The organism is Gallibacterium trehalosifermentans (assembly GCF_042433055.1).
Taxonomy (GTDB): Bacteria; Pseudomonadota; Gammaproteobacteria; order Enterobacterales; family Pasteurellaceae; genus Gallibacterium; species Gallibacterium trehalosifermentans.
In genome coordinates, this window is record NZ_JBHLWB010000005.1 from 57,672 (window position 1) to 105,377 (window position 47,706).

General features: G+C 35.5%; 51 protein-coding genes. 37 read left to right on the forward strand and 14 right to left on the reverse strand.

The genetic code is table 11. The annotated features are described in order from the left end of the window. The first annotated feature begins 11 nt into the window (after nucleotides 1-11). Entirely contained in the window at nucleotides 12-1,274 is a 1,263-nt protein-coding gene (gene tolB / locus ACFFHK_RS05900) for a Tol-Pal system beta propeller repeat protein TolB (protein WP_382370609.1), read from the forward strand. Between the two features lie 9 nt (nucleotides 1,275-1,283). Further along, nucleotides 1,284-1,733: a peptidoglycan-associated lipoprotein Pal gene (pal, locus tag ACFFHK_RS05905; RefSeq protein WP_382370512.1), complete on the forward strand. Its 450-nt coding sequence runs from the start codon at nucleotides 1,284-1,286 to the stop codon at nucleotides 1,731-1,733. A gap of 62 nt (nucleotides 1,734-1,795) precedes the next feature. On the opposite strand, the gene gloA2 is transcribed toward pal, so the two are convergent. Together gloA2 and hemA are read right to left on the reverse strand one after the other, a co-directional pair. Then, nucleotides 1,796-2,206 (reverse strand): SMU1112c/YaeR family gloxylase I-like metalloprotein, encoded by a 411-nt coding sequence (gloA2, locus tag ACFFHK_RS05910; protein WP_382370514.1) that lies wholly within the window; start codon nucleotides 2,204-2,206, stop codon nucleotides 1,796-1,798. A gap of 3 nt (nucleotides 2,207-2,209) precedes the next feature. Beyond that, a complete protein-coding gene (hemA, locus tag ACFFHK_RS05915; protein WP_382370516.1) occupies nucleotides 2,210-3,529 on the reverse strand; it encodes a glutamyl-tRNA reductase in 1,320 nt (439 codons plus the stop codon). Between the two features lie 350 nt (nucleotides 3,530-3,879). Between hemA and ACFFHK_RS05920 the strand changes: the two genes are divergently transcribed. From ACFFHK_RS05920 to ACFFHK_RS05940, 5 genes are all read left to right on the forward strand, one after another. Further along, the gene (locus tag ACFFHK_RS05920; RefSeq protein WP_382370517.1) at nucleotides 3,880-4,176 is read left to right on the forward strand and encodes an inositol monophosphatase family protein; all 297 of its coding nucleotides are present in this window, start codon (nucleotides 3,880-3,882) and stop codon (nucleotides 4,174-4,176) included. Beyond that, nucleotides 4,152-4,676 carry an inositol monophosphatase family protein gene (locus ACFFHK_RS05925; RefSeq protein ID WP_382370611.1) on the forward strand — a complete coding sequence of 175 codons (525 nt, stop codon included), beginning with the start codon at nucleotides 4,152-4,154 and terminating at the stop codon, nucleotides 4,674-4,676. Before ACFFHK_RS05920 ends, ACFFHK_RS05925 begins: the two co-directional genes overlap by 25 nt. A gap of 16 nt (nucleotides 4,677-4,692) precedes the next feature. Continuing rightward, nucleotides 4,693-6,036 (forward strand): MFS transporter, encoded by a 1,344-nt coding sequence (locus tag ACFFHK_RS05930; RefSeq protein ID WP_382370519.1) that lies wholly within the window; start codon nucleotides 4,693-4,695, stop codon nucleotides 6,034-6,036. A gap of 94 nt (nucleotides 6,037-6,130) precedes the next feature. After that, entirely contained in the window at nucleotides 6,131-7,486 is a 1,356-nt protein-coding gene (locus ACFFHK_RS05935; RefSeq protein ID WP_382370521.1) for an MFS transporter, read from the forward strand. A gap of 3 nt (nucleotides 7,487-7,489) precedes the next feature. Then, nucleotides 7,490-8,320, forward strand: a complete 831-nt coding sequence (locus tag ACFFHK_RS05940; protein ID WP_382370523.1) for a PI-PLC domain-containing protein — start codon at nucleotides 7,490-7,492, stop codon at nucleotides 8,318-8,320. A 68-nt stretch (nucleotides 8,321-8,388) separates the two neighbouring features. Here the strand turns inward: ACFFHK_RS05940 and aroA are convergent, their stop codons facing one another. The 3 genes from aroA to serC are packed head-to-tail and all read right to left on the reverse strand — an operon-like array spanning nucleotide 8,389 to nucleotide 11,936. Further along, nucleotides 8,389-9,693, reverse strand: a complete 1,305-nt coding sequence (gene aroA / locus ACFFHK_RS05945; RefSeq protein WP_382370525.1) for a 3-phosphoshikimate 1-carboxyvinyltransferase — start codon at nucleotides 9,691-9,693, stop codon at nucleotides 8,389-8,391. Nucleotides 9,694-9,721: 28 nt separating this feature from the next. Beyond that, nucleotides 9,722-10,819, reverse strand: coding sequence for a histidinol-phosphate transaminase (gene hisC / locus ACFFHK_RS05950; RefSeq protein WP_382370527.1), 1,098 nt, complete (start codon nucleotides 10,817-10,819; stop codon nucleotides 9,722-9,724). A gap of 22 nt (nucleotides 10,820-10,841) precedes the next feature. Continuing rightward, nucleotides 10,842-11,936, reverse strand: a complete 1,095-nt coding sequence (gene serC / locus ACFFHK_RS05955; protein ID WP_382370529.1) for a 3-phosphoserine/phosphohydroxythreonine transaminase — start codon at nucleotides 11,934-11,936, stop codon at nucleotides 10,842-10,844. 204 nt (nucleotides 11,937-12,140) lie between these two features. Here serC and ACFFHK_RS05960 point away from each other — a divergent pair, with 204 nt between their 5' ends. Further along, nucleotides 12,141-12,482, forward strand: coding sequence for a DUF496 family protein (locus ACFFHK_RS05960; protein ID WP_382370531.1), 342 nt, complete (start codon nucleotides 12,141-12,143; stop codon nucleotides 12,480-12,482). A 163-nt stretch (nucleotides 12,483-12,645) separates the two neighbouring features. On the opposite strand, the gene ltrA is transcribed toward ACFFHK_RS05960, so the two are convergent. The 3 genes from ltrA to rplM all read right to left on the reverse strand — a co-directional run bounded on the left by ltrA (nucleotide 12,646) and on the right by rplM (nucleotide 17,032). Next, a complete protein-coding gene (gene ltrA / locus ACFFHK_RS05965) occupies nucleotides 12,646-14,367 on the reverse strand; it encodes a group II intron reverse transcriptase/maturase (protein WP_382370533.1) in 1,722 nt (573 codons plus the stop codon). A 1,830-nt stretch (nucleotides 14,368-16,197) separates the two neighbouring features. Beyond that, nucleotides 16,198-16,587: a 30S ribosomal protein S9 gene (gene rpsI, locus ACFFHK_RS05970; protein WP_382370535.1), complete on the reverse strand. Its 390-nt coding sequence runs from the start codon at nucleotides 16,585-16,587 to the stop codon at nucleotides 16,198-16,200. A gap of 16 nt (nucleotides 16,588-16,603) precedes the next feature. Then, on the reverse strand, nucleotides 16,604-17,032 hold the full coding sequence (gene rplM, locus ACFFHK_RS05975; RefSeq protein WP_382370537.1) for a 50S ribosomal protein L13: 429 nt from the start codon (nucleotides 17,030-17,032) through the stop codon (nucleotides 16,604-16,606). 275 nt (nucleotides 17,033-17,307) lie between these two features. On the opposite strand from rplM, the gene arsC reads away from it, so the two are divergent. The 5 genes from arsC to ACFFHK_RS06000 all read left to right on the forward strand — a co-directional run bounded on the left by arsC (nucleotide 17,308) and on the right by ACFFHK_RS06000 (nucleotide 19,830). After that, nucleotides 17,308-17,670: an arsenate reductase (glutaredoxin) gene (gene arsC, locus ACFFHK_RS05980; RefSeq protein ID WP_382370539.1), complete on the forward strand. Its 363-nt coding sequence runs from the start codon at nucleotides 17,308-17,310 to the stop codon at nucleotides 17,668-17,670. 76 nt (nucleotides 17,671-17,746) lie between these two features. Beyond that, nucleotides 17,747-17,929 (forward strand): alternative ribosome-rescue factor A, encoded by a 183-nt coding sequence (locus ACFFHK_RS05985; RefSeq protein ID WP_382370541.1) that lies wholly within the window; start codon nucleotides 17,747-17,749, stop codon nucleotides 17,927-17,929. 140 nt (nucleotides 17,930-18,069) lie between these two features. Then, the gene (locus ACFFHK_RS05990; RefSeq protein WP_382370543.1) at nucleotides 18,070-19,179 is read left to right on the forward strand and encodes a transglutaminase-like domain-containing protein; all 1,110 of its coding nucleotides are present in this window, start codon (nucleotides 18,070-18,072) and stop codon (nucleotides 19,177-19,179) included. Continuing rightward, nucleotides 19,151-19,504, forward strand: a complete 354-nt coding sequence (locus ACFFHK_RS05995; protein WP_382370545.1) for a mercuric transporter MerT family protein — start codon at nucleotides 19,151-19,153, stop codon at nucleotides 19,502-19,504. The genes ACFFHK_RS05990 and ACFFHK_RS05995 overlap by 29 nt, the downstream gene beginning before the upstream one ends. A gap of 11 nt (nucleotides 19,505-19,515) precedes the next feature. Beyond that, entirely contained in the window at nucleotides 19,516-19,830 is a 315-nt protein-coding gene (locus ACFFHK_RS06000; protein ID WP_382370547.1) for a heavy-metal-associated domain-containing protein, read from the forward strand. Nucleotides 19,831-19,890: 60 nt separating this feature from the next. Here the strand turns inward: ACFFHK_RS06000 and ACFFHK_RS06005 are convergent, their stop codons facing one another. The 3 genes from ACFFHK_RS06005 to grcA form a co-directional block, all read right to left on the reverse strand. Continuing rightward, nucleotides 19,891-21,258 carry a surface lipoprotein assembly modifier gene (locus ACFFHK_RS06005; protein ID WP_446685340.1) on the reverse strand — a complete coding sequence of 456 codons (1,368 nt, stop codon included), beginning with the start codon at nucleotides 21,256-21,258 and terminating at the stop codon, nucleotides 19,891-19,893. Between the two features lie 68 nt (nucleotides 21,259-21,326). After that, a complete protein-coding gene (locus tag ACFFHK_RS06010) occupies nucleotides 21,327-22,121 on the reverse strand; it encodes a hypothetical protein (RefSeq protein ID WP_382370551.1) in 795 nt (264 codons plus the stop codon). Nucleotides 22,122-22,461: 340 nt separating this feature from the next. Beyond that, nucleotides 22,462-22,845, reverse strand: coding sequence for an autonomous glycyl radical cofactor GrcA (grcA, locus tag ACFFHK_RS06015; RefSeq protein ID WP_382370553.1), 384 nt, complete (start codon nucleotides 22,843-22,845; stop codon nucleotides 22,462-22,464). 300 nt (nucleotides 22,846-23,145) lie between these two features. Between grcA and ung the strand changes: the two genes are divergently transcribed. The 5 genes from ung (at nucleotide 23,146) to pfkA (ending at nucleotide 27,153) form a co-directional block, all read left to right on the forward strand. Then, nucleotides 23,146-23,814 (forward strand): uracil-DNA glycosylase, encoded by a 669-nt coding sequence (ung, locus tag ACFFHK_RS06020; RefSeq protein ID WP_382370555.1) that lies wholly within the window; start codon nucleotides 23,146-23,148, stop codon nucleotides 23,812-23,814. A 15-nt stretch (nucleotides 23,815-23,829) separates the two neighbouring features. Next, nucleotides 23,830-24,609 (forward strand): peroxide stress protein YaaA, encoded by a 780-nt coding sequence (gene yaaA / locus ACFFHK_RS06025; protein ID WP_382370557.1) that lies wholly within the window; start codon nucleotides 23,830-23,832, stop codon nucleotides 24,607-24,609. Continuing rightward, nucleotides 24,602-25,174 (forward strand): HI_0983 family protein, encoded by a 573-nt coding sequence (locus ACFFHK_RS06030; RefSeq protein WP_382370559.1) that lies wholly within the window; start codon nucleotides 24,602-24,604, stop codon nucleotides 25,172-25,174. Before yaaA ends, ACFFHK_RS06030 begins: the two co-directional genes overlap by 8 nt. After that, the gene (locus tag ACFFHK_RS06035) at nucleotides 25,164-26,066 is read left to right on the forward strand and encodes a cation diffusion facilitator family transporter (protein ID WP_382370561.1); all 903 of its coding nucleotides are present in this window, start codon (nucleotides 25,164-25,166) and stop codon (nucleotides 26,064-26,066) included. Before ACFFHK_RS06030 ends, ACFFHK_RS06035 begins: the two co-directional genes overlap by 11 nt. 121 nt (nucleotides 26,067-26,187) lie before the next feature. Beyond that, nucleotides 26,188-27,153: a 6-phosphofructokinase gene (gene pfkA, locus ACFFHK_RS06040; RefSeq protein WP_382370562.1), complete on the forward strand. Its 966-nt coding sequence runs from the start codon at nucleotides 26,188-26,190 to the stop codon at nucleotides 27,151-27,153. Nucleotides 27,154-27,444: 291 nt separating this feature from the next. Here pfkA and ACFFHK_RS06045 read toward each other — a convergent pair whose 3' ends face one another. The 3 genes from ACFFHK_RS06045 to lptM form a co-directional block, all read right to left on the reverse strand. Continuing rightward, on the reverse strand, nucleotides 27,445-28,473 hold the full coding sequence (locus tag ACFFHK_RS06045) for a hypothetical protein (protein WP_382370564.1): 1,029 nt from the start codon (nucleotides 28,471-28,473) through the stop codon (nucleotides 27,445-27,447). Nucleotides 28,474-28,548: 75 nt separating this feature from the next. Continuing rightward, complete coding sequence (lysA, locus tag ACFFHK_RS06050) at nucleotides 28,549-29,802, reverse strand: diaminopimelate decarboxylase (RefSeq protein WP_382370566.1); 1,254 nt, start codon at nucleotides 29,800-29,802, stop codon at nucleotides 28,549-28,551. Between the two features lie 26 nt (nucleotides 29,803-29,828). After that, nucleotides 29,829-29,951 (reverse strand): LPS translocon maturation chaperone LptM, encoded by a 123-nt coding sequence (gene lptM / locus ACFFHK_RS06055; RefSeq protein WP_382370568.1) that lies wholly within the window; start codon nucleotides 29,949-29,951, stop codon nucleotides 29,829-29,831. Between the two features lie 110 nt (nucleotides 29,952-30,061). On the opposite strand from lptM, the gene cyaY reads away from it, so the two are divergent. The 19 genes from cyaY to ACFFHK_RS06150 form a co-directional block, all read left to right on the forward strand. Further along, complete coding sequence (cyaY, locus tag ACFFHK_RS06060; RefSeq protein WP_382370570.1) at nucleotides 30,062-30,370, forward strand: iron donor protein CyaY; 309 nt, start codon at nucleotides 30,062-30,064, stop codon at nucleotides 30,368-30,370. A gap of 17 nt (nucleotides 30,371-30,387) precedes the next feature. Continuing rightward, nucleotides 30,388-31,230 (forward strand): phospholipase A, encoded by an 843-nt coding sequence (locus tag ACFFHK_RS06065; RefSeq protein ID WP_382370572.1) that lies wholly within the window; start codon nucleotides 30,388-30,390, stop codon nucleotides 31,228-31,230. After that, entirely contained in the window at nucleotides 31,220-33,070 is a 1,851-nt protein-coding gene (recQ, locus tag ACFFHK_RS06070) for a DNA helicase RecQ (protein ID WP_382370574.1), read from the forward strand. The genes ACFFHK_RS06065 and recQ overlap by 11 nt, the downstream gene beginning before the upstream one ends. Before the next feature lie 274 nt (nucleotides 33,071-33,344). Then, nucleotides 33,345-34,364: a 4-hydroxythreonine-4-phosphate dehydrogenase PdxA gene (locus tag ACFFHK_RS06075; protein WP_382370576.1), complete on the forward strand. Its 1,020-nt coding sequence runs from the start codon at nucleotides 33,345-33,347 to the stop codon at nucleotides 34,362-34,364. A gap of 20 nt (nucleotides 34,365-34,384) precedes the next feature. Then, complete coding sequence (locus tag ACFFHK_RS06080) at nucleotides 34,385-35,389, forward strand: dihydroxyacetone kinase subunit DhaK (protein ID WP_382370577.1); 1,005 nt, start codon at nucleotides 34,385-34,387, stop codon at nucleotides 35,387-35,389. 2 nt (nucleotides 35,390-35,391) lie between these two features. Further along, nucleotides 35,392-36,012, forward strand: coding sequence for a dihydroxyacetone kinase subunit DhaL (gene dhaL / locus ACFFHK_RS06085; protein WP_382370579.1), 621 nt, complete (start codon nucleotides 35,392-35,394; stop codon nucleotides 36,010-36,012). A 42-nt stretch (nucleotides 36,013-36,054) separates the two neighbouring features. Further along, on the forward strand, nucleotides 36,055-36,990 hold the full coding sequence (locus ACFFHK_RS06090) for a Bug family tripartite tricarboxylate transporter substrate binding protein (RefSeq protein WP_382370581.1): 936 nt from the start codon (nucleotides 36,055-36,057) through the stop codon (nucleotides 36,988-36,990). 37 nt (nucleotides 36,991-37,027) lie between these two features. Then, nucleotides 37,028-37,504, forward strand: a complete 477-nt coding sequence (locus ACFFHK_RS06095; protein ID WP_382370583.1) for a tripartite tricarboxylate transporter TctB family protein — start codon at nucleotides 37,028-37,030, stop codon at nucleotides 37,502-37,504. Continuing rightward, on the forward strand, nucleotides 37,495-38,982 hold the full coding sequence (locus tag ACFFHK_RS06100; RefSeq protein ID WP_382370585.1) for a tripartite tricarboxylate transporter permease: 1,488 nt from the start codon (nucleotides 37,495-37,497) through the stop codon (nucleotides 38,980-38,982). Before ACFFHK_RS06095 ends, ACFFHK_RS06100 begins: the two co-directional genes overlap by 10 nt. 71 nt (nucleotides 38,983-39,053) lie before the next feature. Further along, a complete protein-coding gene (locus ACFFHK_RS06105) occupies nucleotides 39,054-39,890 on the forward strand; it encodes a sugar phosphate isomerase/epimerase family protein (protein ID WP_382370587.1) in 837 nt (278 codons plus the stop codon). A gap of 16 nt (nucleotides 39,891-39,906) precedes the next feature. Beyond that, the gene (locus ACFFHK_RS06110) at nucleotides 39,907-40,860 is read left to right on the forward strand and encodes a sugar-binding transcriptional regulator (RefSeq protein ID WP_382370613.1); all 954 of its coding nucleotides are present in this window, start codon (nucleotides 39,907-39,909) and stop codon (nucleotides 40,858-40,860) included. A 19-nt stretch (nucleotides 40,861-40,879) separates the two neighbouring features. Continuing rightward, nucleotides 40,880-41,329 carry a ribose 5-phosphate isomerase B gene (rpiB, locus tag ACFFHK_RS06115; RefSeq protein WP_382370589.1) on the forward strand — a complete coding sequence of 150 codons (450 nt, stop codon included), beginning with the start codon at nucleotides 40,880-40,882 and terminating at the stop codon, nucleotides 41,327-41,329. Between the two features lie 51 nt (nucleotides 41,330-41,380). Beyond that, nucleotides 41,381-42,358: a TRAP transporter substrate-binding protein gene (locus tag ACFFHK_RS06120; RefSeq protein ID WP_382370591.1), complete on the forward strand. Its 978-nt coding sequence runs from the start codon at nucleotides 41,381-41,383 to the stop codon at nucleotides 42,356-42,358. Nucleotides 42,359-42,398: 40 nt separating this feature from the next. Further along, nucleotides 42,399-42,875 carry a TRAP transporter small permease gene (locus tag ACFFHK_RS06125; RefSeq protein WP_382370593.1) on the forward strand — a complete coding sequence of 159 codons (477 nt, stop codon included), beginning with the start codon at nucleotides 42,399-42,401 and terminating at the stop codon, nucleotides 42,873-42,875. Beyond that, complete coding sequence (locus tag ACFFHK_RS06130; protein ID WP_382370595.1) at nucleotides 42,875-44,167, forward strand: TRAP transporter large permease; 1,293 nt, start codon at nucleotides 42,875-42,877, stop codon at nucleotides 44,165-44,167. Before ACFFHK_RS06125 ends, ACFFHK_RS06130 begins: the two co-directional genes overlap by 1 nt. Before the next feature lie 12 nt (nucleotides 44,168-44,179). Then, nucleotides 44,180-44,860, forward strand: a complete 681-nt coding sequence (locus ACFFHK_RS06135) for a cyclase family protein (protein WP_382370597.1) — start codon at nucleotides 44,180-44,182, stop codon at nucleotides 44,858-44,860. Nucleotides 44,861-44,864: 4 nt separating this feature from the next. Further along, entirely contained in the window at nucleotides 44,865-45,923 is a 1,059-nt protein-coding gene (locus ACFFHK_RS06140; RefSeq protein ID WP_382370599.1) for a triose-phosphate isomerase, read from the forward strand. A gap of 26 nt (nucleotides 45,924-45,949) precedes the next feature. Next, a complete protein-coding gene (gene tal, locus ACFFHK_RS06145) occupies nucleotides 45,950-46,903 on the forward strand; it encodes a transaldolase (protein ID WP_382370601.1) in 954 nt (317 codons plus the stop codon). A gap of 22 nt (nucleotides 46,904-46,925) precedes the next feature. Then, nucleotides 46,926-47,706, forward strand: a 781-nt coding sequence (locus ACFFHK_RS06150; protein WP_512700286.1) for a thiamine pyrophosphate-binding protein, incomplete at its 3' end; no start/stop codon positions are given.

The following is a 47,706-nucleotide window of genomic DNA, read 5'->3' on the forward strand; positions in this document are numbered from 1 at the left end:
TATTAGGTGTAATGTGTCTAATAATGCAAACAGCGCAAGCATTAGCTGAAGTACGCATTGTTATTGATGAGGGAGTTGATAGTGCAAGACCTATCGCAGTTGTACCTTTTAAATGGAATGCTCCAGGTACACCACCTGCAGATATTGCGGACATTATTTCATCTGATTTGCGTTTTAGTGGTAAATTCAATCCAATTCCAGTTGATAGAATGCCACAGCAACCTACTGCTGTGGGAGAAGTAAATGTTCAGGCTTGGTCAGCATTAGGTATTGATGCGATTGTCGTTGGGCAAGTTACGCCAGTAAATGGTAGTTTTAATATCTCTTATCAATTAGTTGATACCGTGGGGGCTTCTGGGACACCTGGGGCGGTATTAGCACAAAATTCTTATACTGTTACGAAACAGTGGATTCGTTGGGGAGCTCATACGGTAAGTGATCAAGTTTTTGAGAAGTTGACGGGTATCCGTGGGGCATTCAGAACAAGAATTGCTTATGTTATTCAAAATAATTCTGGTTCTTATGATTTACAAGTATCAGATTATGATGGATATAATGCTTTTAATGTATTTCGTAGTTCACAGCCAATTATGTCGCCAGCTTGGTCGGCTGATGGTAAGAAACTTGCGTATAGTGTATTTGAAAATAGAAAATCTTTATTAGTCTTACAAGATCTTGCTAGTAAATCACGCAAAATTATTGCATCATTACCAGGACATAATGGGGCACCGTCTTTTTCACCAGATGGTTCTCGCATTGCTTTCGCTTCTAGTGAAGATGGTGTATTAAACATTTATGTAATGGACGCAGGAGGTGGTTCACCTACTAAATTGACCAGTGGTAGTGGTAATAATACTGAGCCAAGTTGGTCATCTGATGGTACCTCAATTATCTTTACTTCAGATAGAGGCGGTGCTCCTGCAGTTTATATGATGGGAGCAAATGGGGGTGGTGCGACATTAATCAGCCCTCCTGGCAATAGTTATAGCGGAGAAATGTCGCCAGATGGTCAAGAAATTGTAATGGTTAATGGTAATAAATTGGTGAAAAAAGATTTAGAAAGTGGAAGTATTACTGCACTAACTTCAACTTTCCTAGATGAAAGCCCAAGTTTTGCACCAAATGGAACGATGATAATTTATAGTTCTACACAAGGTGTAAGCAAGGTGTTACAATTAGTGTCCTCAGATGGACGCTTCAAAGCAAGGTTACCTGGTTCAGGGGGTGGGCAAATTAAATTCCCTGCTTGGTCGCCATATTTAACTCAAAATTAGGAGAATAAAATGAAAAAATTAACTAAAGTATTAATGGTTGCAGCACCAGTATTAGCGTTAGCAGCTTGTAGTAGCTCAGATAAATCAGCTGATCAAGGCAAACTATACGGTAATATGACTGCTCAAGAATTACAACAACGCTATAACACAGTATATTTTGGTTTCGATAAATACGATATCCAACCAGAATATGCGCAATTATTAGATGCACACGCACAATACTTAACAGATTCTTCTGCTAAAGTACAAGTTGAAGGTCATACTGACCCACGTGGTACTCCAGAATATAATATTGCATTAGGTCAACGTCGTGCTGATGCAGTTAAAAACTACTTAGCTGGTAAAGGTGTTCAAGCAGGTCAATTATCAACTATTTCTTATGGTGAAGAAAAACCAGCTGTATTAGGTCATAGTGAAGCTGACTACGCTAAAGATCGTCGTGCAGTATTAGCATACTAATTCGAACGTTTTTAGTTATTCTTTTGGAAAGCCTCTTTTTAGAGGCTTTCTTTTTTATGATTTTATGGGGTGTTTTCAGTATTCCATTGATACAATTCTAGTGGTAAACCATCAGGATCTTTGAAAAATGTGAATTGTTTACCAGTCAACTTATCTATCCTTACTGGCTCACACACTACTTGGTGCTGTTTAAGATATTCAATTGTAGCATCAATATTTTCTACTTTAAATGCCAAATGTCTTAATCCACAGGCTTCAGGATTGGTTACCCTAGTGGGTGGAGTTGGAAAAGAAAATAATTCGATCTGACTATGATCAGCAAAGCGCAAATCTAATTTATAACTATCACGATCCTCACGATAAGTTTCTGCAATAATTTTTGCGCCAAGAATATTGACATAGAAATGTTTGGAAACCTCATAATTGGATACGATTAAGGCAATATGGTGGAAACCAATAAAGGGAGATGACATTCATTACTCCTGTTTATCTTGTTCTTCTAGTCCTAACGAACGAGAAAATAGTTGTAAGCCAGTGGTTTCACCCGATTTAACCAGTTCCTGCATGACCTGTGTTGGTGTGTGCAATAAACGATTCATCAACTTATAGCTTAGTTCCTGTAATATTTTTTCGCTATCAACGCCTTGTTGTAGGGAAAGCATCGCTTTATCGAGTAATTCTAGACGAATCTGTTCTGCTTGTTGGCGATATGTTTTTATTAAATTAGATGATTGATGTAGTTTTAACCACAAAAAGAAATCAGCACATTCTTCAGTAATAATCGCTTCTGCAGCTAAAGAGGCATTTTCTCGTTGTTGTATATTGTGCTGAATAATATTTTGTAAATCATCTACGCTGTAATGATAAACTGACTCTAATTTATTGACGCTCTCTTCAACATCACGAGGAACTGCAATATCAACAATTAACATTGGATCGAATCTGCGTTGTTTTTGTGCAGATTTCACCATTTGTTCGGTGATTAAAATCTCTGAGCTACCAGTAGAAGAGATAACAATATCTGCTAGATTTAAGCCTTCTTGTAATTGATCCAATGAAAGTACATCTATTTGCCCACCAACACGTTCAGCTAAGGTTTGAGCATTTGCTACCGTACGGTTAGCAATCATAATATGTTTAGCACCGTGCTGGAGAAGATGGCGACTAACTAATTCAATAGTTTCACCTGCTCCCACTAATAAAATACGTAAGCGTTTGAATGAATCAAAAATCTGTCTTGCTAAACTACACGCTGCATATGCTACAGAAACAGCATTTCCACCGATTTCAGTTTCGGTACGAACACGTTTTGCTGTAGAGAATGTTTTTTGGAACAAACGAGATAATTCAGTAGAAATAACAGTATTCTGTTGTTGATAAAAGATTTCACTGAATTGGTATGCTTGTTTTACTTGTCCTAGAATTTGAGGCTCACCTAAGATAAGTGAATCAAGCCCACAAGCTACTCGCATTAAATGTGTTACACATTGTTGGTTTTGCTGAATATATAATGCAGATTGTAATTCATCTAAGGTTAATTGATGTAATTGTGCAAACCATAGCTTAATATTTTCGACCCATTGCAGGTTTTGTTCACTGCTTTCAAGTGGAGAAATTTGACGCTGATGTAGATAGATTTCAGTTCGATTACAAGTTGAAATGATAACTGCACTTTCTGCTAATTCGGATTGTAATTGCTGTAGTGCAATTTGACGTTTTTCATCATTAAAAGCGACCTTTTCGCGTAATGCGACTGTCGCTGTTTTATGGTTAATACCTAACACCAAAATTGCCATAAATCACTCTTATACTAGCGAAGACTTCGCTTTTCCACATAATAAAAATAAAACCATAAAAGTTTAAATAATCTGCTAACAAGTCGCAAACAAAAGACTAAATTTTTTTGATCTGAACGGAAAAGATACCTCTTTATAGTAATAAATAAAGTGGTGAGATTTTATTATATGAAAGATATTTTTCTTTTAAATAATTCTTAAAAAGAAGATTTAATTTGAAATAAATATTTGATCGGCATCTCAGTTTTGAAAAAATATTCTTTTTAAATGTAAATTAAAATCATAATATTCTTAATGTTGCTAGCTTTATTGGCAATAAATTTAAACTATTTATTCTTAGGAGGGATATTATGAATAAAAATATCCAAAATCGTTATACATTCTCTATTGAGCTTGTTAAACAAGCAGGGAATATCGCTTTATCCTATTATCTCAATAGAAATGAATTAGTTATTGAATGTAAAAAAGGCGATAAGCAAGATCAGGTCAGTGTGGCAGACAAGTCTGTAGAAACAATGCTTCGTCAAGCAATCGCTGAAAAGTTCCCAGCCGACGGCTTTCTTGGCGAAGAGTTTGGCTATGAGCGGGGGGGGGTAGTGAGTTTTGTTGGATTATCGATCCAATCGATGGAACTAGCCCTTTCTTAAATGGATTACATGCTTGGTGTATTTCGATAGCGGTATTACATAAAAATGAAATTGTTATCGGCATTGTCTTTGACCCTCTTCATAATGAATTATTTCACGCGCAATTAGGCGCAGGCGCTTATTTAAACAACACCCCTATTCAGACATTAAGTCCAGCAGAGAATGTAACCGATGGTTTAGTTGGATTAGGTGTCTCTCATCGAGTTCCGCCGAACAGTATTTTACCTTTCTTACATCAACTCTTAACAGATGGCGGTATGTATGTACGCAATGGTTCTGGCGCACTTAGTTTAGCTCAAGTTGCCGCAGGGAGATTACTTGCTTATTACGAACCTCATATGAACTGCTGGGATAGTGCAGCAGGAATGTTATTGGTTCGTGAGGCTGGCGGTGCGGCAAATAATATTTTAGCAAATGATGGATTGTTGCAAGGGAATTTTGTCTTGGCAGCAGCGAATCAACACATTTATCAACAACTCGATTTAATGAGAACTTTATGACTCAAGAGAGGGATCTATGTCTATTTTTAATTTCTTTTCGGCTGCACCAGCAATTCCATTAAAAAACTTATCTGATAATGCTTTTAAATCAGTACGTTGGAAAAGCTTCTGGGCATTTTCGATTGCCTATGCAACATTTTATGTGTGTCGTTTATCTTTTAATGTGGCGAAACCAGTATTAGTCAAAGAGGGCATTGTTACACCAACGGAACTAGGTATCATCGGCGCAGCAATTTTTGTTACTTACGCTGTAGGTAAATTTGTGAATAGTGCACTTGCAGACTATTCCAATATTATGCGCTTTCTCTCCTTTGGTTTATTTATTTCCGCTGTTTGTAATTTTGCAATGGGATTAAATACAAGTGCAATAGTATTAGCTGTCATTTGGGGCGTTAATGGCTGGTTCCAATCCATGGGCGTTGGTCCTTGTGTGGTTGCCCTTTCTCGTTGGTATGATGACAAAGAAAGAGGTTCTTATTATGGTTATTGGTCGGTTGCACATAACGTTGGTGAAGGAATTACTTTTGTTGTTACGGCAGCAGTCATTTCTTATTTTGGTTGGCGTTTAGGTTTTGCTTTTTCAGGTGTAGTAGGTTTATTAGGTATGCTCATTGCCGTGATGTGGATGAAAGATTCACCTGCAAGCCTAGGCTTTAAACCAATTATTCATATGAAAAATGAGGGAGAAAAACTTGATAACAAAGAGGTTTTAAAACACCAATGGGCTGTTATTAAGAATCCTGCGATTTGGTTATTAGCGGTTGCTTCTTGTTGTATGTACATTAGTCGTTATGGCGTGAATAGTTGGGGAGTGTTTTTCCTTGAAAATGGTAAAGGTTATACGACTGTCGAAGCGGCAAGTATTATCAGTGTAAATAGTATTGTTGGTATTTTAGGGACAATCGTTTCAGGGTGGCTGTCAGATCGTTTCTTAAAAGGAAAACGTAATATGATGACAGTTGTTGTGGCGTTGTTGAATACTCTCTCTCTTGCTGCATTCCTATTTGCTCCGCAAGGTAATGCATGGTTTTCCATCATTGCACTATCTGTATTTGGTATTACTTTAGGTATCCAGTTATGTTTCTTAGGGGGATTATTAGCAACAGATGTATCGCATAAATCGGCATCAGGTATCGCTCTTGGTATGATGGGATTATTTGGTTATGCAGGTGCTTCCTTAGGAGAATTTTTAACTGGATTTATGATTGATAAAACAACCACAATTGTGAATGGCACAAAAGTCTATGATTTTGAAAGCCTTTCTTATTTCTGGATTGGTGCTGATTTTATGTCAGTCGTCGCTGCATTTTTATTTGCCATTTTGGTTGTTTTTCAAGAAAAGAAAGAACGTACTAATTAGTTAATTATAAGGATATAGCAATATATCCTTATTATCTTATTTCAGACTTTTACTTGTTATTAGTAAAAGTCCTTATAATCCAATAGGTATATCTATGAAAAGTTTTCTAAATAAATACGGTTTAACACCATTAATCTTTTTCCAAATTATTTTAATCACTATTAATGCTCAATTAATTTATGCGTTTTGGGATATTCGAAATAGTGTACCAGGTGGCTTCCCTGCAGCATTAGGGGTAACAGATGCTCAAGCGGGGCAATTATACTCAATGCAAGGTTTAGTGATTATTGTGGGAACAATTGCATTAGGTTGGGTAGGAGATCGCTTTTCTATTCGGAATATTATGTTGATATCAACTGTTGGTGTTGGAGCAATTTCACTTTTCTTAACATTAAACTCGCCAGGATTAAGTATGCCAGTTTTATTGGCATGTTTTTTCTCAATGCTATTTTTTAGTGAGGTCTTATTTAAACCAGCAAACTTTAAAGCGTTGCGAATTTCTACGACAGCAGAGCATCAAGGTGCAGTATTTGGCTTCTTTGAATTTGGACGAGGTTTATTAGCATTTTTAGTGTCTTTATTATGGACAGTAATGCTAGCGATGAAGTTTACTGCTCATACAATGATGGCGACAAGCTGTATTTTAATCATTGTAACAGGATTAGTGGTGTATTTTGCAGTACCAAAAGATCAAAAAGTAGGTGATGATGATACTCGGGTATCTTCTACAATTGAAGCTATCAAAGGGATAGGACAAGTTGCTAAATTACCTATTGTTTGGTTAGTTGGTATTAATGTGTTTTGTATCTATGGTTCTTTTATTGCTGCAGGAACTTATTTTGCAAGATATTTGCAAGCTGGTTATGGAACAACAGCGGTGGTGGCAGCCGTTTTTGCGACAACAGTAATTGCACTAAGAATGTTACCGCTTGTTTCCACTATTTTGGTGGAAAAAGTCTTCAAATCTACCATGCATTTTATGCGTACTTTTGAAATTTTATTGGCGATTATTTTAGGATTGATTGCATTTATTTTCTTTAGTAATCATCCAGAAGTACAAGAGTACGCACCAGATGCACCACCAATAAATTTAATCTCTTCTACGATGTTCTGGCTATTAGTTGTTTTGATGTTGGTATGTTCTGCAATTATTTTTATGATTCGTGGTGTATATTATGCACCAATTGGTGAGTTTAATGTGCCGAAGAAACATTCATCATCAGCAATGTCTTTTGCGATTACAGTAGGTTATTTCCCAGCATTAATAGCACCAGCTGTTTTGGGCGGTTTAGTTACTTCACCAGAAAAAGATAGTGCAGGGAATATCACAAAACAATTTTTGACGGATACTCATATTTTGGCTTATGCCTTTATTGGGTTAGCTATTTTGGCTTTAGTTGCTGCATTAATGTCGCATTTAATGTTAAAGCTAAAACAAAAGAATGGATAAATTATGCAGACTATTTTATTAACTAATTGGTTGGCTGAATGCCAACCAGATATACCGATTAATCGTCTATTTATTCCAGGTACACATGATGCGATGACAGCATCTTGTCAGCAGCGATATTATAAAACACAGATGTTATCATTAGAGGATCAGTTGCAAATTGGTGTGCGTTTTTTTGATTTACGTTTGCGGAAAGAAATGGTAGCAGCACATCGAGAATGGATTAGTGATATTAGTGCAAAAAACATCTTTGATTCACTTATTTATTTTTTAAAACAACATCCAAAAGAATTTGTGTTTATTAGAGTGCAAAACGCTAATGAACAAAAAGACGATTTTGATCAGTATAAACTAGCATTATGGAGTGTAATCGAACAATATCAGGAGTATTTTTATCATTGGAGAGTTGATGATAAAAGTTTTACTTTTCCTTGTTTATCAGCTGTTGCTGGGAAAATTGTTGCATTGGAATGTTCACCATCAACAATGCAAACTTATTGGTTAAATCAGCAACAATGGGCATTACCTTGGCATAATAATACAAAAATTGTATTGCAAGATGATTGGAATGCACCTGTTGTAACAGATAAATTTAATGCAATTAGACAAAATGTTAGTTCTTCAGCAGTAGAACCAGAAAAATTATTTCTCAATCATATTAGTGCGACTAATGGGGTGTTAGGTTATCCTGATGCTTATGCAGAAATTCTTAATCCGCAGACCTTACAATTATGGCAAGAGATGGAAAAACAAGATATTTGTGGTGTGCAAATTTATGATTTTATTACTGAAGAAATTGCAACAGCAGTGATAAAGCATAACTTTTGTCGTTAATGTTATATTCTGGGTAATAATTACAAGAAAAAAACACGCTATGTTTAATAGCGTGTTTTCTTTAAAAATTAAGAATTTACTGCAATTTTAGTGAATTCGTCAAAGAAAGTTGGGAATGTTTTTGCAGTACATTCAGGTTCTAGAATAGTAACAGATGTATCGGATAAAGCGATTAAGGCAAAACACATTGCCATTCGATGATCATTATAAGTTGCAATATCTGCGTGTTTAAATTGTGTTAAAGCTAATGGTTGTACACGTAGAAAATCTTCACCTTCTTCTACTTCTGCGCCGACTTTACGCAGTTCTGTTGCCATCGCAGTCAGTCGATCGGTTTCTTTAACACGCCAATTATAGATATTACGAATGACTGTTTCACCTTGTGCAAATAATGCCGTCGTAGCAATCGTCATCGCAGCGTCAGGGATATGATTCATATCCATATCAATGCCATGCAGTTCACCGTGTTCCACTTCAACATAATCATCTGCCCAGTGAACGTTTGCTCCCATTTTTTCGAGGACATCAACAAATAATTTATCGCCTTGGATACTTTGTTTACCAATACCTTTAACTTTGATTTTACCTTTAATCGCAGCGGCAGCTAAGAAATAAGAGGCAGATGAAGCATCACCTTCCACCATAAAATGGGTAGGTGAAATATAATGTTGACCACCAGCCACATAGAAAACTTGGTAGTTTTGGTGCGATACATTAACACCAAAAATTTTCATCATTTTAAGCGTAATATCAATGTAAGGTTTAGAAACTAAGTCGCCCACAATATGGATTTCACTATCTTGTGGTGCAAGCGGTGCAGCCATTAATAATGCTGTTAGGAATTGTGATGAAATTGCGCCGCTAATTTCAACTTTTCCTCCTTTTAATCCTGCATTACGAATCGCTAATGGGGGATAGCCCTCTTGTTCTAAATAATCAATTTCTGCTCCCATTTGTTGCAATGCATCAACTAAATCTTTGATTGGGCGTTCTTTCATACGAGGCTCGCCAGTCAGGACGATTTCGCTTTTTTCACCTGTGGGAGCGGCTAAACAAAGTGCTGCAGTTAATGGGCGCATTGCTGTCCCTGCATTGCCCAAAAATAAACTAAGACCATTTTGCCAATGAAATGCTCCATTATTACCCGTTATTTGACAGGTTGTTTTATCCTCAGATAATTGATAATGCACTCCTAGTGCGTGTAAAGCATTTAACATATGACGGACATCATCACTATCTAAAAGATTGGTAATTGTTGTCGTACCTTTTGCTAGTGCGGCAAGTAATAACGCTCGATTCGATAAACTTTTTGAACCGGGTAAGGTAATTTCTCCCTCGATACGGGTAATTGGATTAAGGGTAATAGAATTCATAAAACAGTAAATATCCTCTGGTCAGCGATTAATTGGCTAAAACTTCAGTCAAAGCGTTGATAAAGGCTTGATTTTCTTCAGGTAATCCAATGCTAACCCGTAAATGGTTTGGCATACCATAACCTGCAATAGGGCGTACAATCACCCCTTTATGTAACAGAGCATTATAGATAGGTTGGGCTGGTTGTTTTAAATCAACGGTAATAAAATTGCCTTTTGAGGGAATGTAATCTAATCCTTGTTGCTCAAAGAAGTTGATCAGTTGTTGCATACCTTGGTGATTATTTTCAGCGACTTTTTGTAAGAATGCTTCATCATTGATCACAGCCGTTGCAGCAGCAAGAGCAAGACTATTACAGTTAAAAGGTTGACGTACACGATTAAATAAATCCGCAATTTCTGGATTAGAAACAGCATAACCAATGCGTAAACCAGCTAAGCCATATGCTTTAGATAAAGTACGGCATACGACTAAATTTGCATATTTTTGTTGCAATGCGAACGATGGAACACGTTCTTGTTCATTAGTAAATTCAGTATAAGCCTCATCTAACACTACAATAATATTGGCTGGTACTTTGGCTAAGAATTGCTCAATTTCATCTGTGGTTAGAAAAGTTCCTGTTGGGTTATTAGGGTTAGCAATATAGATTAATTTTGTTTTATTTGTAATGTGGGCAAGAAATGCACCTAAATCGTGGCCCCAATTTTTAGCAGGAATAACAACCGCTTTTGCATTAATTGCTTGGGTAACTAATGGATAAACGATAAAGGCATATTGTGAAAAAATGACTTCATCACCTTCACTGACAAAAGTATGGGCAATCAATTCTAATAAATCATTTGAGCCATTACCTAAAGTAATTTGAGCAGGATCTAGGTTAAATTTTTGTGCAACAGCTTGTTTGAAATAAAAACCATTAGAGTCTGGATAACGAGTAAGTTGATTAAGCTCGGCTAAAATTGCTTGTTTTGCGCTTTCAGATAATCCAAAAGGATTTTCATTAGAGGCTAATTTAACTATATTGTGAATACCTAATTCTCGTTCTAATTCTTCGGTAGGTTTACCTGCTTGATAAGGTGAGAGTTGTTTTACACCAGGATTGGCGACATCTAAAAATTTCATAGTAATTCCTGTAAAAATTAAATTATTGATCTTGTTGATTTTCTTGGGCAAATTTTTTCATAAATTCAATTAAGGCTTCAACACCTGCAAGTGGCATAGCGTTATAAATTGAAGCACGCATTCCACCTAATACTTTATGTCCTTTTAACGCCCGTAAACCTGCTGCATTTGCTTCACTAACAAATTTGGCGTTTAATTCATTATTACCAGTGGTAAAGGTAACATTCATTAATGAGCGATTGTCTTCCATAACATTATTGTGATAGAACGAACTTTGATCGATATAGTTATAGAGTAATTCTGCTTTGGCACGATTTTTCAGCTCAACATTTTCAATACCACCATTCGCTAAGAGATGCTCAAAGACAAGTGAGCAGAGATACCAAGCAAAAGTTGGTGGTGTATTAAACATTGAGTCGTGATCACGCAAAATTTGATAATTCCAAACAGATGGCGTACTACGGCGCGCTTTACCAATTAAATCATCACGAATAATAATTAATGTAATGCCTGATGGTCCCATATTTTTTTGGGCGCCAGCATAAATCATACCAAATTTACTAATGTCAATCGGACGAGAAAGAATATTTGAAGACATATCTGCAATTAATGTTGCATTGCCAACATTTGGTATATCAAAAATTTCGATACCACTAATGGTTTCGTTTGGACAGTAATGCACATAGTCATATTGATCAGCAATTTCACTGAAGTCGAGATCTTTTATGCCTGTTTTGCCATTTTGTTCAGTTAAGATATTGATCTCATCTACATTTCCGAATAATTTTGCTTCTTTTGCAGCTGCACTTGACCAATGCCCACTGGTCAAATAGAGAGCTTTACCCTTTTCTGAAAGTAAGTTCATTGGAATTGCAGCAAATTGACCTCTTGCACCACCTTGGGCAAAGAGAATTTGATAATTGTCTGGAATATTGAAGAGTTTACGCAAATCTTCGATAGAACGTTTAGCTAAAGCCATAAAGTTAGCGCCACGATGACTCACTTCCATTACTGAAGTACCTAAAGACTCCCAATCGAGTAATTCTGCTTGGGCTCGTTGTAAGACTTCTTTTGGCATCATAGCTGGACCAGCGCTGAAATTAAAAACTTCTGTCATATCTACCTTCTTTATTTTATTCGTCAAAATTTATCTAGTTTTAACACTAGCGAAATGAATTATCAACGGCTTTCTACACAGTTTGTTAATTATTATCACTTGTCTTTATATCTTAAGAAAAAAGGCTGATATCTTTTTGACGATACTCGAAAAAACCGTTACAGTAAGCAACAGAATTTCGTTTATTACACAGAGAGTATTATTATGGAAAATGTAAATAAAAAATGTTTTGAAGATGTGTTGGAGTATGTGCGTATGTATCGTCAGAAGAATAAACTTTTGCGTGATATTGCAGATAATGATCGTAAAATTCGGGACAATCAAAAGCGTGTGTTATTGTTAGATAACTTAAATCAATATATTACAGATAATATGTCTGTGGCAGATATACGTGCGATTATTGCTAATATGCGTGAAGATTATGAGTCGCGTGTTGATGATTATATGATTCGTAACGCAGAAGCTTCGAAACAGCGTAAAGAAATTAGTAAGGTAATGAAAGAACAAGCAAAATTACACGCTGAAATGTTAAAAAAAGACAAATAATTTATTAGTTGAAGAAAAAAAGGGTCGAAAAATCGACCCTTTTTTTTGATATTGAGTGTACAAATTCGTAGTCGGGTAGCAAAGATATATTACTATATCTTCGCCCCCTAAGAACTGTACAAGCGAATTTCTCCGCATACAGCTCAAGCCTTTCTATTAACTATTAGCTAGTCGGCTTTACAACTTTCAAATTTAAGGCGTGTATTTTTGTATGGCAATTTGGGTGTACCAAACAACGATTACTTAACGTATCATTACCACCAAACATCTTGTACACGATATGGTGATCGTGCCAACCTGTTTCTTTGGTAATTGGTAACCCGCATAACGCACATTTTCCACTTTGGTCTTTATATAGAGCTTGCCATTGTTGCCTATGAGATTGTTCATCATATAGACGATCTTGGCTAAGTTTTTCTCCATATAATTCCCATTCAGGCAAGAACGGATTATATTCAGACTTTATTTTAATATGCCGTTTTATTTTAACATTTCCACAATAAAACAAATTTAATGGATATGTTTCACCTTTATCATAGGTATATACCGTGCCAAATAGCCAATTACGGGTCGCATTGGTACAAAAGTATTTCTCCTTTATCCACTTGATCCCTTTATTGTGATGACGCCGCTTACACCATTTCCATAAGGCTTTCCAAACTAAAGCATCCATCCGTCCAAATATTTTACTTGCCACTTGGCTTTTATGATAATTTGCCCATCCTCTTAACATTGGATTTAGCACCATTATTAAGTCTTTCTGTTGAGCCATTTTCATTACAGAGATTGTTGATTTAACCTTATTGTAGAATGCTTTTACATTCTTTTGACTTGGTCTAACCAAAATCTTGGATTTAAAACGTCTAACAGTCCAACCTAGAAAATCAAAACCTTGTTCAATATGCACAACCTTTGTTTTTTCTGCCGACAAGGTTAAACCTCTTTCTGCTAGAAAATCTTCAATTAAAGGAATGACTTTTTCCTCAAGCAATGCTTTTGTTTTCCCTGAGATAATAAAATCATCTGCATATCTTACTAGATACGTTTTGTTTTCTCGGATTTTTCTACTTCCTTTTTTCCCAAAATGGTTTTCAAGTAAGCATTCCAATCCATCTAATGTCATATTTGCCAACGTTGGCGAAATAATACCGCCTTGCGGTGTACCTTCTGTAGTCTGTTTTAATTGACCAAATTCAACAACACCTGATTTTAGCCACTTCCGCAATATTCGCTTATTCATCGGAATATGCTTTATTAGCCAGTCGTGGTTTATATGGTCAAAGCAACCTGCAATATCCGCATCCAGTACCCATTCAACAGCTTGATTGGTTTTCTTTCCTTTATGCGAATAAATTTGGTGTATATGAGTAATAGCGTCTGCCGTTGAACGGTTTAGTCTAAACCCATACGAACCTTTGTCAGCGGTTGTTTCTGCTACAGGCTGTAATGCTAATAAATGTAAGGCTTGCATTGCTCTATCTTTCATTGTTGGAATACCTAATGGACGTTTCTTTCCATTGGTTTTGGGAATATAAACTCGTCTTAATGGGCGAGGTTTATATCCTTTGTCCGTTAAAGAGAGTGCTGCTTGCCATTTTGCTTCAGGGGTATTCCAAAGCACTTTATCAACACCACTTGTCTTTTTGCCTTTATTTTCAGTTACTCGCTTTACCGCCACCAATTTGGCGTAATGCGAGTGGGTGAGCATTCGTTGTAAGTTTTTCACTTTACGCCAATCGCTCTCCTGCGTAGCCTTCGCAATCCGAATTTGCATTCCTTTCACATACCTTTCTGCTTTACGCCATTCAACGTAATGCCATTGTGAGATGTGCGAGGTCGCTGGATTGCAAGCTACTTTTTCAGTATAATGCTTACGCTCTTTCATACCTACCTCTGATATTACAAGGTAAGTTAAAAGGTCTCGGTAAGTGGGTAAATTCCTCGCTGTAAACTTGGTCGTGTACAAGAGGAACTACCGAATACCGATAGTTTTAACCGCTCTTGTAACCGATTGGGTTAAAGAGTACGGGCGTTAGGTGTGATGGGATTTCCCACCAATCACAATGAGCTAATCAAGTTAATTAGCTAGCAAGCCCAACGCTCGCCTTTCTTTAAATAGTTTACATTTGTTATTAGTTTGTTTCCCTTCCATTAGAGTAAGAAAACTTTAAATTGCCCCAATGGGACAAACTAACACTAATAACCCTTAAAGGAATTGCTACTCATCTTGCGATGAAAGACCAGTTGGAAGTCTGCATCCTTTCGGATTAGGTTATGTTTCATACCCTATCTACATCATTACAATGTAGCCTTCGCTTTTTCCAACCTCCCTTACCTGCATTTTCAACAGTATTGCTTACGCTTTACCTGCCTTGTTTGTTTTACTCAATCATTCTATTTCAAACGGTTTGAGTATTGTGGACAAGGCGAAAATACAGGCTTACCAAGTTCCGTTATCATCACACGAATAGTGAAGATACAACCTGTTCCCCGACAGTGCTTAAGATGGCGTATTCCCACGTTAAAGAGGAATAACCGACTGCCTACCTTTTGGTTAAAGCCTATCAATAGCTTTGGCTTTGTCTCAATAACGAGGTTTATCAGTTGTTCACTTGCATTTATCTTTCTATTCAGTCTAGCCCCTCAAGAACTTGCTATTAGTTCTCTCTCAATAATTTCTCACGATTTTATTGACTGATTGCTCAGGGGTTCATTGTCAGGAAGCTCTGCACAACACCGTTGCCAGTGATGCACTATCCCTAGACTACTGTTAGCCATATAACAGGTTACCTCATCAATACTACTGTACTACTTATATCTTCAGTTTTATTGATTGTAACAATGATGATAACAGCTTACGCATACTTACTAAGTTGGTACGCCCTATACTGCCAATAAATAAGCCTTTACTGTTACTTCCAAATTCACTTCTGCTTTCTATTCGCAATGTTTAAACTTACCCTAAATACAATCCCACTCTTCTTTATCTAGTACAAAAAAATACAAAGTGATTAAACTTTCTATTTCCAGATTAGAAGAGTAATTAATGAATTATAGGTGTAGTAAAGCCTAGCTCCTGAAATTTTGAGAACTTATTTATTCCCATTCTTTCATTTGCTATCGAAAATACCCCATATCAAGAGTATTTAGTGAATAGATAAATGTATATACTCAGATATACATAAAGTGAATAAGTAAATGTATATTCAATGATATACATAATGTGAAGTAAGTACTCCCTCCCTAAGATTTACCAGATCTTAGTTCTGATAGTTTTTCTGAGCACTGAACTATCTTTGGGCTTTCTTTATAGTAGGTGTGTAAACTTTTCTCCTCTCTGGGGTATGGGTAACCCAACTAATAATTTCAGTTTTCCCTGAAGTTATTGTCTTAATACTTTTGATAGTATTAACAGGAAGTATGGGTAACTTCGAAACGGGATCTTGCTTACTTACTCTTCTTAATACTTTGTTAAACAGGGAATATTAAGTACATCAAAGTGAAGATCATACCTCTATCCTTTAGAGATGGTCTGTTTACATTGACCAACTTAGAACCAAGTTTTGAGCAACGCTCCGTTCTTGGTCTGCCTTCCCAAGCACCTCCGAGAGGTGCTTGAAAAGTTGGAAATAGCTGGTTGGTGCAACCAGCATTTCCTGCAATAAATCCTTGATATATAAGGAAATATTGCCATAAGTACGACACCTTGTCGCACTTAACGTTTTGAGTATTGTGGACGACGACGAGCTTTGTGTAAACCCACTTTTTTACGTTCAACACGACGAGCATCACGGGTAACAAAGCCCGCTGCACGTAATGCAGGACGTAAAGTTTCATCATACTCAATTAACGCACGGGTAATACCGTGGCGAATTGCACCTGCTTGACCAGAAATACCGCCACCTTTAACAGTGATATATAGGTCGAATTTTTCTACCATATCAACTAATTCTAAAGGTTGACGAACAATCATACGTGAAGTTTCACGACCGAAGTAAACATCAATATCACGTTGATTGATAGTAATTTTACCTGTGCCCGGTTTAATAAATACACGAGCTGAAGAGCTTTTGCGGCGGCCTGTGCCGTAGTTTTGATCTGCCATAGTCTAAACCTCGTGATTAAATATCTAATACTTGTGGTTGCTGTGCAGCATGGTTGTGTTCGCTGCCTGCATACACTTTTAATTTACGGTACATTTCACGACCTAAAGGACCTTTAGGTAACATACCTTTAACTGCGATTTCAATCACACGTTCTGGACGGCGAGCAATCATTTCAGCAAAAGTCGCTTGTTTGATACCACCAACGTAGCCAGTGTGCCAGTAATAAATCTTGTCAGTTTTTTTACGGCCTGTTACAGCAACTTTATCTGCATTGATAACGATGATGTAATCACCTGTGTCAACGTGTGGAGTATATTCAGGTTTATGTTTACCACGCAAGCGGCTTGCGATTTCAGTAGCTAAGCGACCTAAAGTTTTGCCAGTCGCATCAACTACATACCAGTCGCGTTTTACTGTTTCTGGTTTTGCTACAAAAGTTTTCATTAATTCATTACCAAAATAATAATTTAACACCCTGTGTTCAGCAATTTGAACACACCTTTTCGCTCGCAATAATCACCCCTTCGAGTGTATTTTAAGCATAAAAAAATTACATGGTGGGAAATACCAATGTAATTAACAGGGTCGCAGAATTATACAGAAATCAAACGTAAAAAAAAAGTAAAAACTGAAGCTAATTTTATTTTTGTGAATTGTTTTTGTATTTTTATTTTGCGTGATAGAGTAAAGGCGCTTAATCACCAATTAAGGAGAAGACAATGACAATTCAAATTTTGCATAATCCCCGTTGTTCTAAGAGCCGTGCAACCTTACAACTGTTAGAAACACAGCAAGTTCAACCTGAAGTGGTACTTTATCTAGAACATGAATTTTCATTACCTGAATTAAAATCATTAATGGGCAAACTTGGTATAGATGATCCGCGTTTAATGATGCGGACAAAAGATGATTTATATAAGTTATTAGGGTTGGATCAATTAAACCCAGCAGATCCTGAACAAAAAGAAGCTTTATTACAAGCGGTTGTGGATCATTCAGCGTTATTAGAACGTCCGATTGTGATTAATGGTAATCAAGCTCGAATTGGTCGCCCACCAGAAAACGTATTAGAAATTTTATAGTCAGATTATTGGGAATTTGTCATAATAGCGACCGCTGAAGAAATCAGCGGTTTTTTATTTTTATTAAGGAAAATATATGAAACAAGTTTATCAACACCAACGAGGTGAAATTCAGGAGAGTGCCATTAAAGCATTAGTGAACGACCGATTATTTCGACAACGCATTGAACGTAAGCGGAAAGGTAAAGGCAGTTACCAACGAAAAGCGAAGCACGTTAAACGAGATTATCAAAGTGCAAGTATAAACGTTTTATTTTAGAACTTTTATCCTTGCACTTTTTCTTTCAATAGCAGTAATACTGCTTTCTTTTTTTAGTAATCCGAGTATCCTTATTGCGTTCCTTTTCTACGGAATAACAAAAAATATAGCAAGTTATGTTTATTTTAAGGTTACACAATATGAAAAAATCTCTGTTAGCATTATCAATGCTTATCTCTAGTATGGCTTATGCCGCACCTATTACTCAAGTTAATCCAAATACAACTACTCATACTTACGAATTTACCAATTCTTATGATCTTGTTGCGCCAAAAGGGGCTGAGGGTGAAACCAATTTATGGGTGCCATTACCTTTTAACAGCGATTATCAAATATTAAAATCAGTTGAGTTTGATGGGAATTATCGCACAGCATATATCACAGAAAACAATCAATATGGTGCGAAAACACTTTATGCGAATTGGGGTGAAAATGCAGATAAACGTATCTTGAAAGTCAAAATGATTATTCAAACGCAAGATCGAGAACCAATGGTAACAGGGGCGTTGAAAAACTATCAAGTACCAGAAAAAATTGCATATTCTGTTGATGTCCAACCTTATTTAACAGCGACAAGCCATATCAAAATTGATGGGATTGTTAAAGAATATGCCGATAAAATCGTAGGCAATGAAAAAGATCCATTGAAAAAAGCAGAACGAATTCATCAATGGATTGTAAAAAATATGGAACGTGATAATTCTGTATTGGGTTGTGGTGATGGTGATGTAGAAAAAATTCTCACAACAGGTGTATTAAAAGGAAAATGTACTGATATTAATTCTGTATTTGTGGCATTGGCGCGAGCTTCAGGTATTCCTGCGCGTGAAATTTTTGGTATCCGCTTAGGGGCAGCACCAAAGATGGAAAAATATTCAAAGAAAGCCTTTGGTAGTGCGCAAAATGGTGTTGCTAACGAAGATGGTGGGCAACATTGCCGTGCGGAATTTTATTTAGCAGGCTTTGGCTGGGTGCCAGTAGATTCTGCTGATGTGGCAAAAATGCGTTTAACTGAGAAGAAATCTGTTGAAGATCCTGCGACACAAGCGGTAGCGAAATATCTTTTCGGTAACTGGGAAGCAAATTGGGTAGGCTTTAATCATGCTCGTGATTTTGATCTTTACCCTGCACCAGCCCTAAAACCAATTAATAACTTTGGTTATCCATATGCGGAAATTGGTGGTGATCCATTAAATTCATTTAATCCAAAAGAATTTGGTTATGAGTTCATTTCTAAAGAAATCAAATAATCAGTTTTTAGTGAGTTGGGTTACTGCGGTGGTGGCAGCAGTAACCTCAACATTATGTTGCATTGCACCATTAATCTATTTAGTTTTTGGGATTTCTTCAACTTGGTTAATTGAACTTAATCGCTTTGATTATCTGCGGATTCCAATGTTACTACTCTCATTAGGGGCATTTGCATATGGGTTTTGGCTACTCATTTTTTCTAAAAAAGTTATCTGTAGCAAATATTTATCACGAAAATGGCTGATTGCCTTGTATTGGGTAGTGTTTATCGTGATTCTATTTTTTCTCACTTATCCCACTGTATTACCTTGGATTTTAGAATAAGAGGTGTTGATATGTTAAAGAAAATTATTCTTGCGACCTTGTTTGCATTGTTTATGGTTCAAAGTGTTTCTGCCACAGAAGCACAGATACAAACAGTAAATAAGCAAGCTGAACAACGTGAAGTTTCTTTTTATATCAAAGAGATGACTTGCCAATTATGTGTGTATTTAGTGAATAAAGAGTTGCGGGCGCTTGACGGCGTAATAAAAACCAAAGCAAATATGAATGAACATACCGTGAAAGTGATTGCCAATCTTAATGTAACAGATCAACAAATGATCCAAGCGATTGAGAAGTTGCATTATACTGCCAAATTAATTTTGTAAGATATTGATATTATTTATTTTTCTTATTTTCCCTCTTTGCTTTATCAAAGAGGGTATTGATCAAAATGATTTTTCCAGCAGTAAATTGACATTTTTATCGGTGTAGGAGTACATCGATGGAATGTTGCTGATTTGCTGTTTCCAATTAAATTGTAGTTTTGGCGTAATATTCCACCACTGCCAATCTCGTTTCCACAAGGTCAGACTGGTTTGGTAGATTTTGTCTGAACGGATTTTTCCTAGAGGTAAAATCCCACCGAGAACGGCTTTATCACGATACTTACGTTGCGAAACTGAGAAATTTAACTGGTTTGAAATTCCTAAATTCCATTCTTGTTTCCAGCCAAGGCGTAAAGTTTGTGTATGATAGGAATATTGCTTAACTTGAGTATTTTCATGTAAAGCATCAATGCCAATATAGAAAAGTTGAGTACTTTTAGGTAACCATAATAACGTTGTAGAAAATAATTGGCTATGACCATCTAATTCCCTATTTTGTGGATAGTAATTTTTAGCATATTCAAATGTATTGGAAAGTTGAAAATGATTATTTAACCAGTGAGACCATTCCAGTGCCACGCCATAACTTTGTTGATAGCGGTGATTACCCACCCAGCGCCATTGATAAAAAGGCAGAATAGCGAATTGCTGAATTGCATTCTTATGCTTATAACCCAAATTTAGGCGGTTTTGAATATCGGTATAGTCGTGTTTATCCCAATAATATTTACCGCTAATACTGTTTTCTAAAGCAAGATAGTGAGCGTGTATTAAGTTGAAGTCTTTGCCAACGCTACTATTAAATGCAATACCGTGTGCTGATTGTGGCAACATACTTGAGTTTTTTCGAAAACCAGTATTCTCAATATTTATATCAGAAGAAACATTATTGACATTATTAGTTTGAGTGTAATACGCATTAAAGCGACTATACCAACGATTTCGTTGTTGAATAGCTTCAAGATAGAGAGTAATGAGCTGCTCAATAGCTAATGGTAAATTATCTGACTTAACAAGCTCAAATTGTGCTTGTGCTTCGTTATTTTGTTGATTTAAAAAGAGGGTTTTTGCTAATTCAATTCGTACAGGATTTAATGTTGGGTTAATGGCTAGAATTTGGCGTAGAAGGTTGATTGCCTTGTTATAGTCTCGATTATTCTGAGCTAAAATGCTTTCAGCAAATAATATTAAGGATTTATCCGTTTGAGGAAAAGTAAGATATAAGGGTAAAAATTTATTAATTAGATTAGAATTTCTTTCTTGAATAGCAAGGTTCAAGCCCTTTTCAGTGAGTATTTTATTATTTTTAAACTGATTGAGCCAAAAGTCAGTGTTAGTATTTTTTATCTTTTCTGTAGAGGCAAAAGAGTTTGTTTGTACAGATATTGATAAAAGAGTAGTTAGAGAAAAGATAAATCTATTTTTCATTATAATGATAAAGAATTAAGGTTATAAAATTATCAATACACTCCTATCTGAAGTGTATTGATTGACTATTATTGTTTGCTACCAGCGAATACACCTTGGGCTTCAATAGTTGTTGAGTCTTTTTCTAAATTACCAAAAATAGCACCAACAACTTCTTCATATTGTTTTCCTGCAACAAACCCATAAAATCCACCATCAGATAGGGGAATATTTTTAATACTACCAGTTAACTCACCACCAATATTAAAATTGGCACCTGATTTTTTCTCAGTGATATTTGATGTGTCAATTTCTGCATTAGTAATAGTCAGTTTTCCATTTTGAGCAAAATCAAATGCTCCAGTAATTTGTTGATTCTTAATGGTCATATTTATCGTACCATTTACGAATTGATTCTCTTGCTCTGGGTCAGTAAAAATGGCTTTTCCGTTATAACTTGCATCTAAGCTATCTGGTAGGGTACTAGGTATGTCTTTTGCCGCAAAAACAACACGGTAGTCTTGTGAACTTTCTGTTCCCATATTGTGTAAACCATAAGCGGTATAGGATTGATGATAGGCATTTTCTCCAGTTTGCTCGATAAGTGTTTCATAAACTTGTTTATAAATGCTTTGATCACTCTTAGTTGCGTTAACAATTTTATGTCTTGCATCAACAAGTAGCCCAGAACCGTCTTTGTTAAATCTAACATCACCAGTAGCATAAAATGTTGTATCAGTACTATTTGACGAACTCTGAGTTGAAGAATTATTTGTTGTTGTAGTCGATTTTACACCACTACCACCACCAGAACTGCCGCAAGCAGCAACAGATAACGAAATAAAGGTTGCTAATGCGATTGGTTTAAAAGGAAATTTTTGCATATGTAGATCCCCATAAAAACTGTGATTAAATTGTGCAAAACAGATAGTTTTGCAATAAAAACTGTTATAAAAAAGTGTGTTTTTGTTGGCAAATTATTTTGCTAAGCAAAAACTTTCTTAGTTTAAAAAAAAAAAAAAAAAAACAAGAGGTTAGCGTGGAAAAAGGAAAGTTTTTTCTTGATGAATGGCAATGTATCGTGATCGATTTGTGATCATTTGAAGCAAGAGAATAACCGTAGTCATTTTTTAAAGTAGAATGTGATTTTGAGGGGTAAATAATAGAAACAAAAAACGGCGATCATTGTGATCGCCGTTTTTAATACAAAGGAAGAACTGAAAATTATAAGCTTTCAGTGAAAGTACGGGTGATGACATCGCGTTGTTGTTCTGGCGTTAAAGAGTTAAAACGTACCGCATAGCCAGAAACACGAATTGTTAATTGTGGATATTTTTCTGGATTTTTTACGGCATCTTCTAACGTTTCGCGACGTAATACGTTAACATTTAAGTGTTGACCACCTTCTACTTTCACAGTTGGCGCAACATCAACTGGTAATTCACGATATTCAATTTTGCCTAATTCATTGATCGCAACGATTTGGTCTTCAGCATAATCACCTTTTGCACATAAACAACGTGCTTCACCTTTTTCGTTGTCTAATAACCAGAATGAGTTAATTAAATTGTCATTTGCTGCTTGGGTAATTTGAATACCTTTAATCATGATAGCCTCCGAAAGCATCTAATTATTAACTTAAAAACTGTCTAAATTTTATCAAAATATTTTATATTTTCAAAATAAATTATAATTTTTTAGCTAACGCAAGAATAAAAATATTACCTAAGTATAGTTAATTTGATTTTAATCAATAAATAAAGATAGGAATGTTTTTGTATTGTATTTTTATTTACGTTTGGATAATGAATTTGTAACAAAAGGGTGGAAAATTTTTATTTGTAATTTCAGAAAATGTTTTTTTATATTTATAATTGAATGGTTTTAGAAGATAACAAGGATACGACCATGAGAACATGGAAAGAGATGATTGGGGCAGAAAAAGTGCAACCCTATTTTCAACATATCTTGCAACAAGTCCAACAACAACGTGATTTAGGTAAGATAATTTACCCGCCAAAAAGTGATGTATTCAATGCCTTTCGTTATACAGAATTTGATCAGGTGAAAGTAGTGATTTTAGGGCAAGATCCGTATCATGGTCCTAACCAAGCTCATGGTTTAGCTTTTTCAGTACGACCAAATGTGCCACCCCCACCATCGTTAGTTAATATTTATAAAGAATTAAGCCAAGATATTACTGGTTTTCAGATTCCTAATCATGGCTATTTAGTAGATTGGGCAACACAGGGCGTATTATTATTAAATACGGTGTTGACAGTGGAACAAGGAAAAGCCCATTCACATGCTAATTTTGGTTGGGAGACCTTTACGGATCATGTCATTGCCACTTTAAATCAACATACGACAGGATTAGTTTTCTTATTATGGGGAAGTCATGCACAGAAAAAAGGGGCGTTTATTGATCGGCAAAGGCATTATGTATTGACTGCGCCGCACCCTTCCCCATTGTCTGCACATCGTGGTTTTTTAGGTTGCCGCCATTTTTCACGCGCTAATCAATATTTGTTGCAGCACGGGAAAGCCCCGATTGATTGGAAATTAGCGAATTTATAAAAGAGAGAAAAATTTATGTTAGCTGTTATTTCACCAGCGAAAACGCTGGATTTTACTAGTCCATCACCTATTACTACAGTTACTCAACCCAATTTAACCAAGTATAGCCAGCAATTAATGGAGATTTGCCGTCAATTATCGCCAGTGGATATAGCTTCATTAATGAAAATTAGCGATAAGTTAGCAGGTTTAAATGCAGCGCGTTTTGCAGAGTGGCAAGTAGCGCATAATCAAAATAATAGTAAAGCAGCAATTTATGCGTTTAAAGGTGATGTTTATACAGGGTTAGACGCAGAAAGCTTATCTGCGGCGGAAATTGATTTTGCGCAAACACATTTACGAATGTTATCAGGACTGTATGGTGTATTACGCCCATTAGATTTAATGCAACCTTATCGTTTAGAAATGGGCACAAAATTAGCAAACCCTAAAGGAAAAGATCTTTATCATTTTTGGGGCAATATTATTACCGAACAATTACAGCAAGCATTGGATCAACAAGGGGATAATATTCTGATCAATGTGGCATCGGACGAATATTTTAATGCCGTTAATCCTGAGCGTTTAAATGCCACGATGATTAAACCTATTTTTATGGACTATAAAAATGGCAAATATAAAATTATTAGCTTCTATGCGAAAAAGGCACGAGGCTTGATGTGTCGCTATATTATTCAGCATCAGCTTACACAGGCAGAACAATTAAAAGAATTTGATTTAGCAGGATATTGGTTTGATAAAAATGCCTCAACTGCAACTGAATGGGTGTTTAAACGGGAGATAAAAGATGATTAAACACTTACCTTTAATAGGCATATTGTTTGTAGCGGGTTGTGTTAGTCATCAAGTGAGTCAACATCGAGTTCAAGTACCCACAACATTGAGTTTTGCTGAACAACAATATCAATTAACTAAAACTGATGATTTAGGTAGTGTGGTGAAATATACCTATCAATTAATTGATACCAATAGTAATAAAAATTCACATTTAGAGATTTTTCAAGATTTACAACAGGATTTTGTAAAAACTGATCCAACTTATCAACAACGGATAGCATTGCGTGAGCAAATGTATGCTCGTTCAGATATCAACGTGTTTAATAATCAAGTGAACAACGGTAAGTTATATAGCTATGTAGTATATCCACCAGCAGAACGCTTTATTGATTATCAAGTCGATGTAGCAAAGGGGGAGAATTTAGCTTCTTGTGGGTTTGTACAGTTGCAATATAGTGAGCAATTTGCTCCAGTAAAAAGTAGCACGATGGCAGTGTTGAAAAAACTGGAACAACAAAAAGCACAGCCATTAGTTAAAGCGATGATGCAATATCCATTAGCGTGGAGTTGTAATGCAAAATAGTTATTCAATCTATGTTAAACGTGCCGCTTGTTTTGCTATTTTTACTGCATTATTTTTAGTATTGATTAAGTCGGTTGCGTGGTGGAAAACAGGATCAGTTAGTATTTTGGCTGCAATTACTGATTCATTATTGGATTTATTGGCATCTTTTACCAGTATGTTGATCCTCCGTTTTGCATTGATGCCTGCTGATAATAACCATTCATTTGGGCATGGTAAAGCGGAGTCGTTAGCTTCATTAGCTCAAGGTATGTTTATTTGTGGTTCGGTGGTTTTCTTATTTTTACAAGGCATACAACGTCTGAATTCACCTGAATTAGCTGACCATAATATTTGGGGAATTGCCGTAACAGTGATTTCTGTTGTGATGACGGGGATTTTGGTTGCCTTTCAAAAATATACAATTAAGTTAACCGACAGCCCTGCGATTAAAGCGGATAGCCTGCATTATCAAACAGATTTATTTATGAATCTTGGAATCTTACTTGCATTAGTGTTAAGTTATTATGGTTTTGTGATAGCAGATGCGGTTTGTGCGCTAATTATTGCAGTCTATATATTGGTTAATGCGTTGAAAATGGTGGCAGATGCGATTCAAATATTGTTGGACGTAGCCTTACCTGATGAGGAAATTGCATTAATCAAGTTGATTGCGAAACAGAATAAACACGTTCTAGGTATTCATGATGTAAAAACGCGCCGTGCAGGTGCAGTTCGTTTTATTCAATTACATCTAGAATTAGAGGATCATTTACCATTAGTAGTGGCGCACGATATTACTGAAGAATTGGAGTTAGCGTTATTAAAAGCATTTCCAAATTCAGATATTATGATCCATCAAGAGCCTACTTCAATCGTAAAGCAAGAAATGCAACAACAAGCTAACTCCTGATTAGATCAAAAATTATTAAACTAATCGTAAATTTCACTAGAGCAAGAATAGTGAATAGTGTAATCTTAGCGCGTTTTTGATTTATTTTTTTATTTAAAATATTTCCTAATGAGGACAAAATATGATTAAGAAAATTGCCGTATTGACAAGTGGTGGTGATGCGCCAGGTATGAACGCAGCAATTCGAGGTGTTGTGCGAGCAACATTATATGAAGGTTTAGAAGTTTATGGCGTTTATGATGGCTATCAAGGACTTTATTTTAATAAAATTAAAAAGCTTGAACGTCATAGTGTATCAGATGTAATTAATCGTGGTGGTACATTCTTAGGATCAGCTCGCTTTCCTGAATTCAAAGATCCAGCAGTACGCGCGAAATGTGTTGAAAACTTACGTTTCCATGGTATCGATGCTTTAATCGTTATTGGTGGTGATGGCTCATATATGGGAGCGAAATTATTAACTGAAGAACATGATTTCCCATGTATTGGTTTACCAGGCACAATCGATAATGATGTAGCTGGAACAGATTATACTATTGGCTATCAAACTGCATTAGAGACTGCATTAGATGCGATTGACCGTTTACGTGATACTTCAAGTTCACACCAACGTATTTCGATTGTGGAAATTATGGGACGACATTGTGGTGATTTGACGTTGGCTGCAGCGATTGCAGGTGGGTGTGAGTTTATTGTTGTGCCAGAGCGTCCATTTGAGCGAGAAGCATTAATTCGCAAAGTGGAATATGGTATTGAAAAAGGTAAACGCCATGCGATTATTGCTATTACAGAACATATGTGTGATGTGAATGAATTAGCAAAAGAAATTGAAGAACGTGTAAAACACGAAACACGTGCAACTGTATTAGGACATATTCAACGTGGTGGTGCGCCTTGTGCCTTTGACCGAATCCTTGCATCAAGAATGGGGGTTTATGCGGTAGAGCTTTTACTCCAAGGTGAAAAAGGTCGTTGTGTCGGTATCCAAAATGAAAAACTAGTGCATCATGATATTATTGATGCCATTCAAAATATGAAACGAACCTTTAAAGAAGATTGGTTCAATACTTCAAGAAAACTTTACTAAGTTTTGCACGCATAGTAGAAACTTAGTTAGTAAAAAGTGGGTTAAGGTCTTATAGTACAAAGCCTTAACTCATTTTTTTTGAATTATGAACAAAAAATTATCTAAATTGCCAAAACGTGAATAACACTGAATTAGATACATAAGATCTTAAAAAACAACTATTTTGCTTGCTATATTGTTTTGGGGAAGAAAACAGATATTTGCCATAAAAATATAAAGAGCAGAAATAGAACTTACTGTTAAACAAATAGGCGAAATAATGGATAGCAGTACAAATTGCTTTACTAAGTATTATTGTAAAATACGTTGTGATGCGCCGACTTGTTTTCCTAAAGATTCAACCTTATTTTGGTAAAATTGGTTGCCGTTGCGTTGATCCAAAAGTAAAGCTATCTCTTGAGCAGCATCATAATGTTGCACATCATAATAGGAGAGTGCCATTAACATTTTTAAAATATGTACACTTTCGCCTACTTGGAGAATAGTATTGCTGTATTTATCAATAAGCGTTAGGGCGGTTTCGGTTTCTTCTAATTGTGCGGCAATAATCATTAAATCTGGCAATTCATTTAGCATTTTTGCTTTTTCAATTACATTGATGGCTTGAGGCAATAATTTTTTTGCTTTATCAAGTTGTTGGGTTTCTAATAAGCTGTATAAGATTGCAGCATACGTAATATGAGGCACCTCAGCACACGTTAATTTGCCCGATAAAATATCCTTAGATAATGCTAACACTTTGTCATAGTCGCCAATAAAATGATAGTAATTTACTTGGTCTGCTACTACACAAGCAGGGCAGTCATTCATTCCATCAATTGGTTCGTTCTGCCATAATTGGAAAGATTCTTGTGCTTTTTCTCGCTCGCCTCTCACCATATATTGCAACGTTGTGGACGTGTAAACGGGTGCTAGAGAAAATTCAAAATGCGCAAAATAATCTTTCATCAATTCCAACATACCGTCAATTTCGTCTAAGGTAATATAGGCATTTTCGGGCATATGAGGAATAATCCATTTAAATTTCCATATCAAATCCATCAAGCTATCAAAATATTTTTCTGTTTCAGCATCTTGTTCGTTGTCTGCGGCATTCTTGAGCTTTTCATTCGTATATTGCAACAAAAAGTGAAAACAATGAACACGAAAATCAATATGTAAAGGAAGTTCTAATTGCATATCTAACACATAATTGGCAATATCAGCCGCCAAAGTTAGATTATCCTGTTTGATGGCAGCGTTATATTGTTCAGTCAGTACAGCTTCTTTCTTAATGTTGTCTAAAGATGAGAGCATTTCTTTGATACGAAGCATATTCATGATTATTTACCCTTTGGTTGTGTTAGATATGTTGAAACTAGTTACCTAAAAATTGTATTTTATATAGCAATCCGCTCATTCTTCAATGAGTTGTTCATTAGCCCATAATTCTACAAAACGCTCACGTTTTTTAATCAGATAAGCTTTATCACCATCGACTAAAACCTCAGCCGCTTTTGGGTGTGAGTTATAATTAGAAGCCATACTTGCCCCATAAGCCCCCGCCGAACGTTGTGCGATAAAATCTCCCTCAGCAATAGCAAGTTGACGACCTTTCCCTAAGAAATCAGAGGTTTCGCAAATTGGACCTACTACGTCATAAGTGCGTGTTTCTCGCTCAAGCGTACGATCGACTTCAATAATTTCCATATAAGCTTGATAGAGTGCTGGACGAATCATATCGTTCATACCTGCATCAACAATCGCAAAATTAAAATCTTCATTTGATTTTAAATATTCTACTTTGGTAACTAAGATCCCTGCGTTTGCACTAATCGCACGTCCTGGTTCAAGAATAATTTCTAACTCTGGATAATCTGCGAATTTTGTTAATAATGCACTTGCATATTCTGTTGGGTGAGGTGGTGTTTCATCGCTATAACGGACACCTAACCCACCGCCTAAATCTAAATGGTGTAATTCAATGCCATCTTGGCGTAATTGTTCTAGCAAGACTAATAAACGATCTGCAGAATCTAAGAAAGGTTGAATTTCTGTAAGTTGCGAGCCAATATGACAATCCATTCCAACAATCTGGATATTACTTAAACGCTTAGCTAAACGATAAACCTCTCTTGCACGCGCCACACTAATCCCAAATTTATTTTGCTTTAAACCAGTTGATATATAAGGGTGGGTTTTAGCATCAACATCGGGATTGACTCGTAATGAAATCGGTGCTTGTTTATTGAGTTGTGCAGCTACTTCATTGATACGATGCAGTTCTGCTTCAGATTCAACATTAAAACAACGAATTCCCACTTCTAAAGCTCGGGCGATTTCGGTATGGGATTTTGCTACCCCTGAAAAAACGATTTTACTTGGATCTCCGCCAGCTACTAAAACACGCTCTAATTCACCTTGTGAGACAATATCAAAACCTGATCCCAATTTTGCTAATAAATTTAATAAAGCGATATTTGGGTTTGATTTGACTGCAAAGCAAATAAGATGAGGGTGTCCTGCGAGTGCAGAGTCAAAAGCATGCCAATGACGTTCTAAAGTGGCACGAGAATAAATATAGAGTGGGGTGCCGAATTGTTGTGCTAGTGAGCTAACGGCTAATTCTTCCGCCATTAGTTGATGATTTTTATAATTAAAATAGTCCATATACGATTACTCAAACCTCGTAATTATTATGAATTTTGTTGTTGAACAGGTTGATCGTTAGTTGGGTGGTATAAAGGTCCTTTCACACCACAAGCTGTTAAACTAAAACAAACACTACTTAATAACAACATAAACCATACTTTTTTCATCACTTCACTCCTTTTTTTAATAGGTGTTCTTTTTACCATTAATTAATGCTTTGTGCTATCTCTAAGAGAGGAAAATCTCTATAATGAGCAGCTATTTTTAGGAGAATGCTATGAATAACACAGAATATCATCAAAAAATAGAACAAATATGGCAACAAATCGAAGAGCAATTAGAAGAACAGGATTGCGATGTCGATTGTGATACTCAAGGTTCAGTATTTACTATTACCTTTGCTGATCGTAGTCAAATTGTGATTAATAAACAAGAACCACTACAAGAGTTATGGTTAGCAAGTAAATTAGGTGGTTACCATTTTAGTTACCAACAAGGGCAATGGCTAAATGCAGAAGGAAAAAATTTCTGGACATATTTAACTGAAGCTTGTTTGGCACATGGCGAACAAGTCAACTTTATTTAATAAAAAAGGAAAAAGCAATGCGTTTTACCCATTATTTTCTCGCATTATTAATGTTAATTACATTGCCTACGGCAATGGCGGATCTCTTACCATACCAAAGTCGAACAGCGTTATTGTTAACTGCGGCACCTGATAATTTTATTGGCTTAAGACCTTATGAACAAAATTATTTAATGGAAACTTATTCTAATAGAAACTTTAATTATCCTGAAAATATGAAGCATGATGAAGTAAAGTTTCAAATAAGCGTAGCGCTACCGTTTTGGCGAGGGATTTTTGGTGAGAACTCCGTATTAGCGGGAGCTTATACACAACGTTCTTGGTTTCAATTAAGCAATCGGAAACAATCTTCTCCTTTCAGAGAGAGTAATTATCAACCACAACTTTTTGTTGCTTGGGCAACAGATTATCCGCTTTGGTGGGGCTGGAAGTTAGCTGATGTAGAAACTGGGGTGGTACATCTTTCTAATGGACGTAGTGATGAAATGGGAAAATCACGCAGTTGGAATCGCCTGTATCTGCGAACAAGTTTTACAAAAGATGATTGGCTCGTGGAGCTAAAACCATACTGGCGAATTCCAGAAAAAGCATCTGATGATGACAACCCAGATATTGTTGATTATTACGGTTATGGTGATGTCAGTGTAGGGTATCGTTTCGCTGATCATATTGTAAAAACAACAGCTCGTTATAATATGGCAACCAATAAAGGGGGAATTGAACTCTCTTGGAGTTATCCTATCGCAAAATATGTGCGACTATATACCCAGTATTACCACGGCTATGGTGAATCCTTATTAGACTATAATCGTTCTATTGATCGCATAGGGATAGGTATTAGCTTAAACAATGTATTCTAATGATAACGATAAAGAGGAGATTGCAGAGAATGATTCTCCGCTTTCTCTTACTCAAGCCAAAACAATTTTGCAAGATGTGTTTGGCTATCAGCAATTCCGCCAAGGTCAACAACAAATTATTGAAGCAACCCTAAAAGGACAAAGCAGTTTTATTTTAATGGCAACAGGTGGTGGAAAATCACTTTGCTATCAAATTCCTGCATTGTGTTTCTCGGGGTTGACGTTAGTGATTTCGCCGTTAATTGCCCTAATGCAAGATCAAGTGGATCAGTTGGTTGCCAATGGTGTCGCTGCTGCTTATCTAAATTCTAGCCAAACATTAGAACAGCAACGAGTTACCGAACAACAAGCGTTAACAGGGCAATTAAAATTACTCTATATCTCGCCAGAAAAAGTGATGACAGATGCCTTTTTCTATTTTATTCAGCAATGCCAAGTCAGTTTTATTGCTATTGATGAAGCACACTGTATATCACAATGGGGACACGATTTTCGTCCTGAATATGCACGATTAAGTAGCCTCACTCGGGTATTTCCCAATGTGCCAATTATGGCATTAACCGCCACTGCGGATCAGGTAACTCGACAAGATATTTTATCTTTACTCAATTTAGATCAACCGTTTATTTATATTGGTAGTTTTGATCGACCAAATATTCGTTATACCGTAGTTGAAAAATTTAAACCGCAAGAGCAATTAATCCAGTTTGTGCTAGCGCAAAAAGGCAAAAGTGGTATTGTTTATGCTAATAGTCGGAATAAAGTAGAGCGGCTTGCTGAATCATTACAACGGCGAGGAATTGCGGCGAAACCTTATCACGCAGGCTTTAGTAATGAAGTTCGAGAACAAACACAGCACGACTTTCAACGTGATAATATTCAGGTTATTGTGGCGACTATTGCCTTTGGTATGGGAATTAATAAACCTAATATTCGTTTTGTGTTGCATTATGACTTACCCCGAAGCATAGAATCTTATTATCAAGAAACTGGGCGGGCAGGACGAGATGATCTCCCTGCGGAAGCGGTATTATTTTATGATCATCAAGATTACTTATGGCTAAATAAATTACTGCAAGAGAAACCAGATTCTTCACAAAAAATGATTGAGCAACATAAATTACAAGCGATGGGAGAGTTTGCGGAAGCACAGACTTGTCGCCGTTTAGTGTTGCTAAACTATTTTGCAGAACATCGTCATCAACCTTGTCAAAATTGTGATATTTGTTTAAATCCGCCAAAAAAATATGATGGGTTGATTGACGCACAAAAAATGCTTTCTACGGTATATCGTACTGGACAGCGTTTTGGTAGCTATTATGTGATTGCAGTATTGCGTGGCGTGAATAATCAAAAAATCCAAGAATTACAACATGATAAATTATCTGTGTTTGGAATTGGCAAGGATCATACACAAGAATATTGGCATAGTGTGATCCGTCAATTAGTGCATCTTGGTTTTTTAACGCAAAATATTACCAATTTTTCTGCGTTACAACTAACAGAAGCTGCCAGACCTATTTTGCGTGGTGAAATACCATTATCACTAGCCTTGCCTCGGCAAAACCTTTCTATGATTAATCACGCTCATCTACAACAAGCTCGACAAGGCGATCGGGTCTTATTTAATCAATTACGCCAATTACGCAAGCAGTTATCAGATCGAGATAATATTCCACCTTATGCGGTCTTTAATGATGCGACATTAGAAGAAATGACACGCAAAACACCGACAACATTATCTGAAATGTTAGCGATCAATGGGGTGGGGTATAAAAAATTGGAACGCTATGCAGAACCATTCCTACAAAAGATTATTGCCTATCAAAAATCTCACTGAACAAATGTTTTATATTTTAATATTTGTTGAAAAATTGATTTATTTTTCTTAGTAAATTATTTAAACATTTATATTCTTTTCTATATCAACCTGATATTTTCGTGATCTCTTTCACATATTTAATATAAAAGTTCACTATTTAATCAATACTGTGAGATGTATCACAAAAATTATTTCTTTTTTTATTTAATATGCCTTAACAAAAGTTAATATGCTGAACATTTGTTAAGTATAAGGTTAAGTTGATCAACATTAGTACAAATAAGGAAAAATAATGATGCAAAAACCAACAGTTGCTTTAGTTCTCGGAGATCCTGCAGGTATTGGACCAGAGCTAGTTGCAAAATTATTAGCTCAAGGTGAGCAAAGAGAAAAAGCAAATATTTTACTTATTGCTGATAAAGATGAGTTACACAAAGGAATGGAAATTGCTCAACAGACATTTTCTTATGAAGAAATTACAGAGGCGCAATTACCCACTTATTCCTTTCAATCCGGTGTGCCTGCTTTAATTGCCTATAAGTGTTCAAATCCGAAACCTTTTGAATATGGAAAAGCAACTGAACAGAGTGGAATGTATATTTTAGAAACACTCAAAAAAGCAGTGGAATATGCTCAAGCTGGATATGTACAGTCAATTTGTTTTGCCCCCCTTAATAAGCAAGCAATGCATTTGGGGGGATTGAAATATCGTGATGAACTGCATTGGTTTGCAGAGCAAACTCATTTTGATGGTTTTGTTTGTGAACTCAATGTTGTTGACAATATTTGGGCTAGTCGGGTTACTTCACATATTCCATTTAAAGATATTGTCTCTAATTTATCCATTCAATCGGTTATTGACTGCATTCTCTTATTAAATAGCTCTCTTATTCGTGCAGGTGTTTCACAACCTAAAATTGCAGTACAAGCTTTAAATCCTCATGGTGGAGAGGGCGGAGTATTTGGTGATGAAGAACTGACAATCATTAAACCTGCGATTGAACAAGTTCGTGAGAAATACGGTATTGATTTATATGGTCCATTCCCAAGTGATACCACCATGCACGAAGTCAAACGCCAAAATCTTGATGGTGTTGTATCGATGTATCATGACCAATTTTCTACCGCTCTTAAACTGTTAGGCTTTGAAAGAGGAGTTACTGTACAAGGTGGTATTTCCATACCAATTACCACTGCAAATCATGGTACGGCATATGATTTACACGGCAAAAACGTAGCAGTGCCAACGGCATTTGAAGCAGCATTTAACATCGCTGTTCGCATGGGAAACGGTGTGCTTAAGTCAGAATAATACAACATTGGAGATATGCTATGACGAGAAAACCAAAAAAATTATTGAATGATCCTCATGCTGTACCAACAGAACAATTAGAGGGATTACTTTATGCTTGCAAAGGTCAACTCTTGAAAGTAGATGGCTATAGTGGAGTGTATCGTGATTGTATCGAAAATGATCGAGTTGTTGTCGTTACTGGTGGGGGAAGTGGTCATGAACCTATGTTTGCAGGATATGTTGGGCAAGGGTTAGCTGATGCAGCTGCACTAGGCGATATTTTTGCCTCACCTTCTCCGGATATTATTATCGAAACAACCAAAGCAGCAGAAAAAGGAAAAGGTGTCTTATTCGTTTATGGAAATTATGCTGGCGATAATATGAATTTTGATATTGCAGCAGAACTCCTAGAAGAAGAGGGGATTAAAGTAAAAACCGTGCGAGTGTCTGATGATATTTCGGCGGCTCCACTCTCTAAAATGAGCGATAGACGTGGTGTTGCAGGTGATATGTATGTTTTAAAAATAGCAGGCGCAGCGGTTGAACTCGGGTATGACTTAGAAAGTGTTTATGAGGTAACACAACGAGCGAATTTTAATACCCGAACAATGGGGGTTGCATTAGGTGCTTGTTCTATTCCCCAAACAGGAAAATTCAATTTTGAATTAGCAGATGATGAATTAGAACTAGGAATGGGAATACATGGTGAACCTGGGGTAAGACGCCAAAAAATGACAACCGCAGACGAAATTAATCAAGAAATGGTTGAGCGTTTATGTGATGACATTGAACTGCAGAATGGGGATAAAGTGTGCGTAACTATCAATAATTTAGGTGGTTCGACCTATTCAGAGTTATTTATTGCTTATCGGAAAGTTCATCAAGAATTACTAAAACGGAACATAGAAGTTCACGATGTTTTGATTGGTCCTTATTGTACTTCTCAAGAGATGGCTGGATATTCAATAACTTTCTTCCGTTTAGATGAAGAATTACAAAAATTATATGACGCACCATGTGAAAGCTTTGCTTGGAGAAAATAAAAATGAATTTAGCAGAAACAAGAGCAATGTTGCTCTATACAGCAGAAAAAATGGTTGATAGTGAACCAATGTTGACAGAATTAGATTTAAAAATTGGTGATGGTGATCATGGCATTGGTATGCAGCGAGGGTTTGCGGCTGTTCGTGATTTACTGACTAACGAAACATTTTCACCTAAAGATATTGGCGAGTTATTTTTAACCTCTGGTACAAAGATGATGTCGAGTATGGGCGGAGCTTCGGGGGCAATTTTTGGTACATTGTTTAGAGCTGGCGGAAAGGCGATTGCAGGCAAACAAGAATTTGATAGTAAGGTGTTATCGCTATTTTTAAGTGCTGGTTCTGCGGCTGTTTTTGCAAGAGGTGGAGCAAAACCAGGAGATAAAACGATGATAGATGCTTTGGTGGCAGCAGAAAAACAGGCGGAAGATATAGCAGATCAAGATTTAAAAATATCGTTATCTAAAGTAGCAGAAGCCGCAGCACAAGGAGCTGAAAATACGCGAAATCAAGTCGCTGTTTTTGGTAGAGCGAAGAGTTTAGGAGAGCGTTCTCTTGGTCATGTTGACCCTGGTGCTGTATCTATGTCTTTGATTTTAAAATATATGTCTGAATATAAGTAACTTATATTAATTTTTGCTATTAAAAGCTTGAAGGAGACAAATATGAAAAAAAATTTATTGCTAACATCATTGGTCATGTTATCAACAACAGTAATGGCATTTCCCAGCAAAAATTTAGAAATGGTAACTCATTCTGGTGCAGGAGGTGGAACAGATTTAACTGCAAGAATGGTTGCGAGTTTATCTGAACCACTTTTAGGAAAGTCGATTATTATTGTGAATAAGAAAGGTGGTGGTGGATTATTATCCTTAGATTATGTGGTATCTCGCCCAGCAGATGGACATACAATTTTGACTTATACGAGTGGACAAGCGGGAGAAATAGCTAAAGGAAGCTCCAAAACAACGTTAAAAGATTGGATTCCGATTGCAAGAGCAACAGATGATCCGCAAATTTTGATGGTGAAATGTAATCGCTTTAAAGATGCAAATCAATTTATAGAATCTCAAAAACATAAAGCACTTACTTATGGAACTACTCATTTAGGTGGAATTGATGATGTATCTGCGTTTGCATTTACAACAAAAGCTAGCTTAAAAACAGCTGAAGTGATCCCTTTTGATAGTGCGAATGAAGTTGCCACTCAAATTGTTGCTGGGGGTGTTGATGTAGGGGTGTTAAATTTAGGTGAGGCTAAAGTACAAGTTGATGCAGGACAAGTGTGCCCAATAGTAGTTTTATCCGATAGTCGAATGAAATCTTTACCTGATGTATTTACAGCTAAGGAATTAGGAATACCAGTAAGCTTATCTACAGTGCGTGGTTTTGTTGTTAAAGCAGGGACGCCCATCGATGTCGTTGATAAATTAGAAAAAACATTATTGGAAGCCATGGCTCAACCAAAGTTTCAGAAATTTTTGGCTAATCTTGGTTTAGATGAAACTTCTATTGCAGGTAAAGATGTATGGGGAAGACAATTAGAAGAAAGTGATAAAGAAATGCATAATTCATTGAAACAATTAGGCTTTATTCACTAAAAGGTAAGTTATGTATTTTTATATATAAGGAGACATCATGAGAAGTAAGAAAAATTTATTTATCTTTTTCACTATTTTTATCTTTGCAAGTGTTGTTATTTATCTTGCTTCTCAGTTTAGAGATCTACCACCAATTTTACAGAGAGGATTACAACCATCAACTTTTCCTATTGCTTGCGCAGTACTGATAATATTACTTAGTTTTATATTATGGTTAAAGAGTAATAGAGAAGAAGATATACCTGAAGCTAATTTTAATATTATGACGATAAAAATATTTTTTATTATTCCAGTATTTATATTGGTATTGATGGTAGATTTTTTCTTAGCAGTTACTTTGTCGTCTTTAGCTATTCATATGTTATGGACAAAGAAAATAAAAATACTTCCTGTTTTTTTATTAGGAATTGTTTTACCTCTCTTTATTTATGTTTTATTTGATCAAATTTTAGGAGTTAGATTTCCAGATGGAATTATAATGAATTATGTGCATGAGGGGGCTTTATGGAAATAGTTTGGAGTGCTTTAGGTAATTTAGCTGATATTGAGTTGTTTATATGGATTATTATTGCGTCAATTGGTGGTATTTTAATTGGTTCATTACCAGGATTAAATGCTACAACAGGAGTTGCACTAATTCTTCCATTTACAATTACAATGAGCCCTATACCAGCTGCAACAATTATGCTAACTATTTATTGTGCAGCAACGTTTGCTGGCGCTATTACTGCTATTTTAATTAATACTCCTGGAACATCTGCAAGTGCTACAACTTGCTTAGATGGATATCCACTTGCACAAAGAGGAGAAGCAGGTAGAGCATTAGGAATAGCGACTGTATCTTCAGGTATTGGCGGTATAATAAGTATTATTTGTTTGATGGTGGCAGCCCCTCTTCTTGCTGATGTTGCTTATAAATTTTCTCCACCAGAATATTTAACATTAACTATTTTTGCTATATCTATGTTAGCAACAGTTGGAAATAGTTCTGTTTTAAAAAATCTATTATCAGGTCTTTTGGGAATATTGATTGCAACTATAGGTGTTGATCCTTTAACAACTATAGATCGTTTTACTTTCGGGGTTACTGCTTTATATGAAGGAATAAATTTAGTGCCAATGATGATAGGTATTTTTGGAATTAGTGAATTATTTATTCAGGCTTCTAAGTCATCAAAGACAGGTAATATTATAAAAATGGATAAAATTAAATTACCGTCTTTGCTGGATTATAAACGAATTTGGAAAACTATTTTACGTTCTTCTGGTATTGGTACATTTATTGGTGTTTTACCTGCAGAGGGGGCAACAGTAGCATCTATAGTTGGGTATAACGAAGCTAAACGTTGGTCTAAGACTCCCGATGAATTTGGTAAAGGATCTATTGAGGGTATTGCTGGTTCTGAAGCCGCAAATAATTCTGCAACAGGTGGATCTATGGTACCAAGCCTTGCTTTAGGTATCCCAGGTAGCCCTACAGCAGCTGTAATTATTGCTGGATTAATGATTCATGGAATTAATCCAGGTCCTAACTTGTTTATTGAAAATGGAGAAGCTGTTTATACAATTTTTTGGGCTATGCTTTTGGCTAATATTATCTTTTTTATTATTGGATTAGCTGGGGCTAAATTATTTGCTCGAATTACATTTATTCCAACATCTATTTTATGGCCAATGGTATTTGTTTTTTGTATTGTTGGAGCATATGCAGTAAGTCTGTCTGTAGTAGATGTTTATGTTGCATTAATTTTCGGGATTCTTGGATATTTAATGAGATTATTTGGCTTTTCAGTAATTCCTCTAACCATAGGATTGATTTTAGGTGGCGTTTTAGAATTAAGATTAGGACAAACAATAACAATGCTTAAAGGGAATTGGTGGACTATCTTAGAGCGTCCAATATCTGTTTTCTTTATTCTTTCAACAATTCTTGTTTTTGTTATGCCAATTATTAAGGCTTATTGGAATAAACGTAAAAGTATAAAAAAATGATAATTTAAAATATTTAAATAAAGTTGAATTATTAGTTAATTCTACATAAAACTATAATTTGGAAATTAAAAATGAATAATAACTTTATACTAGCAGTTAACACCTCTATTTATGATGGGTATAACTTGGAAACAGTATTTGCTTCGATTAAACGATGTGGATTTAATTATTTTGAATTAGCCTATAATCAGGGTTATGTTGGTAATTTAAATCAAGATTTGTTTAGTGAAGAAAATGCTAATTATATTAACTTGCTAAAAAGTAAATATGGATTAGCTACATTAGCGTTAGGTTGCACAATGGATCTGTCTACAGATAATTTATTTGAGATATTTTCTCCTCGTCTTAAATTTGCCAATTTAATTGGTGCTAAATATATCAATGTTTGCACCACCAAATTAGCCAATAAGGAGAAGTTAATAACGAATTTAGTATCTTTAAAACCTTTATTACAAAAATATCAATGTATTTTGTGTTTGGAAAATGGTGGTGATTATAATTTTGATGCTTTTATTGATGTGGACGATGGTGTTGAAATATTAAATCAATTAGACAGAAAATATTATGCGATAAATTTTGATCCAGGCAATATGGTTACTTATAACAACCAATTAAATGTAATAGAGGAAGCAATAAAATCTCTGCCATATTGTAAACATTTTCATATTAAAGATGTTTTTGTTGAGAATGAAAAATTTAAATTTTTATCAATAGGTGAAGGGATTATTGATTATAAGACGATTCTTTTAGGGATTAAGGAAAGACAGTTATGTTGTAGTTTGGAAATTCCATTAAGAATTTATAGAGAATTAGATTCAACACCAAAAAGATATGCAAATAAGATTTCGATTAATGTGATTGAAGAAACATTAATTAAGTCTCGTACATATATTTATAACATCATTTAGGAGTTAAAGAAAAATGATGATCTATAAAGAAGCTGATCTATTAACAGAAATTGCGATTGCCTATTATGAGCATGAATTAACCCAAGAAGAAATTGCGAATAAGTTTAATATTTCCAGAATAAAGGTTGGTCGATTATTAAAAAAAGCAAGAGAAGAGGGGGTAGTAGAAATTAATGTTAAATATCACCCTATTTTTACTTCTCAATTAGAAAAGCGATTAATTGATGAGTTTGGGATTCAGAGAGCATTGATTGCGATTGATGCCCAAAATGAAGTAGAGCAAAGAAGGCAGGTAGCATCGTTAGTGAGTTCATATCTCTCGCATACATTAAAAGATGGAATGACGATAGCTGTTGGTCAAGGACGTAATGTTGCCTCAGTTGGTGAACATATCGGTATTTTTCCTGCAAAATCTTGTAAGTTTATTTGTGGTATTGGTGGCGTTCAGCGTAATGGTGAGCCTGTTGATGCAGATCATACTTGCCGAAATTTAGCGCGAAATTTCAGTGGTATTAACGAAACGCTCTATGCTCCCGCATATCTTGAAGATAAAGAGTTTCGAGATGTTTTTATGAAAAATGGTGTGATTAAAGAAACCTTAGATAGAGCTAGAAAAGCTGATATTGCTTTAGTTGGTATTGGCGATATGAATGAAAACAGCTATATGGTGCAGCTCGGTTGGTTTACACCACAAGAAGTTACAGAAGCGAAACGAAATTTAGGGGTTATTGGTGATATTGCGGGGTATGGTTTTTTTAATTTGCAAGGGGAATCAGTCGAAACGGTAATGAGTGATCGCGTGATAGGGCTGAGCCTTGAAGATTTAAGGGCAATTCCTTGTGTAATTGGTATTGCTTCTGAAAGCAGTAAAGCAATGGCGATATTAGGCGCATTAAGAACGGGTATTATCAATATCATTGCGACCACAGCAAGTAATGTGAATACCATTTTAAATTTAACAAAAATGTAATTATGAAGGAGAACTTGATATGAAAATTGCAGTTGGCTGTGATGAAGCAGCATATAACTTAAAAGTAGAACTAATGAAATATTTGGATACGTTAGGTATTGAATATGATGATTTTGGCGCTAAAGCTGGAGATGTTGTTTTATACCCTGATATTGCAGAAGCTGTGGCATTAGCGGTTGCTGAGGGAAAATATGAGCGTGCAATTTTGACCTGTGGTACAGGTATTGGTATGGCGATTACCGCAAATAAGATTCCAGGTGTCAGAGCTGCAGTATGCCATGATGTTTTTTCAGCAGAAAGATCAAGAAAGAGTAATGATGCGCAGATTATCTGTTTTGGTGAGCGTGTGATTGGCGTTGAACTTGCTAAATCATTATTAAAAACTTGGTTAGATTGTGATTTTTCTGGTGGTGGTTCAGCTCCTAAAGTCGCAAAAATTAATGAGATTGACCAAAAATATCATCGCTGATATTTCAATAAAAGTTTAAAGATTCCTTAACGATACAAAGAGGGTGTAACTATGAAAAAACCTAGCTTAATTTCAACAACAGTATTATCTGTCATTCTTTCATCGAGTGTGTTGGCTGCGGGGACACATGAATTAGCGTTAAGTCATTATGGCTCACCAACAGATACCGTAACTAAAGCAACGGAATTTATGGCTAAAAGGGTAAATGAGCTATCTAAAGGAAGAATTACGATTAAATTACACCCAAATAGTGAGCTAGGACCATCAGGTACACAAATTGATGGAACAAGAATGGGAACTATCGATATTGTTGTGGTAGGGAATCCATATTATACAACATTTAATGAGAAGCTTAATTTATTAGATTTACCATTTTTATTTAATGATGAAAATCATGTAGAAAAAGTATTAAATAGTGAAGTTGGGGAGAAATTACTAAAATCATTAGAGCAATATGGTTTAAAAGGTTTAGCTTTTTATGAAATAGGCTTTCGTGATATTACGAATAGTAAGCGACAAATTAAATCAGTTAAAGATCTCTCTCATCTAAAATTAAGAACTACACCAAATCCTGCGCATATTGCCGCATTTAAAGAATGGGGAGCAAATCCAACGCCAATGCCATTTAATGAAGTTTATTTTTCATTAAAAACAGGGGTAATAGATGGACAAGAAAACCCAATTCATCATATTTATAATAATAATCTACAAGAGGTCCAAAAATATTTATCTTTAACACACCACGCTTATACTGCGGCACCAATGGCAATGAATTTGGATCGCTTTAATTATTTAGATAAAGAGGATCAAGAAATATTATTGCAAGCGGCCAAAGAGGGAGCAAATTTAGAAAAAGCATTAAATGTTGAAGAAAATAAAATATATTTAGAAAAATTAAAACAACAAGGTATGGAAATTGAAGAATCACCAGATATTACTTCATTCCAAGCTGGCGCAAAAAAAGCATGGGACGATTATGCTAAAAAATTTGGTGATCAAGAAATCAAGACTATTTCTAATCTTAAATAATAGCATCTTTTAAATTATACCTATATAAGGAGAAAGGGATATGATTGAGCATTATGAGAAATTTATTAAAAAAACATTTTTGTCATTGGGGTGTCTCTTTTTCCTTATTCTGGTTTTGATGACATTTATCCAAGTAATTACGAGATATGTTATTAATATTTCTTTTCCTTGGGCAGAAGAGTTTTTAAGATTCTGTTATACCTATATGATCCTATTTGGGATATTAACAACAACCCAGATACAAGTTCCTTTGTTAAGGATAATGATATTTGAAAAGTTTAAATATGGCTGGTTATTATCCTCTGTATTATATATTGTGATGTTAATTTCACTATTTTTGCTCGTTAAAGGTGGAATAAAACTCTATAGTATGAATTTAAATAGTTATTATTCTGCATTTAAAATTTCAATTTCTTGGGTCTATGTTCCATTTATTCTATGTCTATCTCTTGAGATGATTAGAATCGTCATTGCTTTTATATCATTAGCAAAAACCAAAGTTGTGGGGGAATTGTAATGTCATTTATTATTTTATTGGGCGTAATGTTTATTTTAACAGTCTTTGGATTGCCATTATTTTATAGCATTATTTTCTCTTCAATTATTACTTTATTCTTATTTTTACCTTATGTTCCTGTAACGATTGTTGCTCAACAAGTTATGCAGGGAATTGATACAAATGCCTTGCAAGCATTGGCATTTTTCTTCTTAGCTGGTGAACTGATGAGTGTTGGTGGGATTACGGCTCGGATTATTCGGTTTGTAACCTCATTTGTCGGTCGTTGGAAAGGTTCTCTTGCTTATATTAATATTTTTTCTAGCTTATTTTTTGGATCAATTAGTGGCTCAGCCGTCGCTTCAACAGCTGCTATTGGTAGTTCATTAATTCCTGAAATGAAAAATAAGAATTACCCCGCACCTTTTTCTGCCGCATTAACACAATCGGCATCAATTATTGGACCAATAATTCCACCTAGTGTTCCTATGATCGTATTTGCTGCACTTGCTGGTGCAGGTGTTTCTGTCGGAAAAATGTTTTTATCTGGTATCATTCCTGGACTATTAATTGCATTTACACTGATATTAGTTACTTGCTTAATTTCTAAAATTAAAGGTTTTGGTAATCAATCAACAGCTTTTAGTTGGCAAGAGGTAAAAGAAAGTTCTAAAGATGCAATTTGGGCTTTATTTTGTCCAATTATTATCTTATATGGCATTATTTCTGGTATTTTTACAGCAACAGAAGCGGGCGCTGTATCTGTGGTGTATGCCTGTTTAGTAGGAAAATTTATCTATAAAGAATTAAATTTAGAAAGACTAAAAAAAGCACTTATATCTTCTTTAAAAGGAACAATAACAGTGATGTTAATAGTTGGTGCTTCTTCAATATTTGCATGGGTTATTGCAAGATTACAAATTAGTCATCAAATAGCAAATTATGTAGCTGAAATTTGTTCTTCTCCTATATCTGCCCTTATTTTAATAAATATTATTGTCTTCTTTATTGGTATGATAATGGATCCAACAGCGGCATTAACGATACTTGTTCCTGTTTTTATGCCAATTATTAATCAGTTTGGTATATCACCAATTCACTTCGGTTTGGTCATTATTTTAAATTTAATGATAGGTTTAATAACGCCGCCAGTAGGATACCTCATATATTTATCCGCTAATATTGCTGAATGTGAGCCAATTAAAGTATTAAAAAGTAGTGTACCATATTTACTTTCTTTATTAGCATTATTAGGGCTTTTAATATTAGTGCCAGAATTGAGTACTTATTTGCCAAATGTGTTCTTTGAATAGAGGAGATTCATTATGAATAAAGATTGGATAGATTTATCAATGCCTATTTCTAATAACCATATACGTTGGAAAACAGTGATTGATAAAAAAGGAAACTTTAATGATGGGGATTTATTTGAGGCGACACAAATACAAGTATCTTGTCATGCTTTTACTCATATGGACGCATTAAGCCATATTAATAAAGAGGGGTATGATATTTTAGATATTAATCCTAGTACTTATATTGGTGAGTTTTATATTATCGATCTTTCAACCTATATTACAGATAACTTTGCGATTACTGAAAATATTTTAAAGAGTGTTTGGCCACAAAATAATCCTGATAAAATTATTTTTAAAACACATTGGGATACTTTTTATAGTTATAACTCTAAGGAGTTTTGGACAAGATCGCCTTATTTGACTGATGATGCTGTAATATTTATGAAAAATAAAAATATAACTATTGTTGCATTTGATTTTCCTCAAGATTATCCAATTCGATTTTGGGTGGAAAATAAGATTGAAAAACCTTTAGAAAAACATACAACGCATTACCACTTATTGTCGCAAGGAATAACTTTAGTGGAGTATCTTTGTAATACTAAAAATATTACAAGCAATAAGGTATATGCTGTTATGGCACCAATCGCTATTGAAAAGGCAGATGGTGCGCCTTGTCGAGTATTAATAAAAAATATTGAGGAATGAATCAATGAAAAATAAAATTTATTTTGGAACTAATCTGAAAATGTATAAAGGGAATAAAGAGCTTATTCATTATTTATCAGCATTAGGAAGATTATATAAAGAACAAATCAAGCAAAATAATATAGAATTGTTTGTCATACCTTCATATACAACATTAAGTGATGCTTCTCATTTAGTTAAAACAGAATTAAATAATGTGATCACTATTGGTGCTCAAAATATGTGTTATGCCGATGCTGGGCAATTTACGGGTGAAATATCGCCATTAATGTTAAAAGAGTTGGATGTTAAATTAGTGATGATTGGACATTCAGAGCGACGTCATATTTTTAAAGAAACCGATCAAGAAGAAAATAAAAAGGTTCTTTCTGCATTAAAACATCAATTTATTACATTATTATGTGTTGGTGAAACATTAGAACAAAAAGAATATGGTATTTCTGATGAAGTATTAAGAATGCAATTAAAAATTGGTTTAAATGGTGTTACTAAAGAACAAATACCACTTGTGAGGGTAGCTTATGAGCCAGTCTGGGCAATAGGTGAAAATGGTATTCCTGCGACAGCTGAATATGCGGAAGAGAAACATATCACGATTAAGCAATGTTTATTTGACATTTTTGGCAAAGAGGGGCTGGATATTCCTGTATTGTATGGTGGTAGTGTTAATCCAAATAATGCTAATCAATTAATAAATAAAAAGAATATTGATGGACTTTTTGTTGGGCGAAGTGCATGGAATGCAAAAGACTTTGTTGATTTAATGAAAGGTGCATTGAATGCGTTATCTGTAAATAATGAGGATAATCAATATTATCAAACAGCATTAAAATTGATTGAGTATTTAGGGGGCAATAACAATATTACAGCATTAACACATTGTGCTACCAGAATTAGGGTGGTATTAAATAACCCAGAAAATATCGATAAAAATAAAATAGAAAAATTAGAATTAGTAAGAGGATTATTCTCTATTACAAATCAATATCAAATTATATTGGGAAAAGAGATTGTTGATATTGTGCATCAAAAAATGCAAGAACAACTTTCATATCAAATTTAGTAATTTAACTTTTAGGAGAAAGAAAAATGGAAACTCAACTAGACACATTACGTAAATTAACCGTTGTAGTTGCAGATACAGGTGATATTGAAGCAATCAAAGCCTACCAACCAGAAGATGCAACGACGAACCCATCTCTTATTCTTAGCGCCTCTCAATTACCACAATATGCGTCATTAATTGATGAAGCAGTGGCTTATGCGAAAAGTAAAAGTGCAGATAAAGCACAACAACTGATTGATGCAGAAGATAAATTAGCGGTTAACATTGGTTTAGAAATTTTAAAAATTGTCCCAGGGCGTATTTCAACGGAAGTTGATGCGCGCCTTTCTTATGATACACAAGCGACAGTAGAAAAAGCACGTAAACTGATTGCCCTGTATAACGAAGCAGGTATCAGCAATGATCGTATTTTGATTAAAATCGCTTCAACTTGGCAAGGCATTCGAGCAGCGGAAATTTTAGAAAAAGAGGGGATCAACTGTAACTTAACGTTATTATTCTCAGAAGCGCAAGCACGTGCGTGTGCAGAAGCAGGTGTGTATCTCATTTCGCCATTTGTAGGGCGTATTTTAGATTGGTATAAAGCAAATGGTGATAAAAAAGAGTTTGCACCAAGTGAAGATCCAGGTGTGATTTCGGTAACCAAAATTTATCACTATTACAAACAATATGGTTATAAAACGGTGGTAATGGGGGCAAGTTTCCGTAATGTAGGTGAAATTACGGAGTTAGCGGGCTGCGATCGTTTAACGATTTCACCAGCATTATTGAAAGAATTACAAGCAAATACGAGTGAATTACCGCGTAAACTTGATTATCAAGGTGAAGTATTAGCTCGCCCAGCAGCAATGACTGAAGCGGAATTCTATTGGCAACATAATATGGACGCGATGGCGGTAGAAAAATTAGCAGAAGGTATCCGTAAATTTGCTGCAGATATTGAAAAATTAGAAGCGATGCTTGTTACTAAACTTTAACAGAAAATAAGGAATGAAGAATATGCCTACAAGAAGAGAGCGAGCAAATGCAATCCGCTTTTTAAGTATAGATGCAGTACAAAAAGCAAAATCAGGGCACCCAGGAGCGCCAATGGGCATGGCGGATATCGCAGAAGTGTTATGGCGTGATTTTTTATCACATAACCCGACTAATCCGTACTGGGCAAACCGCGACCGTTTTATCTTATCGAATGGACACGGTTCGATGTTAATTTATAGCTTATTACATTTAACGGGCTATGAGTTATCGATAGAAGATTTAAAGCAATTCCGCCAATTACATTCAAAAACGCCAGGGCACCCAGAATATGGTTATGCCCCAGGCGTTGAAACTACCACAGGTCCATTGGGACAAGGGATAACGAATGCAGTGGGTATGGCGATAGCCGAAAAGACCTTAGCAGGACAATTTAACCGCCCAGGTCATGAGATAATAGACCACCACACCTATGTCTTTTTAGGCGATGGTTGTTTAATGGAGGGAATCTCTCATGAAGCATGCTCATTAGCAGGCACATTAGGACTAGGTAAATTAATAGCGTTTTACGATGATAATAACATCTCGATTGACGGACACGTTGATGGCTGGTTTACTGATGATACACAAAAACGCTTTGAGTCCTATGGTTGGCACGTGATTCCATCGGTTGATGGACATAATGCTGCCGAAATCAAAGCGGCGATTGAAGCAGCAAAAGCAGAAAGCAACAAACCAAGTTTAATTATTTGTAAAACGATAATTGGTTATGGCTCACCAAACAAAGCCAATTCACACGATTGTC

Coding starts and splice junctions, on each gene's coding strand:
- tolB (WP_382370609.1), top strand. CDS start 12: ATGTGTCTAATAATGCAAACAGCGCAAGCATTAGCTGAAGTACGCATT.
- pal (WP_382370512.1), top strand. CDS start 1,284: ATGAAAAAATTAACTAAAGTATTAATGGTTGCAGCACCAGTATTAGCG.
- gloA2 (WP_382370514.1), bottom strand. CDS start 2,206: ATGTCATCTCCCTTTATTGGTTTCCACCATATTGCCTTAATCGTATCC.
- hemA (WP_382370516.1), bottom strand. CDS start 3,529: ATGGCAATTTTGGTGTTAGGTATTAACCATAAAACAGCGACAGTCGCA.
- ACFFHK_RS05920 (WP_382370517.1), top strand. CDS start 3,880: ATGAATAAAAATATCCAAAATCGTTATACATTCTCTATTGAGCTTGTT.
- ACFFHK_RS05930 (WP_382370519.1), top strand. CDS start 4,693: ATGTCTATTTTTAATTTCTTTTCGGCTGCACCAGCAATTCCATTAAAA.
- ACFFHK_RS05935 (WP_382370521.1), top strand. CDS start 6,131: ATGAAAAGTTTTCTAAATAAATACGGTTTAACACCATTAATCTTTTTC.
- ACFFHK_RS05940 (WP_382370523.1), top strand. CDS start 7,490: ATGCAGACTATTTTATTAACTAATTGGTTGGCTGAATGCCAACCAGAT.
- aroA (WP_382370525.1), bottom strand. CDS start 9,693: ATGAATTCTATTACCCTTAATCCAATTACCCGTATCGAGGGAGAAATT.
- hisC (WP_382370527.1), bottom strand. CDS start 10,819: ATGAAATTTTTAGATGTCGCCAATCCTGGTGTAAAACAACTCTCACCT.
- serC (WP_382370529.1), bottom strand. CDS start 11,936: ATGACAGAAGTTTTTAATTTCAGCGCTGGTCCAGCTATGATGCCAAAA.
- ACFFHK_RS05960 (WP_382370531.1), top strand. CDS start 12,141: ATGGAAAATGTAAATAAAAAATGTTTTGAAGATGTGTTGGAGTATGTG.
- ltrA (WP_382370533.1), bottom strand. CDS start 14,367: ATGAAAGAGCGTAAGCATTATACTGAAAAAGTAGCTTGCAATCCAGCG.
- rpsI (WP_382370535.1), bottom strand. CDS start 16,587: ATGGCAGATCAAAACTACGGCACAGGCCGCCGCAAAAGCTCTTCAGCT.
- rplM (WP_382370537.1), bottom strand. CDS start 17,032: ATGAAAACTTTTGTAGCAAAACCAGAAACAGTAAAACGCGACTGGTAT.
- arsC (WP_382370539.1), top strand. CDS start 17,308: ATGACAATTCAAATTTTGCATAATCCCCGTTGTTCTAAGAGCCGTGCA.
- ACFFHK_RS05985 (WP_382370541.1), top strand. CDS start 17,747: ATGAAACAAGTTTATCAACACCAACGAGGTGAAATTCAGGAGAGTGCC.
- ACFFHK_RS05990 (WP_382370543.1), top strand. CDS start 18,070: ATGAAAAAATCTCTGTTAGCATTATCAATGCTTATCTCTAGTATGGCT.
- ACFFHK_RS05995 (WP_382370545.1), top strand. CDS start 19,151: ATGAGTTCATTTCTAAAGAAATCAAATAATCAGTTTTTAGTGAGTTGG.
- ACFFHK_RS06000 (WP_382370547.1), top strand. CDS start 19,516: ATGTTAAAGAAAATTATTCTTGCGACCTTGTTTGCATTGTTTATGGTT.
- ACFFHK_RS06005 (WP_446685340.1), bottom strand. CDS start 21,258: ATGAAAAATAGATTTATCTTTTCTCTAACTACTCTTTTATCAATATCT.
- ACFFHK_RS06010 (WP_382370551.1), bottom strand. CDS start 22,121: ATGCAAAAATTTCCTTTTAAACCAATCGCATTAGCAACCTTTATTTCG.
- grcA (WP_382370553.1), bottom strand. CDS start 22,845: ATGATTAAAGGTATTCAAATTACCCAAGCAGCAAATGACAATTTAATT.
- ung (WP_382370555.1), top strand. CDS start 23,146: ATGAGAACATGGAAAGAGATGATTGGGGCAGAAAAAGTGCAACCCTAT.
- yaaA (WP_382370557.1), top strand. CDS start 23,830: ATGTTAGCTGTTATTTCACCAGCGAAAACGCTGGATTTTACTAGTCCA.
- ACFFHK_RS06030 (WP_382370559.1), top strand. CDS start 24,602: ATGATTAAACACTTACCTTTAATAGGCATATTGTTTGTAGCGGGTTGT.
- ACFFHK_RS06035 (WP_382370561.1), top strand. CDS start 25,164: ATGCAAAATAGTTATTCAATCTATGTTAAACGTGCCGCTTGTTTTGCT.
- pfkA (WP_382370562.1), top strand. CDS start 26,188: ATGATTAAGAAAATTGCCGTATTGACAAGTGGTGGTGATGCGCCAGGT.
- ACFFHK_RS06045 (WP_382370564.1), bottom strand. CDS start 28,473: ATGAATATGCTTCGTATCAAAGAAATGCTCTCATCTTTAGACAACATT.
- lysA (WP_382370566.1), bottom strand. CDS start 29,802: ATGGACTATTTTAATTATAAAAATCATCAACTAATGGCGGAAGAATTA.
- lptM (WP_382370568.1), bottom strand. CDS start 29,951: ATGAAAAAAGTATGGTTTATGTTGTTATTAAGTAGTGTTTGTTTTAGT.
- cyaY (WP_382370570.1), top strand. CDS start 30,062: ATGAATAACACAGAATATCATCAAAAAATAGAACAAATATGGCAACAA.
- ACFFHK_RS06065 (WP_382370572.1), top strand. CDS start 30,388: ATGCGTTTTACCCATTATTTTCTCGCATTATTAATGTTAATTACATTG.
- recQ (WP_382370574.1), top strand. CDS start 31,220: ATGTATTCTAATGATAACGATAAAGAGGAGATTGCAGAGAATGATTCT.
- ACFFHK_RS06075 (WP_382370576.1), top strand. CDS start 33,345: ATGATGCAAAAACCAACAGTTGCTTTAGTTCTCGGAGATCCTGCAGGT.
- ACFFHK_RS06080 (WP_382370577.1), top strand. CDS start 34,385: ATGACGAGAAAACCAAAAAAATTATTGAATGATCCTCATGCTGTACCA.
- dhaL (WP_382370579.1), top strand. CDS start 35,392: ATGAATTTAGCAGAAACAAGAGCAATGTTGCTCTATACAGCAGAAAAA.
- ACFFHK_RS06090 (WP_382370581.1), top strand. CDS start 36,055: ATGAAAAAAAATTTATTGCTAACATCATTGGTCATGTTATCAACAACA.
- ACFFHK_RS06095 (WP_382370583.1), top strand. CDS start 37,028: ATGAGAAGTAAGAAAAATTTATTTATCTTTTTCACTATTTTTATCTTT.
- ACFFHK_RS06100 (WP_382370585.1), top strand. CDS start 37,495: ATGGAAATAGTTTGGAGTGCTTTAGGTAATTTAGCTGATATTGAGTTG.
- ACFFHK_RS06105 (WP_382370587.1), top strand. CDS start 39,054: ATGAATAATAACTTTATACTAGCAGTTAACACCTCTATTTATGATGGG.
- ACFFHK_RS06110 (WP_382370613.1), top strand. CDS start 39,907: ATGATCTATAAAGAAGCTGATCTATTAACAGAAATTGCGATTGCCTAT.
- rpiB (WP_382370589.1), top strand. CDS start 40,880: ATGAAAATTGCAGTTGGCTGTGATGAAGCAGCATATAACTTAAAAGTA.
- ACFFHK_RS06120 (WP_382370591.1), top strand. CDS start 41,381: ATGAAAAAACCTAGCTTAATTTCAACAACAGTATTATCTGTCATTCTT.
- ACFFHK_RS06125 (WP_382370593.1), top strand. CDS start 42,399: ATGATTGAGCATTATGAGAAATTTATTAAAAAAACATTTTTGTCATTG.
- ACFFHK_RS06130 (WP_382370595.1), top strand. CDS start 42,875: ATGTCATTTATTATTTTATTGGGCGTAATGTTTATTTTAACAGTCTTT.
- ACFFHK_RS06135 (WP_382370597.1), top strand. CDS start 44,180: ATGAATAAAGATTGGATAGATTTATCAATGCCTATTTCTAATAACCAT.
- ACFFHK_RS06140 (WP_382370599.1), top strand. CDS start 44,865: ATGAAAAATAAAATTTATTTTGGAACTAATCTGAAAATGTATAAAGGG.
- tal (WP_382370601.1), top strand. CDS start 45,950: ATGGAAACTCAACTAGACACATTACGTAAATTAACCGTTGTAGTTGCA.